Origin of the sequence: Dactylosporangium sp. NPDC000555, from assembly GCF_040300025.1 — a bacterium.
Classification (GTDB): Bacteria; Actinomycetota; Actinomycetes; order Mycobacteriales; family Micromonosporaceae; genus Dactylosporangium.
The window spans coordinates 1-57,671 of record NZ_JBEPDB010000009.1 but is presented as its reverse complement, the minus strand read 5'-3'; the positions used below and the strand labels follow the sequence as shown (position 1 = coordinate 57,671).

The 57,671-nt window shown below is 71.1% G+C and carries 46 protein-coding genes and 2 pseudogenes (1 of these 48 running past the window's edge); 16 read left to right on the top strand and 32 right to left on the bottom strand.

The features are described 5' to 3' along the window. The 14 genes and pseudogenes from ABT297_RS08515 to ABT297_RS08450 form a co-directional block, all read right to left on the bottom strand. Positions 1 to 1,371 carry the 5' portion of an NADH-quinone oxidoreductase subunit M gene (locus ABT297_RS08515; RefSeq protein ID WP_350546257.1) on the bottom strand. It extends 159 nt beyond the left edge of the window, so the window shows 1,371 of its 1,530 coding nt (coding positions 1-1,371); the start codon lies at positions 1,369 to 1,371; its stop codon lies off the left edge, out of view. Continuing rightward, positions 1,368 to 3,281: an NADH-quinone oxidoreductase subunit L gene (nuoL, locus tag ABT297_RS08510; RefSeq protein ID WP_350546255.1), complete on the bottom strand. Its 1,914-nt coding sequence runs from the start codon at positions 3,279 to 3,281 to the stop codon at positions 1,368 to 1,370. The genes ABT297_RS08515 and nuoL overlap by 4 nt, the downstream gene beginning before the upstream one ends. Positions 3,282 to 3,288: 7 nt before the next feature. Continuing rightward, positions 3,289 to 3,588, bottom strand: a complete 300-nt coding sequence (gene nuoK / locus ABT297_RS08505) for an NADH-quinone oxidoreductase subunit NuoK (protein WP_350546253.1) — start codon at positions 3,586 to 3,588, stop codon at positions 3,289 to 3,291. Continuing rightward, positions 3,585 to 4,352: an NADH-quinone oxidoreductase subunit J gene (locus ABT297_RS08500; RefSeq protein ID WP_350546408.1), complete on the bottom strand. Its 768-nt coding sequence runs from the start codon at positions 4,350 to 4,352 to the stop codon at positions 3,585 to 3,587. Before ABT297_RS08500 ends, nuoK begins: the two co-directional genes overlap by 4 nt. Positions 4,353 to 4,354: 2 nt before the next feature. Next, positions 4,355 to 4,903, bottom strand: a complete 549-nt coding sequence (gene nuoI, locus ABT297_RS08495) for an NADH-quinone oxidoreductase subunit NuoI (protein ID WP_502885531.1) — start codon at positions 4,901 to 4,903, stop codon at positions 4,355 to 4,357. A gap of 1 nt (position 4,904) precedes the next feature. Continuing rightward, positions 4,905 to 6,257, bottom strand: coding sequence for an NADH-quinone oxidoreductase subunit NuoH (gene nuoH, locus ABT297_RS08490; RefSeq protein WP_350546251.1), 1,353 nt, complete (start codon positions 6,255 to 6,257; stop codon positions 4,905 to 4,907). Beyond that, complete coding sequence (locus ABT297_RS08485) at positions 6,254 to 8,713, bottom strand: NADH-quinone oxidoreductase subunit G (protein WP_350546249.1); 2,460 nt, start codon at positions 8,711 to 8,713, stop codon at positions 6,254 to 6,256. Before ABT297_RS08485 ends, nuoH begins: the two co-directional genes overlap by 4 nt. Continuing rightward, a complete protein-coding gene (nuoF, locus tag ABT297_RS08480) occupies positions 8,713 to 10,035 on the bottom strand; it encodes an NADH-quinone oxidoreductase subunit NuoF (RefSeq protein WP_350546248.1) in 1,323 nt (440 codons plus the stop codon). The genes ABT297_RS08485 and nuoF overlap by 1 nt, the downstream gene beginning before the upstream one ends. Continuing rightward, a pseudogene (gene nuoE, locus ABT297_RS08475) lies at positions 10,035 to 10,733 on the bottom strand (NADH-quinone oxidoreductase subunit NuoE); the annotation flags it as partial. The pseudogene nuoE and the gene nuoF, both read right to left, overlap by 1 nt. Beyond that, entirely contained in the window at positions 10,730 to 12,046 is a 1,317-nt protein-coding gene (locus ABT297_RS08470; RefSeq protein ID WP_350546246.1) for an NADH-quinone oxidoreductase subunit D, read from the bottom strand. The gene ABT297_RS08470 and the pseudogene nuoE, both read right to left, overlap by 4 nt. A 151-nt stretch (positions 12,047 to 12,197) precedes the next feature. Then, a complete protein-coding gene (locus tag ABT297_RS08465; RefSeq protein WP_502885530.1) occupies positions 12,198 to 12,935 on the bottom strand; it encodes an NADH-quinone oxidoreductase subunit C in 738 nt (245 codons plus the stop codon). Further along, the gene (locus ABT297_RS08460; protein WP_350546243.1) at positions 12,893 to 13,564 is read right to left on the bottom strand and encodes a NuoB/complex I 20 kDa subunit family protein; all 672 of its coding nucleotides are present in this window, start codon (positions 13,562 to 13,564) and stop codon (positions 12,893 to 12,895) included. The genes ABT297_RS08465 and ABT297_RS08460 overlap by 43 nt, the downstream gene beginning before the upstream one ends. A 3-nt stretch (positions 13,565 to 13,567) precedes the next feature. After that, on the bottom strand, positions 13,568 to 13,933 hold the full coding sequence (locus tag ABT297_RS08455; RefSeq protein WP_350546242.1) for an NADH-quinone oxidoreductase subunit A: 366 nt from the start codon (positions 13,931 to 13,933) through the stop codon (positions 13,568 to 13,570). Positions 13,934 to 14,077: 144 nt separating this feature from the next. Continuing rightward, positions 14,078 to 15,343 (bottom strand): geranylgeranyl reductase family protein, encoded by a 1,266-nt coding sequence (locus tag ABT297_RS08450; RefSeq protein ID WP_502885541.1) that lies wholly within the window; start codon positions 15,341 to 15,343, stop codon positions 14,078 to 14,080. Between the two features lie 243 nt (positions 15,344 to 15,586). On the opposite strand from ABT297_RS08450, the gene ABT297_RS08445 reads away from it, so the two are divergent. Then, positions 15,587 to 15,931 carry a hypothetical protein gene (locus ABT297_RS08445; protein ID WP_350546239.1) on the top strand — a complete coding sequence of 115 codons (345 nt, stop codon included), beginning with the start codon at positions 15,587 to 15,589 and terminating at the stop codon, positions 15,929 to 15,931. 52 nt (positions 15,932 to 15,983) lie between these two features. Here the strand turns inward: ABT297_RS08445 and ABT297_RS08440 are convergent, their stop codons facing one another. Further along, complete coding sequence (locus ABT297_RS08440; protein WP_350546237.1) at positions 15,984 to 16,676, bottom strand: demethylmenaquinone methyltransferase; 693 nt, start codon at positions 16,674 to 16,676, stop codon at positions 15,984 to 15,986. 85 nt (positions 16,677 to 16,761) lie between these two features. Continuing rightward, positions 16,762 to 17,997, bottom strand: a complete 1,236-nt coding sequence (gene mqnC / locus ABT297_RS08435) for a cyclic dehypoxanthinyl futalosine synthase (protein WP_350546234.1) — start codon at positions 17,995 to 17,997, stop codon at positions 16,762 to 16,764. Positions 17,998 to 18,046: 49 nt separating this feature from the next. Here mqnC and ABT297_RS08430 point away from each other — a divergent pair, with 49 nt between their 5' ends. Further along, on the top strand, positions 18,047 to 19,003 hold the full coding sequence (locus ABT297_RS08430) for an aldo/keto reductase (RefSeq protein WP_350546405.1): 957 nt from the start codon (positions 18,047 to 18,049) through the stop codon (positions 19,001 to 19,003). Between the two features lie 128 nt (positions 19,004 to 19,131). Here ABT297_RS08430 and paaE read toward each other — a convergent pair whose 3' ends face one another. The 5 genes from paaE to paaA form a co-directional block, all read right to left on the bottom strand. Further along, the gene (paaE, locus tag ABT297_RS08425; protein WP_350546233.1) at positions 19,132 to 20,250 is read right to left on the bottom strand and encodes a 1,2-phenylacetyl-CoA epoxidase subunit PaaE; all 1,119 of its coding nucleotides are present in this window, start codon (positions 20,248 to 20,250) and stop codon (positions 19,132 to 19,134) included. A gap of 136 nt (positions 20,251 to 20,386) precedes the next feature. After that, positions 20,387 to 20,848: a 1,2-phenylacetyl-CoA epoxidase subunit PaaD gene (gene paaD / locus ABT297_RS08420; RefSeq protein ID WP_350546231.1), complete on the bottom strand. Its 462-nt coding sequence runs from the start codon at positions 20,846 to 20,848 to the stop codon at positions 20,387 to 20,389. Beyond that, positions 20,842 to 21,594, bottom strand: coding sequence for a 1,2-phenylacetyl-CoA epoxidase subunit PaaC (gene paaC / locus ABT297_RS08415; protein ID WP_350546229.1), 753 nt, complete (start codon positions 21,592 to 21,594; stop codon positions 20,842 to 20,844). The genes paaD and paaC overlap by 7 nt, the downstream gene beginning before the upstream one ends. Then, positions 21,591 to 21,881 carry a 1,2-phenylacetyl-CoA epoxidase subunit PaaB gene (gene paaB, locus ABT297_RS08410; protein WP_350546228.1) on the bottom strand — a complete coding sequence of 97 codons (291 nt, stop codon included), beginning with the start codon at positions 21,879 to 21,881 and terminating at the stop codon, positions 21,591 to 21,593. The genes paaC and paaB overlap by 4 nt, the downstream gene beginning before the upstream one ends. Further along, a complete protein-coding gene (paaA, locus tag ABT297_RS08405) occupies positions 21,874 to 22,794 on the bottom strand; it encodes a 1,2-phenylacetyl-CoA epoxidase subunit PaaA (RefSeq protein WP_502885540.1) in 921 nt (306 codons plus the stop codon). The genes paaB and paaA overlap by 8 nt, the downstream gene beginning before the upstream one ends. 313 nt (positions 22,795 to 23,107) lie before the next feature. On the opposite strand from paaA, the gene ABT297_RS08400 reads away from it, so the two are divergent. Then, positions 23,108 to 23,995 carry a serine hydrolase gene (locus ABT297_RS08400; RefSeq protein WP_350546224.1) on the top strand — a complete coding sequence of 296 codons (888 nt, stop codon included), beginning with the start codon at positions 23,108 to 23,110 and terminating at the stop codon, positions 23,993 to 23,995. A 50-nt stretch (positions 23,996 to 24,045) separates the two neighbouring features. Here ABT297_RS08400 and ABT297_RS08395 read toward each other — a convergent pair whose 3' ends face one another. Beyond that, on the bottom strand, positions 24,046 to 24,894 hold the full coding sequence (locus tag ABT297_RS08395; protein WP_350546221.1) for a menaquinone biosynthetic enzyme MqnA/MqnD family protein: 849 nt from the start codon (positions 24,892 to 24,894) through the stop codon (positions 24,046 to 24,048). A 73-nt stretch (positions 24,895 to 24,967) separates the two neighbouring features. On the opposite strand from ABT297_RS08395, the gene ABT297_RS08390 reads away from it, so the two are divergent. The 6 genes from ABT297_RS08390 (at position 24,968) to ABT297_RS08365 (ending at position 34,946) form a co-directional block, all read left to right on the top strand. Further along, a complete protein-coding gene (locus ABT297_RS08390; RefSeq protein WP_350546219.1) occupies positions 24,968 to 25,837 on the top strand; it encodes a hypothetical protein in 870 nt (289 codons plus the stop codon). A gap of 67 nt (positions 25,838 to 25,904) precedes the next feature. After that, positions 25,905 to 26,678 carry a VOC family protein gene (locus tag ABT297_RS08385; RefSeq protein ID WP_350546216.1) on the top strand — a complete coding sequence of 258 codons (774 nt, stop codon included), beginning with the start codon at positions 25,905 to 25,907 and terminating at the stop codon, positions 26,676 to 26,678. Between the two features lie 123 nt (positions 26,679 to 26,801). Further along, complete coding sequence (locus ABT297_RS08380) at positions 26,802 to 28,400, top strand: TIGR02677 family protein (RefSeq protein ID WP_350546213.1); 1,599 nt, start codon at positions 26,802 to 26,804, stop codon at positions 28,398 to 28,400. Next, a complete protein-coding gene (locus ABT297_RS08375; protein ID WP_350546210.1) occupies positions 28,397 to 29,737 on the top strand; it encodes a TIGR02678 family protein in 1,341 nt (446 codons plus the stop codon). The genes ABT297_RS08380 and ABT297_RS08375 overlap by 4 nt, the downstream gene beginning before the upstream one ends. A gap of 9 nt (positions 29,738 to 29,746) precedes the next feature. Then, entirely contained in the window at positions 29,747 to 33,778 is a 4,032-nt protein-coding gene (locus tag ABT297_RS08370; protein WP_350546207.1) for a TIGR02680 family protein, read from the top strand. After that, a complete protein-coding gene (locus ABT297_RS08365; RefSeq protein ID WP_350546205.1) occupies positions 33,756 to 34,946 on the top strand; it encodes a TIGR02679 domain-containing protein in 1,191 nt (396 codons plus the stop codon). The genes ABT297_RS08370 and ABT297_RS08365 overlap by 23 nt, the downstream gene beginning before the upstream one ends. Before the next feature lie 18 nt (positions 34,947 to 34,964). On the opposite strand, the gene ABT297_RS08360 is transcribed toward ABT297_RS08365, so the two are convergent. Continuing rightward, on the bottom strand, positions 34,965 to 36,041 hold the full coding sequence (locus ABT297_RS08360; protein ID WP_350546202.1) for a hypothetical protein: 1,077 nt from the start codon (positions 36,039 to 36,041) through the stop codon (positions 34,965 to 34,967). A 402-nt stretch (positions 36,042 to 36,443) separates the two neighbouring features. Between ABT297_RS08360 and ABT297_RS08355 the strand changes: the two genes are divergently transcribed. After that, a complete protein-coding gene (locus ABT297_RS08355; RefSeq protein ID WP_350546199.1) occupies positions 36,444 to 37,922 on the top strand; it encodes a S8 family peptidase in 1,479 nt (492 codons plus the stop codon). Positions 37,923 to 37,990: 68 nt separating this feature from the next. On the opposite strand, the gene ABT297_RS08350 is transcribed toward ABT297_RS08355, so the two are convergent. Continuing rightward, on the bottom strand, positions 37,991 to 39,391 hold the full coding sequence (locus tag ABT297_RS08350; protein WP_350546196.1) for a plasmid pRiA4b ORF-3 family protein: 1,401 nt from the start codon (positions 39,389 to 39,391) through the stop codon (positions 37,991 to 37,993). Between the two features lie 175 nt (positions 39,392 to 39,566). Here ABT297_RS08350 and ABT297_RS08345 point away from each other — a divergent pair, with 175 nt between their 5' ends. From ABT297_RS08345 to ABT297_RS08335, 3 genes are all read left to right on the top strand, one after another. Continuing rightward, positions 39,567 to 39,797 carry a hypothetical protein gene (locus tag ABT297_RS08345; RefSeq protein ID WP_350546194.1) on the top strand — a complete coding sequence of 77 codons (231 nt, stop codon included), beginning with the start codon at positions 39,567 to 39,569 and terminating at the stop codon, positions 39,795 to 39,797. 75 nt (positions 39,798 to 39,872) lie between these two features. Beyond that, on the top strand, positions 39,873 to 40,547 hold the full coding sequence (locus tag ABT297_RS08340; protein WP_350546191.1) for a hypothetical protein: 675 nt from the start codon (positions 39,873 to 39,875) through the stop codon (positions 40,545 to 40,547). Between the two features lie 21 nt (positions 40,548 to 40,568). Then, entirely contained in the window at positions 40,569 to 41,423 is an 855-nt protein-coding gene (locus ABT297_RS08335) for a hypothetical protein (protein WP_350546189.1), read from the top strand. A 622-nt stretch (positions 41,424 to 42,045) separates the two neighbouring features. Here ABT297_RS08335 and lepB read toward each other — a convergent pair. From lepB to ABT297_RS08315, 4 genes are all read right to left on the bottom strand, one after another. Then, entirely contained in the window at positions 42,046 to 42,798 is a 753-nt protein-coding gene (gene lepB, locus ABT297_RS08330) for a signal peptidase I (protein ID WP_350546186.1), read from the bottom strand. Continuing rightward, positions 42,795 to 43,310 (bottom strand): SigE family RNA polymerase sigma factor, encoded by a 516-nt coding sequence (locus tag ABT297_RS08325; RefSeq protein ID WP_350546183.1) that lies wholly within the window; start codon positions 43,308 to 43,310, stop codon positions 42,795 to 42,797. Before ABT297_RS08325 ends, lepB begins: the two co-directional genes overlap by 4 nt. 51 nt (positions 43,311 to 43,361) lie before the next feature. Then, the gene (locus ABT297_RS08320) at positions 43,362 to 45,236 is read right to left on the bottom strand and encodes a hypothetical protein (protein WP_350546181.1); all 1,875 of its coding nucleotides are present in this window, start codon (positions 45,234 to 45,236) and stop codon (positions 43,362 to 43,364) included. Positions 45,237 to 45,365: 129 nt separating this feature from the next. Next, entirely contained in the window at positions 45,366 to 47,366 is a 2,001-nt protein-coding gene (locus tag ABT297_RS08315) for a HelD family protein (protein WP_502885539.1), read from the bottom strand. Between the two features lie 485 nt (positions 47,367 to 47,851). Between ABT297_RS08315 and ABT297_RS08310 the strand changes: the two genes are divergently transcribed. After that, positions 47,852 to 48,448: a DUF5317 family protein gene (locus ABT297_RS08310; RefSeq protein WP_350546177.1), complete on the top strand. Its 597-nt coding sequence runs from the start codon at positions 47,852 to 47,854 to the stop codon at positions 48,446 to 48,448. A 407-nt stretch (positions 48,449 to 48,855) separates the two neighbouring features. On the opposite strand, the pseudogene ABT297_RS08305 reads toward ABT297_RS08310, so the two are convergent. From ABT297_RS08305 to mqnE, 4 genes and pseudogenes are all read right to left on the bottom strand, one after another. After that, a pseudogene (locus ABT297_RS08305) lies at positions 48,856 to 49,389 on the bottom strand (AAA family ATPase); the annotation flags it as partial. 9 nt (positions 49,390 to 49,398) lie between these two features. Then, positions 49,399 to 50,673 (bottom strand): M14 family metallopeptidase, encoded by a 1,275-nt coding sequence (locus ABT297_RS08300; RefSeq protein WP_350546174.1) that lies wholly within the window; start codon positions 50,671 to 50,673, stop codon positions 49,399 to 49,401. A gap of 67 nt (positions 50,674 to 50,740) precedes the next feature. After that, entirely contained in the window at positions 50,741 to 51,010 is a 270-nt protein-coding gene (locus ABT297_RS08295; protein WP_350546173.1) for a DUF4229 domain-containing protein, read from the bottom strand. A gap of 30 nt (positions 51,011 to 51,040) precedes the next feature. Continuing rightward, positions 51,041 to 52,210 carry an aminofutalosine synthase MqnE gene (gene mqnE / locus ABT297_RS08290; RefSeq protein WP_350546170.1) on the bottom strand — a complete coding sequence of 390 codons (1,170 nt, stop codon included), beginning with the start codon at positions 52,208 to 52,210 and terminating at the stop codon, positions 51,041 to 51,043. Between the two features lie 323 nt (positions 52,211 to 52,533). Between mqnE and ABT297_RS08285 the strand changes: the two genes are divergently transcribed. Together ABT297_RS08285 and ABT297_RS08280 are read left to right on the top strand one after the other, a co-directional pair. Beyond that, positions 52,534 to 54,027, top strand: coding sequence for a C40 family peptidase (locus ABT297_RS08285; protein ID WP_350546168.1), 1,494 nt, complete (start codon positions 52,534 to 52,536; stop codon positions 54,025 to 54,027). A 167-nt stretch (positions 54,028 to 54,194) separates the two neighbouring features. After that, positions 54,195 to 57,671, top strand: a 3,477-nt coding sequence (locus tag ABT297_RS08280; protein WP_350546165.1) for a hypothetical protein, incomplete at its 3' end; no start/stop codon positions are given.

Sequence of the window (57,671 nt, the reverse complement as noted above, 5' to 3'; positions counted from 1 at the left end):
CTCGCGCAGGGAGAGGTCGCGGCTCATGGCTTTGATCTCGACCAGCTTCGGGTTCGGGGTGCCCTGGGTGGTGCGCTGGATCATCCAGAGCACGTACCCGGCCGCCAGGATGATGCCGGCGGTGGCGATGATCGCGACCGGCTTGTTCACCGTGAACGTGCCGATCAGCACCAGGAACTCGGAGACGAAGGGCGAGGTGCCGGGCAGCGCCAGCGAGGCGAGACCGGCGATGAAGAAGACGCCGGCGAGCACCGGCATGAGCTTGCCCGCGCCGCCGAAGTCGGTCACCAGCGCGCTGCCCCGGCGGGCCACGAGCATGCCGACGACCAGGAACAGCAGGCCGGTCGCCAGGCCGTGGTTGACCATGTAGAGGACCGCGCCCGTGCCGGCCTGCGTGGTGAAGGCGAAGATGCCGACGCCGATGAAGCCGAAGTGCGCGATCGACGTGTACGACACCAGGCGCTTGAGGTCCTTCTGCCCGATCGCGACCAGGGCGCCGTAGATGATGCCGACGAGCGCGAGCGTGAGCCCGAGCCACGCGAAGTCCTTCGACGCGTTCGGGAAGAGCGGCAGGCAGTACCGCAGGATCCCGAACGTCCCGACCTTGTCCAGCACGCCGACGAGCAGCGCGGCGGCACCGGCCGGCGCGGCGCCACCGGCGTCCGGCAGCCAGGTGTGGAACGGGAAGAACGGCGCCTTGATCGCGAACGCGATGAAGAATCCGAGGAACAGCCACCGCTCGGTGTTGGTCGAGAAGTCGGCGTTGACCAGGGTCTGCCAGTCGAACGTCTCCCCGCCCAGCACCCACAGCCCGACCAGCGCGGCCAGCATGAACAGGCCGCCGAGCAGCGAGTACAGGAAGAACTTCACCGCGGCGTACTGCTTGTGCTGCCCGCCGTAGGAGCCGATGAGGAAGTACATCGGCACGAGCATGACCTCGAAGAACACGTAGAACAGGAACACGTCCTGCGCGGCGAAGACGCCGATCATCGTGCACTCGAGCGCCAGCAGCAGCGCGAAATACGCCGGGACCGACCGCTTGCTGCGCTCCGCGTCGTGCCAGGAGGCCAGGATGACCAGCGGCACGAGCAGTGCGATCAGCGCGATCATGACGAGGGCGATGCCGTCGACGGCGAACGTGAACTTCGCGCCCCACTGCGGGATCCAGGTCCAGGAGTCGCGCAGCTGGAAGCGGTCGCCTTCGGGCTTGAACTGCGCCCACAGGCCGACGCCGAGCGCCAGGACCACGACCGACCAGGCCAGCGCGACACGCTTGGCGAGCTCGGGCTTGTCCTTGGGCAGCAGCGCGACCCCCGCCGCGCCGACGAGCGGCGCGGCCGTGAGGACGGTCAGGTAGGGGAAGTGGCTCATCCGAACCTCACCGCAAGCGTGGCGGCAACCACGAGCACCGCACCTCCGAGGATGGACAGGGCGTAGGTGCGCACGAACCCGGTCTGGGTCCGGCGCAATCGGCCGGACCCGCCGCCGACGCCCGCGGCCAGGCCGTTGACCAGCCCGTCGATGCCGCGGTTGTCGAGGTAGACCAGGGCGCGGGTCAGGTAGCGACCCGGCGCCTCGAACACGATCTCGTTGAACGAGTCGGTGTAGAGGTTCTTGCGCGCGGCGGTCACCAGCGGACCGGCCGGCTCCTCCTGCAGGGCGGTGCCCTTGTTGAACAGCGCGATCGCGAGGCCGGCGCCGGCGAAGGTCAGCACAATCGACAGCGTGGTGATCAGCCAGTGGTCGATGACCGGCTCATGAGCGACGCGCTCGGTGCCATAGACCGGGGTCAGCCAGTCGGGCACCGACGTCGACAGCAGCCAGCCGGCGAACACCGAGCCGACCGCCAGCAGGATCAGCGGGATCGTCATCACGGCCGGCGACTCGTGCGGGTGCTTGATGTCCTCGGTCCAGCGCTTCGGGCCGTGGAACGTCAGCCAGAACAGCCGCGTCATGTAGAACGCGGTCAGGCCCGCGCCGAGCAGTGCCGCCCCACCGAAGAGCCACGCCGTCCAGCCCTCGCGCTCGAAGGCGGCCGCGATGATCGGCTCCTTCGAGAAGAAGCCGGACAGGCCGGGGAAGCCGATGATCGCGAGCCAGCCGAGTCCGAACGTGACCCAGGTGATCTTCATGTACTTCCAGAGCCCGCCGAAACGGCGGATGTCGGTCTGGTCGTGCATGCCGTGCATGACCGAGCCGGCTCCGAGGAACATGCCGGCCTTGAAGAAGCCGTGCGCGAGCAGGTGGATCAGCGCGAGCGCGTAGGCCGCGCCGCCGAGCCCGACGCCCAGGAACATGTAGCCGATCTGGCTGACCGTCGACCAGGCCAGCACCCGCTTGATGTCGTCCTTGGCGCAGCCGATGATGCAGCCGATCAGCAGCGTCAGCGCGCCGACGGCGACGACCACGGTCTGCGCGTCGGGTGACGCGTCGAAGATCGGGTGCGAGCGGGCGACGAGGTAGACGCCCGCGGTCACCATCGTCGCGGCGTGGATCAGGGCCGAGACCGGGGTCGGGCCCTCCATCGCGTCGGGGAGCCAGGCCTGCAGCGGGAACTGGCCGGACTTGCCGGCCGCGCCCAGCAGCAGCAGGAGCCCGATGGCGAGGACAACGCCGCTGCTCAGGGCGCCCACGTTGTTGGCGACGCCCGCGTAGTCGACGCGGCCGATGTAGGCGAACATCAGGAAGATCGCGATCGCGAGGCCCGCGTCACCGACGCGGTTCATCAGGAACGCCTTCTTACCGGCGGTCGCCGCGCTGGGGCGCAGGTTCCAGAAGGAGATCAGCAGGTAGGAGGCGAGTCCGACGCCCTCCCAGCCGAAGTACAGCATCACGTAGTTGTTGCCGAGGACCAGCAACAGCATCGCCGCGATGAACAGGTTGAAGTACCCGAAGAACTTCCGCCTGCCCGGGTCGTTCTCCATGTAGCCCACCGCATAGAGGTGGATCAGGGCGCCGACGCCGGTGATGAGCAGCACGAACATCGCCGACAGCGGGTCGAGGAGCAGGCCCATGTCGACGTGGAAGCTGCCGACGCTGATGAAGTCCCACAGTTTGAGCTCGACACCGCTGCGGTTCTCCAGCCCGCGCAGCGAGAAGAAGTACGTCAGCCCGAGTACGAACGACACGGCGACGCTGAGCACGCCGAGCCAGTGACCCCAGCGGTCGGCCCGCTTGCCGAGCAGCAGCAGCACTGCCGCGCTGACCAGCGGGATCGTCGGGAGCAGCCAGAACGAGCCCAGCCATCCGCTCGCCGCCGAGTAGGCGATTGGTTCCACCACCCGCTCCTTAGTACTTCAGCAGGTTCGCGTCGTCGACGCTGGCCGAGCGCCGAGTCCGGAAGATCGACATGATGATCGCCAGGCCGACGACGACCTCGGCCGCCGCCACGACCATGACGAAGAACGCCATGATCTGCCCGTCGAGCGTGCCGTTGATCCGGCTGAACGTGACCAGCGCGAGGTTGGCCGAGTTCAGCATCAACTCGATGCACATGAACAGCACGATCGCGTTCCTGCGGACGAGTACGCCCACCGCGCCGATCGTGAACAGAATCGCCGCGAGGACGATGTAGTACGTCGGAGTCACTTCTCGGTCCCCTTTGGTGCGACGTCGGCTGACGTCAACTCCCGCGTCGGCAGGATCTTGGAGATGCTGCGTTCGGACGGCGTGCCGTCGGGCAGCCGGGCCGGGGTCGCCACCGAGTCCGAGCCGGCGAAGACGCCGGGGCCGGGCTTCGGCGCCGGGTAGTTGCCCGGGCGGAAGCGCGCCACCATGCGTTCCGGCTGACTGACCTTGTCTTCCTTGCGCTTCTGGATGTGCGCCAGGATCATCGCGCCGACCGCCGCCGTGATCAGCAGCGCCGACGTGACTTCGAAGACCCAGACGTACTTGGTGAACAGCAGCCGGGAGATGCCCACCACGTTGCCGGCCGCGTTGGCCTCGGCCAGGCCCTTCGGGCTGACGCCGCCCATGGCCTGGTAGAGGCCGATGCCCAGCAGCAGCGCCAGGCCGATGCCCAGGATGCTGGCCGCCATCCGCTGCCCGCGCAGCGTCTCGATCAGCGAGTCCGACGAGTCGCGGCCGACGAGCATCAGCACGAACAGGAACAGCATCATGATGGCGCCGGTGTAGACGATGATCTGCACCATGCCGATGAACGGGCCGGCCTGCAGGACGTAGAACACGCCCAGGGACATCATCGTGATGATCAGCGAAAGCGCCGAGTGCACCGCGTTGCGCGCACAGATCATGCCGATCGCGCCGAGCACCGCGAGCGGGGCGAGGATCCAGAAGGTGACGGCCTCGCCGCCCTTCACCTCGCCAGCCGACGCCAACGTCTGCAATGCCAGGGTCATGGACGGACCCCCTTGTAGCGTTCGGCGCCGGCGGAGGTGCCGGGGTTCTCCAACGCGCCGACGTAGTAGTCCTTCTCCGAGTCGCCCAGGCGCATGTCGTGCGGCGGGCGCTCCATACCCGGCAGCAGCGGCGCGAGCAGCTGCTCCTTGGTGAAGATCAGGTCGCGGCGGTTGTCGCGGGCCAGCTCGTACTCGTTGCTCATGGTCAGCGAGCGGGTCGGGCAGGCCTCGATGCACAGCCCGCAGAAGATGCAGCGGGCGTAGTTGATCTGGTACGTCTGGGCGTAACGCTCACCGGGCGAGAACCGCGCGTCCTCGGTGTTGTCCGCGCCCTCGACGAAGATCGCGTCCGCCGGGCACGCCCATGCGCACAGTTCGCACCCGATGCACTTCTCGAGCCCGTCCGGCCAGCGGTTGAGAATGTGCCGGCCGTGGTACCGCGGAGCGGGCGGCTTGCGCTGCTCCGGGTACTCCTCGGTGACCACCTTCTTGAACATGTGCGAGAAGGTGACCCCGAACCCCTTGAGGGTTCCACCAATAGACACGTCAGCTCTCCTTGCCGGTCGGGACGGTTTCCCGCTCGACGATCACGCGCTTGGCCCGCGGGCTGGGCGGCACCTCGAGGTTCAGCGGCGGCAACGGGAAGCCGTTCTCGCCACCGACCCGGCCGCCGGGGTGCGGCTGCGGCAGGTCGGCCAGCGGGCCGCGGCGGGCGCGCTGCAGGCCGACGAGCGCCAGCACCAGCACGACCAGGGCGACGATGCCCACGATCACCCCGGTGCGCGTGCCCGTGCTCAGCTCGTCGTGCGTCTGCACCAGCCGGATGCCGGCCAGTACCAGGATCCAGACCAGGTTGGCCGGGATGAGCACCTTCCAGCCGAAGCGCATGAACTGGTCGTAGCGCAGCCGGGGCAGCGTGCCGCGGAGCCAGACGAACACGAACAGCAGCAGGAGCACCTTGATGGTGAACCACAGGACCGGCCACCAGCCGTGGTTCGCGCCGTCCCAGAGCGAGATCGGCCACGGGGCGCGCCAGCCACCGAGGAACAGCGTGGCGCACAGGCCCGAGACGGTGACCATGTTGACGTACTCGGCGAGGAAGAACAGCGCGAACTTCAGCGACGAGTACTCGGTGTGGAAGCCGCCGACGAGCTCGGACTCGGCCTCGGGCAGGTCGAAGGGTGCCCGGTTGGTCTCACCGACCGCGGCCGTGAAGTAGATCAGGAAGCTCGGGAGGAGCAGCACGGCGAACCAGGCCGGCAGGTGCCAGGTCATGCCGAGCACGTTGGCGGTGCCGTTGCCCGCCTGCGCCGCGACGATCTCCGAGGTCGACATCGTGCCCGCGACCAGGAAGACCGAGACGATGGACAGGCCCATCGCGACCTCGTACGAGATCATCTGGGCGCTCGAGCGCAGGCCGCCGAGCAGCGGATACGTCGAGCCGGAGGCCCAGCCGCCCAGCACGATGCCGTAGATGCCCATCGAGGCGCAGGCCAGCACCAGCAGCACCGCCACCGGGATGTCGGTGAGTTGCAGCGGGGTGTGCGTGCCGAATATCGACACCGACGGCCCGAACGGGATCACCGAGAACGCGGTGAACGCGCAGATCGTGGAGACCACCGGCGCGAAGAAGAAGACCACCTTGTCCGCCAGGCGCGGCATGATGTCTTCCTTGAAGGCCAGCTTCAGGCCGTCGGCGAGCGACTGCAGCAGGCCGAACGGCCCGTTGCGGTTGGGGCCCGGGCGGACCTGCATGCGGGCCACGACCCGGCGCTCGTACCAGATGGCGAAGAGCGTCATGACGACCAGGAAGGCGAAGATCACGACGACCTTCGCGATCACCAGCCACCAGGGGTCCTTGCCGAACTGCTCCAGGTTGCCGTAGGCGAGAGGCGTCATTTTGCGCTACCCCCAGTGCTGATCTCGACCAGCGCGCCCTCGGTGACGCCGAGCGTGCGCCGCAGGGTCGAGCCCGGTGAGTTCGTCGGGATCCACACAACCCCGTCGACCATGTCGGTGACGAGTGCCGGCAGGGTGATCGCGCCCCGGTCGCTGCCGACCGTCACCGCGTCCCCGTCCACCACGCCGAGGTCGGCCGCGTTGCTCTTGGAGATCCGGACCACGGCGGGGCGGGCGGTGCCGGCCAGGTGACCGTCCCCGTCCTGCAGCGAGCCGCCGTCGATCAGGTGATGCCAGGAGGCCAGGATCGCCTGGCCGCTGCCCGGCTTGGGCGTCGCGGCCGGCTCGACGTCCGGCGCGTTGCCGCGAACGACACTCGGGTTGCCGGCGCCGCCGGCAACGGTGCCCGGCAGCGGCAGCTGAGCCAGTGCGGCCAGCTGCACCCGGATCGCCGTCACATCCGCGACGCCGAGCTGGACGCCGAGCTCGCGGCCCAGCGTGTCGAGCACGCGGGCGTCGCTCATCGCCTGGGTCTTCAGCACGGTGCCGAACGGGCGGGTCCGGCCCTCCCAGTTGACGTAGGAGCCGGACTTCTCGACCGCCGGGGCGATCGGCAGGACGACGTCGGCGCGCTTGGCGACGGCGCTCATCCGCAGCTCCAGGCTGACCAGGAAGCCGACCTTGTCCAGCGCCTCCTCGGCGGCGATCGGGTCGGCCAGGTCGGAGGGGTCGACGCCGCCGACGACCAGCGCGCCGAGCCGGCCCTCGCGGGCCGCGGCGACGATGCCGTCGGTGTCGCGGCCCGAGGCGCTGGGCAGCACGCCCGCGTCCAGGTCCCAGGCGATGGCGACCTCGCCGCGCGCGGCCGGGTCGAAGACCTGGCGGCCGCCCGGCAGCAGGGTCGGCAGGACGCCGGCCTCGACCGCGCCGCGATCGCCGGCCCGGCGCGGCACCCAGGCGAGCCGGGCACCGGTGGCCTCGGCTAGCCGCGCCGCGGCGGACAGGCCGCCCGGCACGCTCGCCAGCCGCTCGCCGACGAACAGGATCGCGCCCTCGGCCGACAGCGCCTCGCGCAACTGCTCGGACGCGCCGAGCACCTCCGCCTCGGCACCGGGGACGGTGAGCAGGACGGTCGCGCCGAGCTTCTCGAAGCCGCGGCTCACGAACGGCGCCACCGCGTAGCTGGGCAGACCTCGCTTGAGGTAGGCCTTGCGCGCCCGCAGGAAGATGATCGGGCACTCCTCCTCGGGCTCCAGCCCGACGAAGACGACCGCGGGGGCCTGGTCGATGTCGGCGTAGGTGACGTCGGCCCGCCCGACGACGTGGGAGCCGAGGAACTCGGTCTCCTCCGCCGACAGCGGCCGGGCGCGGAAGTCGATGTCGTTCGTGCCGAGCGCGACCCGGGCGAACTTCGCGTACGCGTAGGCGTCCTCGACGGTCAGCCGGCCGCCGGCCAGCACGCCCACGCCGCCGTTGTCCTTCGCGGCGGCGAGCCCGGCCGCGGCGACCGTCAGCGCCTCCGGCCAGCTGGCCGTGCGCAGCTCACCGGTCTTCTTGTCGCGGACCAGCGGGGTGGTGATGCGGTCGGTGGCGTTGACATACTGGAACGCGAAGCGTCCCTTGTCGCAGTTCCACTCCTCGTTCACCGCCGGGTCGTCGCCGGCGAGGCGGCGCATGACCTTGCCCCGGCGGTGGTCGGCCCGCTGGTCGCAGCCCGCGGAGCAGTGCTCGCAGACGTTCGGCGTGGAGACCAGGTCGAAGGGGCGGGCCCGGAAACGGTACTGCGAGCTCGTCAGCGCCCCGACCGGGCAGATCTGGATCGTGTTGCCGGAGAAGTAGCTGTTGAACGGCGCGTCGTCCTCGGGCGAATCGGGGTCGCCGCGGAACACGCCGATCTGCTCGTTGGACGAGCGCTCCATCAGGTCGATGAACTTGTCGCCGGCGATCTCGTCGGAGAACCGGGTGCAGCGCTGGCACAGCACGCACCGCTCGCGGTCGAGCAGCACCTGGGTGCTGATCGGCAGCGGCTTGGGGTACTCCCGCTTCTGCTCGACGAACCGGGACTCGGCCTGGCCGTTGCTCATCGCCTGGTTCTGCAGCGGGCACTCGCCGCCCTTGTCGCAGACCGGGCAGTCGAGCGGGTGGTTGATCAGGAGGAACTCCATGATTCCCTCCTGGGCCTTCTTGGCCACATCGGAGGTCAGCTGGGTCCTTACAACCATGCCCTCGGCCACCGGCTGCGTGCAGGAGGCGACCGGCTTGCGCTGGCCCTCGATGTCGACCAGGCACTGCCGGCAGGCGCCGGCCGGGGCCAGCAGCGGGTGGTCGCAGAAGCGCGGGATCGAGATGCCCACCTGCTCGGCGGCCCGGATGACGAGCGCACCCTTCGGCGCCTCGACCTCGATGCCGTCGATCGTGAGCTTCACCGTCTCAGTCTTGGGAACCACGTCGGTCATCAGTGGGCTCCTACCAGCTCGCCGGCGAACATCGGCGCCTTGCGGCCCTCGATGTAGTCCAGGTAGTCCTGCTTGAAGTACTTGATCGAGGACGTCACCGGGCTGGTCGCGCCGTCGCCGAGCGCGCAGAACGAGCGACCCAGCAGGTTGTCGCAGGCGTCCAGCAGGGTGTCGAGGTCCTGGTGGGTGCCCTGGCCGGCCAGGATGCGGTGCAGGATGCGGACCATCCAGTAGTTGCCCTCGCGGCACGGGGTGCACTTACCGCAGGACTCGTGGTGGTAGAACGCGATCCAGCGATACGTGGCGTAGACGATGTCGTCCTGGTCGGAGAAGACCTGCACGGCGGTGGTGCCGAGCATCGTGCCGACCCCGGCCATGCCCTCGAAGTCCAGCGGCGTGTCGAGGTGCTCGTCGGTGAGCATCGGCGTCGACGAGCCGCCCGGCGTCCAGAACTTGAGCTTGTGTCCGGGCTGCATGCCACCGGCCAGGTCGATGAGCTGCCGCAGCGTGACGCCGAGACCGCACTCGTACTGACCGGGGCGGTTCACCCGTCCCGAGATCGAGTAGATCTTCGGGCCCGGCGACTTCTCGGTGCCCATGCTGCGGAACCAGGCGGAGCCGCCGAGCACGATGTACGGCACGCTGGTGATCGTCTCGACGTTGTTGACGACCGTCGGCGAGGCGTAGAGGCCGTGCGTGGCCGGGAACGGCGGGCGCAGCCGGGGCTGGCCGCGGTAGCCCTCCAGCGAGTCCAGCAGCGCGGTCTCCTCGCCGCAGATGTACGCGCCGGCGCCGCTGTGCACGACCAGGTCGAGGTCGAAGCCGCTGCCGAGGATGTTCTTGCCCAGATATCCCTTGGCGTAGGCCTGCTGGACCGCGGAGCGCAGCCGGCGGGCCGCGTGCACCGCCTCGCCGCGGATGTAGATCGCGGCGAAGTTGGCCCGGATCGCGTACGACGCGATGATGACGCCCTCGACCAGCGCGTGTGGGTCGGCCATCATCAGCGGCAGGTCCTTGCAGGTGCCCGGCTCGCCCTCGTCGGCGTTGACCACGAGGTAGTGCGGCTTGCCGTCGTTCTGGGGGATGAAGCCCCACTTCATGCCGGTCGGGAAGCCGGCACCGCCGCGTCCACGCAGGCCCGAGTCCTTGACCAGCTGGATCAGGTCGTCCGGGTGGGCCCTGAACGCCTTGCGCAACGCCGTGTAGCCGTCGAGCCGCTCGTACACGTCGATCTTCCACGCGTCGGGCGACAGCCAGCGCTTGGTGAGCACCGGCGTGAGCTTCGACAGCGACTCCTGCGAGGGCTGGTGGTCCAGCGTCATTTCTTCGCCTCGTCCTTCTTGGCGATGGGCGTCTCCGGGTCGAAGCCCGGCACCGAGATCCCGAAGCGCTCCGCGAGCCGGCTACCGGCCAGCGTCGACTCCCCGGCCGGCCCCTCGCCGATGACCTCGTCGCCCCGGTCGTCGGCGAAGCCCGCGAGCTGCACCGCCATCTCCTTGAGCGTGCAGAGCCGGGTGCCCCGGCTCGGCTGCGGGCGGTCGCCGTTCTGCAGCTGCTTGACCAGCGACAGCGCGCTGTCCTCGGTCACACCGTCGAAGAACTCGTAGTTGACCGTCATCACCGGCGCGTAGTCGCAGGCCGCGAGGCACTCGGCGTGCTCAAGAGTGATCTTGCCGTCGGCGGTCGTCTCGTCGTGCCCGACCCCGAGGTAGTCGCTCAGGGCCTGGTATGCCCGGTCGCCGCCGAGCACGCCGCACATCGTGTTGGTGCAGACGCTCACCAGCCAGTCGCCGGTCGGCTTGCGCTTGTACATGGTGTAGAACGTCGCAACCGCACCCACCTGGGCCTTGGTGATCCCCAGGATCTCGGCGCAGAAGGCGATGCCGGCCGGAGAGACGTAGCCCTCCTCCGACTGCACCAGGTGCAGCAGCGGCAGCAGCGCGGAGCGCGAGCGGCCCTCGGGGTAGCGCGCGATGATCTCACGCGCGCGCTCGCGCGTGACCTCACTGAACACCATCAACGATCACACCCACCCATGACGGGGTCGAGCGAGGCGCCGCCCACGATGACGTCGGCGAGCAGACCGCCCTCCGCCATCGCCGGGATCGCCTGCAGATTGACGAAGCTGGGCTCCCGGTAGTGCACCCGGAACGGGCGCGTGCCACCGTCGGACACCGCGTGCACGCCGAGTTCGCCGCGGGGCGCCTCGATCGGCACGTACACCTGGCCGGCCGGCACCCGGAAGCCCTCGGTCACCAGCTTGAAGTGGTGGATCAGGGCCTCCATCGACTGGCCCATGATCTTCGCGACGTGCTCGAGCGAGTTGCCCAGGCCGTCGCCGCCGACCGCCAGCTGCGCCGGCCATGCGATCTTCTTGTCGGCGATCATGATTGGGCCGGGCTCCAGCCGAGCGAGTGCCTGCTCGACGATCCGCAGCGACTGGCGCATCTCGCCGAGCCGGACCTTGTAGCGGCCCCACGCGTCGGCGGTCGTCTCCGTCGGGACCTCGAAGTCGTAGGTCTCGTAGCCGCCGTACGGCTGCTGCTTGCGGAGGTCCCAACCCAGGCCCGCGGAGCGCAGCACCGGGCCGGTGATGCCCAGCGCCAGGCACCCCGTCACGTCGAGCACGGCGACACCCTGGGTGCGCTCGCGCCAGATCGTGTTGCCGGAGAGCAGGTCCTCGTACATGTCGATGCGGTCCGGCATCCAGCCGAGCAGCTCGCGGATCTTGACGATCGCCTCGTCCGGGACGTCCTGCGCGACGCCGCCGGGGCGTACGTACGCCATGTTCATCCGCAGGCCGGAGACGATCTCGAAGATGTCCAGGATGTACTCGCGCTCGCGGAACCCGTAGATCATCATCGACAGGGCGCCGAGCTCCATGCCGGTCGTGGCGAGCCAGACCAGGTGGGAGGAGATCCGGTTGAGCTCCATCATGAGGATGCGGATCGTCTTGGCGCGATCGGTGATCTGGTCCTCGATGCCGAGCAGCTTCTCGACCGCCATGCAGTAGCCGGCCTCGTTGAAGATCGGCGCCAGGTAGTCCATCCGGGTCACGAACGTGGTGCCCTGGGTCCAGTTGCGGAACTCCAGGTTCTTCTCGATGCCCGTGTGGAGGTATCCGATGACGGTCCTCGCCTCGGTGACGGTCTCGCCCTCGAGCTCGAGCACCAGGCGGAGCACGCCGTGCGTGGACGGGTGCTGCGGGCCCATGTTGACGACGATGCGCTCTTCGGAGCCGGCCTCGTTGACGACCGTGTCCCAGTCCCCGCCGGTAACGGTGAAGACCCGGCCCTCGGTGGTCTCACGCGCGGCCGCATAATCCGTGGTCATCGGGATCCCTCGCTTCGCTCGGCGGCCCGATGACCTGACACCTGAGCCATCTGGCGACTCCGCAATCGCTGCGTCACCGGGGATCCCTCGCTTCGCTCGGCGGCCCGATGACCTGACACCTGAGTCATCTGGTGACTCCGCAATCGCTGCGTCACTGGTAACTCCTCCGCTGGTCCGGCGGCGGGATCTCCGCACCCTTGTACTCGACCGGCACGCCGCCGAGCGGGTAGTCCTTCCGCTGCGGGAAGCCTTCCCAGTCGTCCGGCATGAGGATCCGGGTCAGGTTGGGGTGGCCGTCGAAGACGATGCCGAACATGTCGTAGGTCTCCCGCTCCTGCCAGTCGGCGGTGGGGTACACCTGGGTCACGCTCGGCAGGTGCGGGTCCTCGGCGGTGACCGCCGCCTCGAGGCGGATCCGGCGGCGGAAGGTCAGCGACGTCAGGTGGTACACCGCGTGCAGCCGACGGCCGTCGGAGCCGAGGTAGTCCACGCCCGACACCGAGGAGCACAGCTCGAAGCGCAGCGCCGGGTCGTCCCGCAGCGCCTGGCAGACCTCGGCGATGCGCTCCGGCACGATGTGCAGCGTGAGCTCGCCGCGGTCGACCACGATGCGCTCGATCGCGTCGTTGAAGGGGGCGTATGCCTCCTCGAGGGCGTCCACGACCTCGTCGAAGTCGCCGCCGAAGGGCCGAGGCGAGTCGAGCTCGGCCGCGCGCCGGCGGCGCAGGCCGCCGAAGCCCGAGGTGTCGCCGGTGCCCTGCACGCCGAACATGCCGCGCCCGGCCCCACTGGACGGCGGGGTCTGGGCCGTGGCACCGAGCTGCGCGCCGACCGGCTCTGCTTCAGTCACTTGGTTCCTCCGGACAGGTTCGCCCGCTCTTCCATCCACTTCTGGATGCGCAGCTGCTCCTCGCGGCCCGCGGCGACGGCCTTCGTCCACTCGGCGCGCTTGACCTTGTCGAACCGGTAGCTCGACGGCATCGCGCCAGGTGCCACCACGGGCGCGCCCTCGCGCTCCACCCGCGCCTCGATCGCGCGGCGGCGCCGGTCACCCAGCGGCTCGGCCATGACCTTGTCGTGCAGGCGCAGGATCGCGTCGATGAGCATCTCCGGCCGCGGCGGGCAGCCCGGCAGATACATGTCCACGGGAACGATGTGGTCCACGCCCTGGACGATCGCGTAGTTGTTGAACATACCTCCGCTGGAGGCGCAGACGCCCATGGAGAGCACCCACTTGGGCTCCGGCATCTGGTCGTAGATCTGGCGCAGGACCGGGGCCATCTTCTGGCTCACGCGGCCCGCGACGATCATCAGGTCGGCCTGACGGGGGCTCGCCCGGAAGACCTCCATGCCGAAGCGCGCCAGGTCGTAGCGCGCGGCGCCGGTCGCCATCATCTCGATGGCGCAGCAGGCCAGGCCGAAGGTGGCCGGCCAGAAGCTCGCCTTGCGCGACCAGTTGACCAGCTTCTCGACGGTGGTCAACAGGACGCCGGTCGGTACCTTTTCCTCGATGCCCATGGCTCAGTCCCAATCCAGCCCGCCGCGGCGCCAGACATAGGCGAACGCGACGAACACGGTGACGATGAACAGCACCATCTCCACGAACCCGAAAAGGCCGAGCGCGTCGAAGTTCACGGCCCACGGATACAGGAAGATGATCTCGATGTCGAAGACGATGAACAGCATCGCGGTCAGATAGAACTTGATCGGGAAGCGGCCACCGCCGACAGGCTGGGGAGTCGGCTCGATGCCGCACTCGTAGGCGTCGAGCTTTGCCTTGTTGAACCGGCGCGGCCCGACGAAGGGCGCGATCGCCACCGAGAACAGTGCGAATGCGGCGGCTAGGGCGAAGAGCCCAAGAATCGGTACGTACGGCGCGAGCGACATCGTGCTGCTCCGTCCTTTCGGCGAGCCCGCGGGGCGGCCGGCCCCTGGGACCACTCTGTTTGCGGGTTTAACACTATTCGGTAATGCCTGGACGGCTTCGTCCGGGGGCACCCCAAATGCGGCCTTGGCCAGTGCCTTTGGGGGTCAGGCGGCTGGCGCCAGCCGAGTCATCGCGTTGATCACGCGGTCCATGGCGTCCCCACCCCGCGGGTCCGTGAGGTTGGCGAGGAGTTTCAGCACGAACCGCATGAGGGTCGGGTGTGGCATGCCGTGCTTGGTGGCGATCCGCATGATCTGCGGGTTGCCGATGAGCTTCACAAACACATTGCCGAGCCGGTAGTACCCCCCGTAGCGGGCCTTCAGCTCGGACGGATAGTTGGCGAGCACTCGCTCGCGCGCGGTGCCCTGCGGGCGGGCCAGCGCGTGGACGGCGATCTCCGCCGCCAGTTCGCCGGACTCCATGGCGTAGGCGATCCCCTCGCCGTTGAAGGGGTTGACCATGCCACCGGTGTCGCCGACGAGGAGCACGCCCCGGGTGTAGTGCGGCACCCGGTTGAACCCCATCGGCAGCGCCGCGCCCTGGGACTTGCCGTCGGCGTTGGCCGGGTCGGAAAGGCCCCAGTCGGCCGGGGTGTTGTCCAGCCAGTCGGCGAGCAGCGTCCTGTAGTTGGTCTTGCCGTAGGCGACGCTGCTGTTGAGCACGCCCAGGCCGACGTTGACCCGGCCGTCGCCGAGCCCGAAGATCCAGCCATACCCCGGCAGGAGCTTGTCGCCCGACTCCCGGCTGCGCAGCTCCAGCCACGACTCGAGGTAGTCGTCGTCGTGGCGGGTCTGGCTGAAGTAATACTGCCGGACGGCCACACCCATCGGCCGGTCGTCGCGCTTGGCGATGCCCAGCGCCAGCGCGAACCGCCCGGAGACGCCGTCGGCGGCGATGACCAACGGGGCGCGGAACTCCAGCGGCTCCCCGTCCTGGCCGGTGGCGGTCACACCGACAACCCGGCCGGTGCGGTCGAGGATCGGACCGGTCACGTTGGTCCCGGTGCGCAGCACGGCGCCCGCATCGGTCGCGGCCGTGGCGAGCATGTTATCGAAGTCCATGCGGGTGCGGGTCAGCCCGTAGTCCGGGAAGCTCGCGAGGTCGGGCCAGTCCAGCTCGAGGCGCACCCCACCGCCGATGACGCGCAGGCCGCGGTTGCGCAGCCAGCCCTTCTCCTCGGTGGTGTCGATGCCCATCTTGATCAGCTGCTTGACCGAGCGGGGCGTGAGCCCGTCGCCGCACACCTTCTCGCGCGGGAACTCGGTCTTCTCGAGCAGCAGGACCTGCAGCCCGTGACGGGCGAGGTGGAACGCCGCGGTCGAGCCGCCCGGCCCGGCGCCGACGACGATGACATCCGCATCTTTTCCGATGTCGGTCACGGCCGTAACACCTCCTACCCGCTCAGCTGCGCTCGTTTCGCGCTCGTGAAAGTCTTCACAAAGTCATCCGTTGAGCAGTCTAGAACCGTGAACAGCCCCACTTCCGGTAAGGCAACCCTAATTTTTCACCCGAACAGTCATTCCACGAGCCGCATCCCCCGGCGCGAGCGGGATTGTCCACAGGCCCAGCTTGTACGTCGACAGGGCGTCACGGGACGACAATCCTGAGTAATCGTGGATGTCGCAACCCGCCACCTGGCGACCCGCGCTCTGCGCCGGGCCGGCCTGTGGGCCTGGCGCTACGACGAGCCGATTCTCGACCGCTGGGGTGAGATCATGGTCGCAGACGTGGCCTTCGCCACGGCCCGCCTGGCCGTTGACCTGGGTATGTCCCGCTTTCCCGGCCTTTTTCCGGACCTTTCGGGCAGCGCGGGACGCGCGCAGTTGCGCCTGGCCGCCGCGGGTTGGACGCTGGCCACCTTCACGCGGGCCGATCTGGAACAGCGTCCTTCGGAACTGGCCCGCGAGATCCGCGCCCTGCTGGACCGCCTGACCCCGGCGCGCTTCCCGTTCTCGTGACCACCGCCGAGGCCCGGCGGTGGTCACAAGCGCAGAGCGGCCGACGGCGAGGTCAGATGCGGAAGCCGCGGTGCATTGCCACCACGCCGCCGGTCAGGTTGCGCCACGCGACCTTCCGCCAGCCGTTCTCGCCGATCCGCGCGGCCAGCCCGGCCTGGTCCGGCCAGGCCCGGATCGACTCGGCCAGATACACATACGCGTCCGGGTTGCTCGAGACCCGCTTCGCGACCTGCGGCAGGGCGCCCACCAGGTAGCCCTGGTAGACGGCGCGGAACGGGCGCCACGTCGGGGTGCTGAACTCACACACCACGAGCCGGCCGCCGGGCTTGGTCACCCGGGCCATCTCGCTCAGCGCCGCGTCCGTGTCGGCGATGTTGCGCAGCGCGAAGGAGATGGTCACGGCGTCGAAGGTCTCGTCGGCGAACGGCAGGTGCAGCGCGTCGGCGGCGAGCAACGGCACCTCCGGGCGCTTCTCCCGGCCGGCCTGCAGCATGCCGACCGAGATGTCGGCGCCCACCGCGAACGCGCCCGACCGGCCGAGCTCCAGCGTCGACACGCCCGTGCCAGCGCCCAGATCGAGGACCTTCTCGCCGGGCTTGAGGCCGAGCGCGAGGCGCGTCTCGCGGCGCCACATGCGGTCGCGGCCGCCGGAGAGGACGGTGTTGGTGAGATCGTACCGGCGGGCCACGCCGTCGAACATCGCCGCGACCTCCTCCGGCTCCTTGTCCAGCGATGCGCGCGTCATGCCGTCACCTCCGCTTCGCTCCGGCGCCAGCATGCCGGAAGACTGAGCCCATCATGAACGGCCCCTACGCTTCGCTCCGGACCGCTCATGAGTTCGCCGGGGTCAGTGGGAGCGACCGGCCGGTGCCGCCGCCGGGGATGGCGATGGACGAGAAGTGCGACTGCACGCGCTCGTCGGTCGGGTCGTCGGCCTCGGTCCGGTGGACCTTGAGGTGCTGGTACTGCGTGTCCCGCTGCGCCGGGATGCGGTCCGCGCCCCGGATCATCTGGACGAGCTCGGTCAGGCGGGAGCGGTGCCGGGCGCCGGCCGAGGAGATCACGTTCTCCTCGAGCATGATCGAGCCCAGGTCGTCGACGCCCAGGTGCAACGAGACCTGGCCGACGTCCTTGCCCGTGGTCAGCCAGGACGACTGCAGGTGAGCGATGTTGTCGAAGAACAGCCGCGCGACCGCCACCAGGCGCAGGTATTCCAGGCTCGTCGCCTGCGTGCGCCCCTTGAGGTGGTTGTTTTCCGGCTGGTAGGTCCACGGGATGAAGGAGCGGAACCCGCCCATGGTCCCGGCCAGGTCCGCCTCGACGGAGTAGCCGTTGGCGACCGCGAGGTCCTGCACGTCCCGGATCAGCCGCAGGTGCTCGATGCGCTCGGCGTTGGTCTCGCCGGTGCCCATCATCATCGTCGCGGTCGACGAGACGCCCTGCCGGTGCGCGGCCGCCATGACCTCCAGCCAGCGCGCCCCCGACTCCTTCAGCGGCGCGATCGCTTGCCGCGGCCGGTCGGGCAGCATCTCCGCGCCGGCGCCGGCGATCGAGGCCAGGCCGGCCACCTTGATCCGGGCGATCGCGTCCTCGATCGACACCCCGGAGACCTTGGCCATGTGCAGCACCTCGGACGGGCCGATCGAGTGGATGACCAGGTCGGGGAACTCGGTGTGCACCGCCGAGAACAGCGACTCGTAATACTCCACCCCGTGCTCCGGGTGGTGCCCGCCCTGCAGCATCACCTGCGTGGCGCCGAGGTCGACCGCCTCCGCGCAGCGGCGCAGGATCTCCTCGGTGCTGTGCGTCCAGCCCTCGGCGTGCTTCGGCGCCCGGTAGAAGGCGCAGAACTTGCACGCCGTCACGCAGACATTCGTGTAGTTGATGTTGCGGTCGATGATGTAGGTGACGATGCCATCCGGGTAGCGGCGACGGCGCACCGCGTCGGCGGCCTCGCCCAGCTCGTGGAACGGCGCATCCGTGTACAGCAGTAGTGCCTCCTCCGCGCCGATTCGCCCGCCGTCGGCGGCACGCTGCAGGATCTCGCTGATCACCGGAGTCGTCACACCCAGAGCGTACCCAGAGCGGTGCCGGCGTCGAGCGGCCGTGCCTAGGATCACGAGAGTGACTGAAATGCGCTACCGGCGCCTCGGGCGCTCGGGCCTCGCCGTCTCGGTGGTCGGCATCGGCTGCAACAACTTCGGCGGGCGAATCGACGCGGCCCGCAGCGCCGAGGTCGTGGACGCCGCCCTCGACCTCGGCATCAACCTGTTCGACACCGCCGACGTGTACGGCACCACCGCCGGCGCGTCCGAGGAGGCGCTCGGCGCCGCCCTCCGCAAACGCCGCGACGACGCGATCATCGCGACCAAATTCGGCATGGACACGCGCGGCGCCAACGGGCCCGACTGGGGCGCGCGCGGCAGCCGGCGGTACATCCTGCGCGCCGCCGAGGCATCGCTGCGCCGGCTCGGCACCGACTACATCGACCTGTACCAGATCCACCGCCCCGACCCGCAGACCCCGATCGAGGAGACGCTGGCCGCGCTCGACGACCTGGTCCGGGCGGGCAAGGTGCGCTACGTCGGCCACTCGAACTTCGCGGGCTGGCAGACCGCCGACGCGGCCTGGACGGCCGAGACCCATCACCTGACGCCGTTCGTGAGCGCGCAGAACCGTTACTCCCTGCTGGACCGCTCCGTCGAGGCCGACCTGGTGCCCGCGCTGGAGCGCTTCGGCCTGGGCCTGCTCCCCTACTTCCCGCTCGAGCTGGGGCTACTCACCGGCAAGTACCGGCGCGGCGACGCGCCGCCGCCGGACTCCCGGCTGGCCCGCGACGGCTTCGACCGCACGCTCGCCGAAGCGCCGTGGGACCGCATCGAGCGCCTCTCCGCGTTCGCCGAGGAGCGGGGGCTCGACCTGCTGACCGTCGCGATCGGCGGGCTCGCCGCGAAGCCGGCCGTGTCCAGCGTGATCGCCGGCGCCACCTCGGCCGGGCAGGTCGCGGCCAACGCGGCGGCCGCCGCCTGGGTCCCCGGTGCCGAGGACCTGGCGGCGCTGGCCGAGATCTAGGAATCTCGATGAAATAGGTCGGGTCTTGCCGTCGCCCGGCGCTGGCCGGCCGTCGAGGACGGCGACGGCGTCGCGCGACGGCGAGACCACGATCCTGACCCGCCCGCCGCCCATCGGTGTGACCCGCCTCAGGCGTCGAAGTCGACCACGACCCTGTCCGTGATCGGCATCGACTGGCAGGTCAGAACATATCCGGCGGCGAGCTCGTCCGGCTCGAGCGCGAAGTTGCGCGCCATCTGGACCTCGCCCTCGACGACCTTCGCCCGGCAGGTCGAGCAGACGCCGCCCTTGCACGCGTACGGCAGCTCCGGCCGCGCCCGTAGCGCCGCGTCGAGGATCCGCTCGTCGTGCGCCATCGTGAAGGTGGTCTCGCGCCCGTCGAGCAGGATGCTCACCTCGGCGCCATGCCCGGCCGCCTCGGGGGCCGCCGTGCGCGCGGCCGGCGGCGCGTCGTCGACGTGGAACAGCTCGGTGTGTACCGCGGCGTCGTCGACCCCGCGCAGGCTCAGCGCCACCTTCGCGTCGAGCACCATGCCGTGCGGCCCGCACAGGAACCACTCATCGACGGTGCCGGGCGGCACCAGCGCGTCGAGGATGGCGCCGATGCGGGCCTCGCCCAGCCGGCCCGACAGCAGCGGGGACTCCTGCGCCTCGCGCGACAGCACGTGCAGCAGGTGCAGCCGCTGCGGATGGCGGTCTTTGAGGTCGGCGAGCTCCTCGGCGAACATCACGGTGCCGGCGGCCCGGTTGCCGTAGATCAGCGTGACCCGGCTCCCCGGCTCGGTCTCCAGCGCGGTGGCGGCGAGCGACAGCACGGGCGTGATCCCCGAGCCGGCCACGATCGCCGCGTAGTGCCGCGCCCGGTCCGGGTCGAACGCGGTGGTGAAGTGGCCCAGCGGCGGCAGCACGTCGACCTCGTCGCCCGGGGCGAGCTCGGACAGCGCGAAGGTGGAGAACGCGCCGCCGGCGACCCGCTTGATGCCCACCCGCAGCACGCCCTCGTCGCGCAGCAGCGCGGGGGTCGAGCAGATGGAGTACGACCGGCGGATCTCCTCCCCCGATCCGGGGTGGTGGCGGCGCACGGTGAGATGCTGCCCCGCCCGGAACGCGAAGAGCTCCCGCAGCGCTGGCGGCACGTCGAAGGTCACCGCGACGGCCTCGTCGGTCAGCCGCTCGACGTCAAGCACCGCGAGGCGGTGGAACATGGGCCGCCGCTTGACCGGCCGCCGTATCGGAGAAACGGTCATGCCGAAACCTCCGCTCCGCTCCGGCCGCGGCATGACCTGAGCCTGCGTTCCTGATGACCGGCCCCTCCGCCCAGTCTGGCTCGATGAGACTTCGCAAAGATCGACCCAGACCAGGCGCCGCTGCGCTGCGGACCGGTCATATGGCCTTCACTCGCTCGAACGGCTCTCGGCACGCCCGGCACCGCCGGAGCGCCTTGCAGGCCGTGGCGCCGAAGCGGGACAGCTCCTCGGTGTCCGGCGACCCGCACCGGGGGCAGCGCACCGTAAGCGTCAGGGTCACCGCCGCGCCGCGCGCCGGCGGTGCGACGCCCGCCGCGGCCAGCTTCGCGAGGCCCTCGTCGGTGATCCAGTCGGTGGTCCACGCCTCGGCGAGGTCGGTGTCCACCTCGATGTCGTGGTACCCGCCGGCGTCCAGCGCCGCCTCGATGTCGGCGCGGATCGCGTCCATCGCCGGGCAGCCCGAGTACGTCGGCGTGATCCTGACCGTGACTCGGCCGTCACGTTCCGCAACACCCCGCAAGATGCCCAGCTCCTCGATGGTGACCAGCGGCAGCTCCGGGTCGCGCACCGCCGCAACCAGCTCGCGCGCGCTCACCACGTCGCCCCGGGGTGCGCGCGATGCAGCACCTGCATCTCGGCGAGCAGCTTGGACAGTTCCTCCGTGTGTACCCCGCGCCGCCCGCCCGAGGGCGCCCAGCCGTCGGCCGGCCGGGTCAGCGTCGCCTCGTCCAGCACCGCGGTGATCTCGGCCAGCCAGGGCTCGCGCAGCGCGACCAGGTTGCCGTCGACGTCGCCCTCGAAGAGCTCGTGCGTGTAGGGCCACAGCGCGTCGACGGCAGCCTGCATGCGCCGGTGCGACTCGTCGGTGCCGTCGCCGAGGCGCACGGTCCACAGTGCCGCGTGCTCGGCGTGGTACGCCGACTCCTTGCGCGCCTTCGCCGCGATCCCGGCCAGCCGCGCGTCCGGGCCGGCGCTCAGCCGCTGGTAGGCGAGCCGCTGGTAGATGGCGAGGAACAGCAGCTTGCCGATGGTGACCGCGAAGTCGCCGTTGTCGAGCTCGACCAGCAGCGCGTTGCGGAACTCGCCGTCGTCGCGCAGGTACGCCAGGTCGTCCTCGTCCCGCCCGCGCCCCTCCAGCTCGCCCGCGTAGGTGAGGAACAGCCGTGCGGCGCCGAGCTGGTCGAGCGCGATGTTGGCCAGGGCGATGTCCTCTTCCATCTCGGGCGCGCGCGAGCACCACTCGGCGAGGCGCTGCGCCGCGATGAGCGCGTCGTCGCCGAGCGCCAGCACACGCGCGAAGTCCTTACTCATGCCGACAACTCCGCTTCGCTCCGTACCGCTCATATGTGATCCGCACCTTCCGGTACGGCGTAGAAGGTCGGGTGGCGGTACACCTTGTCGGCCGCCGGATCGAAGAACGCGTCCCGCTCGTCGGGGCTGCTCGCGGTGATCGCGGCCGCCGGCACGACCCAGATCGAGACGCCCTCCTGGCGGCGGGTGTAGACGTCGCGGGCGTTGCGCAGCGCCATCTCGGCGTCGGGGGCGTGCAGGGAGCCGACGTGCGCGTGCGACAGCCCGCGGCGGGGCCGGACGAACACCTCCCACAGCGGCTCGGACCGCGATTCAGACACTGGCCACCGCCTTCTTCGCGGCGTGCGCCCGGGCCGCCTCGCGCACCCACGCGCCATCTTCGTGAGCGCGGCGACGGTGCGCCATGCGCTGACGGTTGCACGGCCCCTCGCCCTTGATCACGCGCACGAGCTCCTCGTAGTCGGGCTGGGTGTAGTCGTACGCCCGGCGCTCCTCGTTCCAGCGCAGGTCCGGGTCGGGCAGGCCCAGGCCGAGCACGCCCGCCTGCTGCACGCACATGTCTACGAACCGCTGGCGCAGCTCGTCGTTGGAGAACCGCTTGATCTTCCAGGCCATCGAGCGCTCGGAGTGCGTCGACTCGCTGTCGGGCGGGCCGAACATCGCCAGCGACGGATACCACCAGCGATCGACCGCGCCCTGCGCCATCTCCCGCTGCCGCGGGGTGCCGTTGGCGAGCGTGTGCAGGATCTCGTACCCCTGCCGCTGATGGAACGACTCCTCCTTGCAGATGCGGATCATGGCACGCGCATACGGCCCGTAGGAGCAGCGGCACAGCGGCACCTGGTTGACGATCGCGGCGCCGTCGACGAGCCACCCGATCGCGCCGATGTCCGCCCAGGTCAGCGTCGGATAGTTGAAGATCGAGCTGTACTTCTGGCGGCCGTCGAGCAGCAGCTCGACCAGCTCGTCGCGGGAGACACCGAGCGTCTCGGCCGCGGCGTACAGATACAGCCCGTGGCCGGCCTCGTCCTGCACCTTCGCCAGCAGGATCGCCTTGCGCTTGAGCGAGGGAGCGCGGGAGATCCAGTTGCCCTCGGGCTGCATGCCGATGATCTCGGAGTGCGCGTGCTGCGCGATCTGGCGGATCAGCGTCTTGCGGTACGCCTCCGGCATCCAGTCCCGGGGCTCGATCTTCTGGTCGGCCGAGACGGTCGCATCGAAGTATTCCAGCAGCCCATCGCAGGCCTCGACGCTCGCCTCGGAGGCCGCCTGAAGGTCCCGTTCGGCGCTGTCGACCTGCTCGAGCAAAGGGGCGAAGTCGTTGCCGTACACGCCTCAAGTGTTACAGCATCCGGCACTTCCAGCAAGAAGGTGTCACATGGCATCGAGCCAGCTACCAGGCACTTTTGAGCGCATCCGGACCGCCGGTCCGACGGTTGAACGAGAGACTGATCGGGCAAAAGCACTCACGTCGGGTGACCCCGATCGCTTACGTCGGGCCGCCGGCGGAATGGGCGTCGACCGCCAGGGAGGGGATCACCAACCCATGCGCAAGCGTGTCGGATTGACCGCCTCCGTACTGCTCGTCGCAGCCACCCTGGTCGGCGTGCCCTTCCTCTGGGGCAGTGGCCTGCTCAGCACCTATTCGACCTACTCGGACACGGCCGAACCGGCGTCCGCGATCGCCGAGAGCCCGGTCGCGGACGAGGCCCCGGCCCGCAAGGCCGCCCCGGCCCCGCCCACCGCCTCGACGCTGCCACCGGCGCTGCTGCACCCCGCCCCCGTGACCGTCGACGCGACCGGGTTCTGGTCCTGGACCTTGCTGGACCGTCGCACCGGCGCGACGGTCGGTTCGGCGAACGCGAACACCGCGCAGCGAACCGCCTCGATGATCAAGGCCTGGCTGGCATCGGACTACCTGAGCCGCAACCCCAACCCGAGCCAGTCGAACCTGTCCCAGCTCAGCCTCATGATCCGCAGCAGCGACAACGCCGCCGCCTCCCACTTCTGGGGACTCAACGGCAAGTCCGCGAGCATCTCCCGCCTCGTACAGATCTGCGGCCTGACCGACTCGAAGGCCTACATCGATTGGGCCAGCACCCTGATTTCGGCCCGCGACGCGGCACGCATGGGCGCGTGCATCGGCGACGGCCGCGCGGCCGGCCCGGAGTGGACGGACTGGGTGCTCAACGAGATGCGCAACGTGGCGAAGGACCAGAAGTTCGGCATCGCGCCGGCGCTGCCGGCCGCGGAGCAGGCCTCGACCGCGGTGAAGAACGGCTGGATCGCCCGCAGCGACGACAAGTGGTATGTCAACTGCCTGGCGATCGGCACCGACTGGGTCCTGAGCGTGTTGACCGTATACCCGTCGTCGAAGGGCCAGGGCTACGGCGCGGGCATCTGCGAGAGCGTGGCCCGGCAACTCCAGGCCTGACCGTTTGCCCGGACAAGTCGGTCGCCGCGCGCCACGACCCGCCGAGAAGATCAGCCCTTGAAGAACGCCGGCCCGCCGTCCGGCAGCGGAGGCACCGCGCCGCGCGCCGCGGCCCGCCGGGCGAATTCGCGCACTCCGGCGACCTGGCGTTCGCCCAGGGAGAAGTCCAGCACGCGGAAGTAGGTCGCCAGCGTCTCGGCCGAGAGGGTCTCCCAGCGCGCCGCCGCGGCGGCCACCTCGTCCAGTTCCATGAGGCACAGTTCGCGCGAGCGCAGGAACGCTTCGTGCACGTCCTTGACCAGGCCGGGGTGCGCGGCGGCGAAGTCGCGGCGCACCGCCCACGCGGCGAACACCATCGGCAGGCCGGTCCACTCGCGCCAGGCCAGGCCCAGGTCGGTGACCTGCCAGCCGTGCTGCGGCGCGTCGTGCATCGCGCGCAGCGCCACGTCACCGATGATCACGGCGGCGTCGGCCTCGTCGAGCATGCGGGCCAGGTCGGGCGCGCTGTTGAAGTACTCGGGGCGCACGCCGACGCTGGACTCGAGGTACATCTGCGCCAGCAGTACGCCGGTGCGGGAGGTCGCGCCGAGCGCCACGCGCCGGCCGTCGAGCGACTCCAGCGGCAGCGTCGAAACGGCGTTGACGGACAGCACCGGCCCGTCGCTGCCGACCGCGAGGTCGGGCAGGAGCAGCAGGTCGTCGGCGTTGCGCAGGTATTCGACGAGCGAGATCGGGCCGATGTCGAGGTCCCCGGCGACGAGAGCGGCGTTGAGGCGCTCCGGCGAGTCCTTGAACAGATCGACATCGATCAGCGCGCCCGATCGCATCAGGCCCCAGTAGATGGGCAGGCAGTTCAGAAACTGGATGTGGCCCACGCGGGGCCGCTGCAATCCGGGCACACCGCCATCGTGCCCCAACCGGGGCCGCGCACACGGCCGGGGCGGCCATTTTCACAGCGGCTACCCTCGTGGGATGCGACGCCCCCTTGCTGTGCTCGGGCCTGCGCTCGCGCTGGCCCTGCTACTCGTGGCCGGTTGCGAACCCGCGACGCAGGTCGGCCACACGCCCGCCGCGGCGACCGATTCCGGCTCGCCGGACGTGGTGCGAAGCGCCGACGAAAGCCCGGCGCCGTCGCCGTCGTTCACCGGGCCGCTGTTCACGCCGACGCAGCCGGTGACGATGAACGTGAAGGGATACTGGTCGTGGGCCTACTACGACCACACGACCGACCAGATGTACGGCTCGACGCCGTACACCACGAGCGACACCGCCTCGATGGCGAAGGCCTGGGTGGCCGCCGACTGGCTGCGCCGCCAGGCCGAGCAGAAGAAGCAGCCCAGCAGCACCGCGCTCGCCGAGCTCAGCCGGATGATCCGCGACTCGGAGACGGAGAACACGTTCAAGTACCACGTCCAGAACGGCAACCTGACCTCGATCAAGCGCATGATCACGGTCTGCGGCCTGACCGAGACCACGGGCACCCAGAACTCCTGGAGCCTGACCCAGATGTCCGCCCGCGACGTGGCCCGGCTGGCCAAGTGCGTCGGCGACGGCCGCGCGGCCGGCCCGAAGTGGACCGACTGGCTGCTCAACGAGATGCGCAACGTGCGCGGCCCGGGCCGGTTCGGCCCGATCGAGGTGCTCCCGGCCGACATCCAGAAGACCACGGCGATCAAGAACGGCTGGCTGTCCCGCGACGACGGCCAGTGGCACATCGCGTGCATGGCCGTCGGCGAGGGCTGGAGCCTGGGCATCATGGCGCACTACCCGAGTTCCCTGGGCAAAGACTACGGAGTGAAGACCTGCCGCGAGGTGACGAAGCAGCTCCTGACGAGGCACTGAACGCCAACTGGCAATTTGTGACCCTTCAGACGATCAATTGCGCCGACTTTGCGCTTACCGTGATCGCGTGCGAGTACGAGGCTATGCTCCCGCGACGCCGTGTTGGGCGGTGCTGACCAGCGGCGACACCGCGGCCGCGGCGGCGTTCTACCGCGACCTCTTCGGCTGGACGACCACCGAGGCCGACGATGGCACCACACTCTTCCTGCTGCGCGACCTCGCCGTGGCCGGCCTCGCGCCGTCGCCCTCCGGGCAGTCGGCGTGGTTGACGTACATCTCGACGGAGGACGTCGACGCCACCGCGGGCCTGGTCGTCGAGGCCGGCGGCACGGTCCTGCAGCCCCCGGCCGAGGCTGGCACCCGGGGGCGAGCCGCGCTGTTCACCGACTCGGCCGGCGCGGCGTTCGGCGCCTGGCAGCGCGGCCGCTTCGCCGGCGCCCAGGTCCAGGACGAGCCCGGCACCGTCTGCTGGAGCGAGACGGTGACCCGGGACGTCCCGACCGCCGCCGCGTTCTACGGCAAGGTCTTCGGCTGGACCGAGCGCGATGGCACGTCGGACGCCATCCACGAGTACCACGACTGGGTCTCCGCGAACCGCGTGGTGGGCGGCGTGAGCCTGCTGGGCGACGAGTATCCGCCGGGCACCCCGCCGCACTGGCGCACGATCCTGTTGATCGACGACTGCGCGGGCTTCATGGCCCGCACCCCCGAACTCGGCGGAAGCGTCCTGGCCGGCCCGATCGACGCCGGCATCGGTCACGCGGCGTACCTCGTCGACCCGACCGGCGGCTCCTTCCTGGTCATCGAGATGCTGCCTGAGCTGCGCGCCCTGATGGCCTGAGCGGGACCGGCCCGGCCCGCGGGGGGCACGATCATCCCGGCGGGCCGGCCCCCATCGGGTGCGCCGACTGGTCTCGGCCCGGGCCGTTCGACTAGGTTTGGCCGGTCGATTCGAGGGGGTCCGATGGCGCAGTCGAACCCGCCGTCGTTCGGGCTGGACGAGTTCAGCCTGGACGACCGGATGCGGCTGTTCAGCTACGTCACGGCGGACAACCGGACGGCTTACCTCTGGGTTCTGCGGTCCCTTGACGCCGCCCGCTCCAGCTATCAGGTGGTCCTGCACACCTCCGAGGTGGCGTCCGCCATGGCGGGGCTTTCGGCGACCTACCCCGAGTGCCCGGACCCCGCCGGGCTGGAGCTTCCGCGGCTGCTCGATGCGCTCGTCGAGTGGGGTGTCCTGGATCGTGGGCAGGACGGTGCCCGCGCGGCGACGCTGGCGGAGTATCGCAATCGTCACTCGGTGTATCAATTCACCGAGGCCGGCTACCGCGCGCACCGGGCGGTGGAGTCGGTGCTCGCCGCGGGTGTCGGTGACAGTTCCCTCTCCCGGTTGGTCTTCGCCGACCTGCTCGCCGACCTCAAGGCGCTGGCCTCGGCGAACGCCGAAGGCGACGCGGAAGAGGTCTACCGCAAGCTCAGCCGGCTGGATCGCGCGCTGGCGGACATCGCCGAACGCGCCGCCCGCTTCTACCACATGCTGGGCGACCTCAGCCGCACGCCGGACGTGCGACCCGAGGCGTTCCTCGCGCACAAGGACGCGCTGCTGACACACCTGCGCGACTTCCACGACGAACTCCAGCGATACACGCCACGGTTGCGGGAGGCGGTCCACGAGGTGGAGGCCTCCGGGCTGGACCGTCTGGTCGAGGCGGCCGCCGAGGCGGATGAGCGGCTGTTCGCCACTCCGGCCGAGCGGCTCGACGACTGGCGTCGCCGCTGGGCCGGCCTCCGATCGTGGCTCGCGCCCCCGGGCGACGGGGCGCTCAGCGAGGCCGACCGGCTTGCCGGGGCGACGATGGCGGCGATCGGTGACGTGCTGGCCCTGCTGCGCCGGGTCACCGAGGCCCGCCGAGGTGGGGTCAGCCGCGAGTCGCAGCTGCGTCACCTCGCCGCGTGGTTCACCCGCGTCGGCTCCGTCGACGTCGCGCATGCCCTGTTCGACGTGGTTTTCGGTCTCGGCGCACCCCGCCATGTCGGTGTCGCCCATGCCGACCCGGAGCTCATCCCGACCCGCCTGTCATGGTGGGAGGCGCCACCGGTCGAGCTGTCCCGCACGCTGGTGGAGTTCGGCCGAGCGCCCGGACAGGGCAACGGCCGGCCGGCCCGGCTCGACCGGTCCCGTGGACAGCGCGACCGGCTTCGGGAACGGCAGCTCGCCGAGGAACGCCGCAGCGCGGCGGCCGCGGCGCGGCTCGTCGAGCAGCACTCCGGCGATGGCCCGGCGGCCGACGGGCCGGCGCTGGACGAACCGCAGACCGCGGTGTTACGCCGGCTGCTGGACGTGGCCTTATCGGCCCGGGCGGCCGGACGCGCCGACGCGCCGCTGGCCGCCGCGGCCTACGGGGTGCGGCTCACCCTCACACCCACACCGGGCCGCTTCACCACCGTGTTGACGACAACGGGGCGGCTGCACCTTGACGGATATGCGCTGAGCGTGTCGCCTGCGGAGCACACGGTGGCCAAGCGGGCCGATCCGGCGCCCGAGCTGGCGGTCGTGTCGTGAGGTTCGCGGCAGAGGTGTCCGAGCTGGACCTGGCCGATTACCAGCGGGCGGTACGACTCGTCCTGCGCCACCCGCTGATCACCCCGACCTACCCGGACGAGCGGGCGCTCGTGCGGGTCCGGCGGTTCGCCGCGGAGCTCCGCCGCGACCTCGCGGAGGCGTTCGGCTACCGGCTGGAACTGCACGGGTCGACCGCCCGGCTCGTGCGGACCGCTGACCAGCTCACTCCTGAGCGGCCGGCCACGAGCCGCACCGGCCGCCCGTTCGACCGCCAGCGCTACGCGTATCTCGCGCTCTGCCTGGCGGCGCTGGGCCGGGCCGGCATCCAGACCACGGTCAGCGAACTGGCCGACGCCGTTTCCGCCGACGCGAACCGGATCGGCGGCCTCGGACTCGATCCGGACTCCGCCGCCGATCGGCGCGCATTCGTCGACGCGGTGTCCTGGCTGGAGGAGCGGGGAGTGCTCCGGCTGGCCGACGGGTCGAGCGCGTCGTGGGTCAGCGATCCCACCGCTGGCGAGGCGCTCTACGACATCGCGCGCGACGCGCTGGTCGCGCTGTTCCACCCACCGCGGGTGTTGCAGCACGTCGACACCGTGACCGCGCTGCTGGAACGCCCGGCGACCACCAGCGGCAACGCCGAGCGGCGGGCGGCCGCGCAGGCCGCGCGCCGGGCCGTCGTCGAGTCGCCGATCGTGTATTTCGGCGACGTCGACGCCGCCGTCGCGAACCATCTGCGCGGCACGGCGCTGCCCGGCGACCTGCACCGGCTGACCGGCCTGCGGGTCGAGCGGCGCGCGGAGGGCGTGTTGCTCGTCGACACCCTCGGGTTCTCCGCGGAACGATTCCCCGGGACCGGTTCGGTGGCGCAGGCCGCGGTGCTGCTCGCGGTCGACCTGTCCGAGCGGGTGCTGGACCCGGACGGTCGGCGGGTCAGGCGGATGCCGGCGCCGGACCCCCGCGAGTGGCAGGCCGCGCTCGTGGCGGCCGCGGACGCCGGGCTGCCCGAGGCAACCAGGATGTTCGCGGACGACCAGGACCGCACCGGCGACGTCGACCGAACGGACGACACCGGCAACCCGGACACCGAGCCCGGGCGGCTGCCGTTCGTCACCGACAGCTTTCTGCGCGAGGCCGTCGCGGCGATCCTGGAGCGCTACGGCTCGGCCTTCGGGGCCGCCTGGCACGCCGACCGGGAGCGTCTTCATGTCGAAGCGGTCGAGCTGCTCGCGAGATTCGGCGCGGTGACGCCGGTGCCGGGCGGGGTGCTGGTCAGGCCGCTGATCGGACGGTACCGCGGAACGGTCGCCCGAGTACGCCAACGGACCCTCTTCTAGGAAGACGCAATGACCCGATTCACTCCGACCCGCGCCGGGATCATCAACCTGTGGGACTACCGCGACGAGGAGTTCATCTTCGTCGACGGCTGGCTCGTGCTGCGCGGTCCGAACGGGTCCGGCAAGACCAAGGCCCTCGAGGTGCTGTTCCCGTTCGTGCTCGACGGTCGGATCGAGCCGCGCCGACTCAACCCGTTCGCCGGCGAGGACCGCACGATGAAGTCGAACCTGCTGTACCGCGGACAGGAGACCGCGCACGGGTACGTCTGGATGGAGTTCGGCGACGGGGCCTCGTTCGTGACGATCGGCATCGGCCTTCGCGCGCACCGGCACAACGATCGAGTCACCCGGTGGCACTTCGTCGCCGACGGACGGATCGGCGTCGACCTGTCGCTGCTGGACGTCGAAGACCGGCCGGTGTCCCGCAAGGAGCTCATCGAGCAACTCGGCGCCGACGCGGTCCGGGACTCGACGGAGGAGTACCGCCAGCTGGTCGACGCGAGGCTGTTCGGTCTCGGTTCGGCCCGCTACGAGCAGCTGCTCGACCTGGTGCTGACCTTGCGCAAGCCGCAGCTGGCGAAGGACCTCAACCCGGCGGAGCTGTCCCGCACGCTCCAGCGCGGCCTCCGGCCCGTCGAGGATCATCTGCTCACCGAGGCCGCCCGGTCGTTCGACGACATGGAATCGGTGGCCCGCACGCTGGAGGGCCTGGTCGCGGCGGACGCCGCCACGTCCGCGTTCCTCGGCGTGTACGCCACCTACCTGCGCACCCACGCCCGCGCCGCCGCGGACGCGCTGACCACGCGACGCGCCGACGCCGACCGCCGTACCGAGGAACTGGCCCGGGCCGAGGCGACCTCCGAGGCGGCCGGGGAAGCGGCACGGACCGCGCTGCAGCAACTCCAGACCGCCGAGACGGAGCCCGGCCGGTTGCGCGCACACCTCGACCGATTGAAGAGCTCGGCCGCGTACCGCTCCCACGAACAGCTCGCCGACCTTGAGCGGCACGTCGACGACCTCGCCGGCGCGGCGCGTGACGCCGAGGCGGCCGTGCGCGTCGAGGAGGCCACCGAGCAGCGCCGGCGCGGCGAACGGGAACGGGCGGCCGTCGCGGCTCATGACGGCCGGGCGCTGGTGAGCCGGCTGGCTGACGAGGTCGCCACCGACGCTCACCTCGCCGGCATCGACTGGGGCGAGGGCGCCGCCGACGCCGACGGGCTGCCGGCCCGACTCGCCGCCCGGTCGACCGCCCGCCGCGACGACCTGCGCACCGTACGCGAGCACGTGACCCGGCTCGCCCAGGCCGACCGCGACCACGAGCGCGCCGCCGAGGCCGACCGCGCCGCTCGGGCGGCGTCGGACGACGCCGCGCTCGCCGAGTCGCAGGCCGCCGACGCGGTGGCGACCGCACACACCGCGCTGATCGACGACCTGCACACATGGGCTGCGCAGTGGACCGCGCTACTCGCCCAGCTCGGCGTGCCGGACCTGCCGGGTGCGCTCATCGACGCCGCCGCTCGGGTGCCGCTCAAGGACGTCTACGCCGAGGCCGTGACGGCCACGCTCGCCGGCCGCCGGGACACCCTTGCCGCACTGGCCGTCGAGCGCGCCGCGGTCGAGTCCGAGCATGCCGATGTCACCGCCGAACGCGCGCGGATCGCCGCCGAGCAGGATGATGCCCCGCCGCCGTCGACGACCCGCCCCGCGCGCCGCGACGGCCGTCCCGGCGCGCCGCTGTGGCGCCTGGTCCGCTTCACGGATGACGTGTCCGAGGCCGACGCGGCCGGCATCGAGGCGGCGCTGCACGCCGCGGGTCTCCTCGACGCCTGGTTGTACCCGTCCGCCGACAACACCACCGAAGCGCTCGACGCCGGCGTGGAGGACACCTACCTGAGCGCCGGCCAACCGGTCGATGGCCCCAGCCTGGCCGACGTGCTCGTCGCCGAGACCCAGGAGCACGTGGCCGCGGCCCGGATCGACGCGGTGCTGGCATCGGTCACGCTCGGCGACCTGTCCACCCGATCGGGCGTCGACACGACGGGCCGGTGGGCACAGGCGCACGGCGCCGGCCGCCTGAGCAAGGGCAGGTGCGAGTACATCGGGGCCACCGCACGGGCCACGCGCCGCGCCGCACGGCTCGCCGACTGCGACCGCCGGCTGCGTGCCCTCGAATCCGACCTGACCCGGCTCGACGGGGCACGCGCCGAGCTGCTCGACGTCATCGACCAGGCGGACCGCGCCGGCAAGGCCCTGCCGACCCTCGATCGGCTGCAGGCCGCCCAGCGCGACCACGATCGGACGGCCGCCGCGCTCGCGGTCCGCCGGGAAGCGGCCGTCGACGCGGCCGGGCGCCTCGACGCCGCGGTCGCCGTCCGGGCCTCGGCCGCGGTGGCGCTGCACCGGGCCGTCGCCGAGCGTTCCCTGCCCGTCGCGCAGCTCGAGGCCGTCGCCGAGGCAGTCACCCGGTTCGAGCGGGCCGGGCTGCGCCTCGAGGGCGCGCACCAGGCCGCGGCCACCGCCGCCGACCGGGCAGCCGAGGCCGGCGAGCGACACGAGGAAGCGGTCGATCGGCTCGCGGTCGCGCGGGCCGCGGCCACCACAGCCACCCGCCGGCACGGGGAGAAGGACGAAGAGCTGCGTACCCTGCGCAACGCCATCGGCGCGGAGGCGCAGCAGATCCTGGCCGAGGTCGCCAAGGCCGGCGAGGACATCGCCACCGCCGAGGAGGCCCTGGTCGCGGCCCGCGAGGCGTACACCGAGACGGTCCAGCAGCGCTCCGCCGCGCAGGCCAGGGTCGAGCTCGGCCAGCAGGCCGTCGCCACCGCGCTGCGGGAGGCGCGACAGGACGCGCTGCGGCTGCGGCCGTATGCCCGGCCCGACCTCTTGGGGCTGATCCGCTGCCCGACCCACCACCAGTGGCCGGCCGTCGATACCGCCGGCGACGAGCTCGACCCGGCCGTCGTCGCCCTGCACGAGGCGGTGCTGGCCGCCACCCGGGAGCTGACCCCGACCGAGACCTCCCTGAAGCAGAGCGCGACGCGCCTCACCACGGCGCTCGGCGAGCTGCAGGCACAGCTGCCGGCCGCCGGGCTCGACCATCGACCGGAGTGGGACACCGACGACGGCGTCATCGTCGTGCGCGTCGCCGACGAGCAGGGGCTGACGCCGGTCGCCCGATTCGCGGAACGGATCTCGGCGGACCGCCGTGACCAGGAGCAGCTGCTCACCGACGCCGAGCAGCGGGTCTTCGAAGACGCGCTGCTCGGCCAGCTCGCAGGGCAGATTCACCGGCGCACGATCGAGGCGCGAGACCTGGTCAGCGCGATGGACACGCAGATGCGGGCCCGGCGCATGTCCTCCGGGCTCACGGTCGGGGTCGGCTGGCGGCTCTCCGACGACCTCGACACCGAGCAACGCGAGATCTGCAAGCTGCTGGAACGGGATCCGGCGCGGCTCGGCCCCGCGCAGCTGACCTCGATGCGGCGACACTTCGCCGGCCGAATCAAGGCCGCCCGGTCCACCGCACCGGAGAAGCCCTACCGGGAGTTGCTGGCCGAGGTCCTCGACTATCGCCAATGGCGGGAGTTCGCATTCACCCTGCACCGGCCCGGCGGTACGACGGAACCGCTGACCCGCGCCCGGCACAGCCAGCTTTCCGGCGGCGAGCAGTCCGTGTCGCTGCACCTGCCGCTGTTCGCGGCCGCGAACGCGCTATTCGGCTCGGCCCGGCCCGACGCGCCGCGGCTGCTCGGCCTCGACGAGGCGTTCGCCGGTGTCGACGACAACGGCCGCGGCGAGCTGATGTCGCTCGCGAAGCAGTTCGACCTGGATCTGTTCATGACCGGCTACGACCTGTGGGCCACCCATCCGGCGGTGACCGGTGCCGCGCACTACGACCTGTCTCACTCCGCGGTCGACCACACGGTCTCCGCGGTGCTGCTGGTGTGGGACGGCGCGATGAATGTCGCCGACTTCGACGGCACCCTGGCGCGGGCGCTCGGCTCGCCGGAGACCCGGCATGCACCCGCCATCACCACCTGATCCGCTGACCACGCCGGCCTGGCGGCGTCTCCTCGACGCGGCACGCCGCAGCCTGGAGCGCACCGGCGGCAGCCTCGACGGCAACGTGTCGATCGCCGCACCCACCGACGACGAGCGGCTGGTCGTCATCGGCATCACCGGGGTGTACCGCCCGACCGGCGTGGCCCGGCTCACCGTGCGCCTGGCCGACCTCGACGCACACCTGCGGGCCGCCCACGGCGCCGGGCTCGTCGCGGTCCTCGGCCCGCTGCGCGACCGCCCCGGTGAGCGCAGGCGCGCCGGCGTCGAGCGCGACGCGCTGCTGAGCGTGGCGGCCGGCAGCCGTCACGCCGCGTCACCCTGGTACGAGGAATGGGTCGAAGGGATGCGGCGCGACGGCACCCTCACCCGGATCGCCCGCGGCGGCATCGACCTCCGGGCGGTCGTCACCGTCCTCGACGCCCTGCCCGCCGCCGAGGAGCCGATGCCCGCGTTCGCCGAGCGGCTGCTGGGCGACACCAAGGCGCTCGCTGATGGTCCCCTGCGCGGCCTGACGCTTCGCGCCCTGGCGTCCTGGCACCAGGTGCCCATGCCGGCCGGCGCCGAGGAAGAACGGGCACTTTGGGATCTGGCCGGCGTCGTCCCCGACGACCTCGCCAGCCAGGTTCTGGTGCTCAACGTCCCGGCCAGCGGCGGGCTGCTCGGCTCGTGGCTGACCGAGGCGGCCGCCGCGCGGGTCCCGGTGCGGGTGACACTGCACCAACTGCGGCTCACCCCGATCACGCTGACGTGCACGGAGGTCTTCGTCTGCGAGAATCCGGCGGTACTGCGGGCGGCGGTCGCCGCCACATCACGGCCGCTGATCTGCACCGAAGGCGTGCCGTCCACCGCCGTTCACGCGCTGCTCAGAGCCGCCGGACCGGACACGGCGATCCGATGGCGCAACGACTTCGACTGGACGGGAGTGCGGATCACCGGCGCCGCGCTCGCCCGCTACCCGACGGCCGTGCCGTGGCGCATGGACGCTGCCACGTACGCGGCCCACGCGGCGAGCGGCGTCGCGCTCGCCGGCACCTCGACCGCGACGCCGTGGGAGCCGACGCTCGCCGACATGATGATCCGCTCCGGCCGCGCCGTCATGGAAGAGCGGATCCTCCCGCTGCTGCTGCAGGACTTGTCGTCAAGTTAGCTGCTCCGCTCCCTGGGACTACGCGCGGAATCCGGCGCCGTCGAGTGTCTTGATCAGGGTCGGCCGGCGGCGGTGTCGTTCGCGGAAATCGGCCAGGTAGGCGGCGAACCGATCCTCCTGCCCGGCCGCCCGGCAGGCCGCCCGCAAGGCCGAGAGCAGCGGCAGCGCCCCACGGTACCGATGCCGGTCGCCGCTGTCGCGGACCTGCTCCTCGATGACGTCCTGGTACGGCTCGATCACGTCGGCCGGTTCGGTCGCGCTCCGCCGCTCGAGCAAGCCGAGCCAGCGCTGCCGGCCGAGCCGGTCGGCGTTCGCCCGGCCGATCGTCCAGGCTTCGCCGTGGGCACCGACCGCCGTCAGGACGTCGACCAGTTCGGACACGTAGAGCGGCTGCTCGGCGACGCGCTGCCGTAGCCGCTCGATCGCCGCCGATGTCGGGTCGGCGGCACCGGCCTGTACCGCGGTGCTCTCCCACGCCCGGAAGGTCTCGAGCGTCGGGCGCCGCTCGAACTCCGCCCGCCGTACCGCCAGCGCGGCCTCACTGTCGCCCTGTTCGAGCAGCAACGCCACCAGCGTGTCAAGGAGCTGGTCGGCATGCGGCCAGCCGGACTTTTCCGCCAGCCCGCGCCGCGCCCAGGCGATCGCCTCCACCGTCCGGCCGGCCGCGCACAGCGTGTCGACGATCCGCGCGTACTGCACCGCGCTGGTCAGATGCTCGGCCAGCACCTGGACGTGCCGGTCGATGTCGCCGGACACCTCGGCCAACTGCTCGCGCAGATCCCGGATCGCGAACAGTCCGGTCCATGACTCGGGATCCGCCGTCGCGGCCCGGTCGGCGACCAGCCGCTCGACCTCCGCCAGCCCGGGCGCACCGAGCGCCGGGGCGAAGTCGCGCAGCACGATCCGTGGCCAGCCCGGGCCGTCGCACTCGAGTTTCACGAGCCAGCCGGCGAGCCGCCTCGGGTTCTGGGGTGCGGCGATGCAGGCCTGCGCGTACAGCTCCATGATCTGCTGCAGGTCGTCGCCGACGACACCGGACGAGTCGTCCATGTACATCAGCGCGGTCGTCATCCGGTCGACCGCCTTGCGCAGCACAGGGACCACCGTCGCCGCGGCGCCGGCGTCGATCAGCGCCGCGCACCGGTCGGCCAGATCGCGGGCCGCCTGCGAATATTCACGCCGACCACGGTACGGATCCGTGCGGCGATCGCGACGAAGCCGATCGACCAACCCGGTCAGATCTTGGGTGCCAGTGTCCATGTGGATGTCGCGCTAGACCGTCCGTTTCGCAGATACGTTCCCGGTCCACGGTTGGGCCGAGCGCCAGCTGCGCTCCCAAAGAGCCTGCCTCAAACCGGCGCGGGTGCGCAAGGCTTGTCGCCCGCTCCCGCTGCTGCTCAGCGCTCTGGTGTAACGCACGCCCGCCCTGCCGCGCTCGTTCACGGACGTTGTGTTACAGCGCGACGTCGATCGGACAGTCCAACGGAAAGGTTCACCGTGAGACTATCTCGTCGCAAGGCACTGGCAGCCGCATCCGCCGCTGCCGTCGGTGCCGGGGTCCTGGCCGCCGCAGCGTTACCGACGCAGGCGCTGGCGGCAGGACCGGACAGCACGTACATCGTGCTCGCACCAAACGGTCAGTCAACGGCCCGAGCGGCAGACCGGATCGCCGCCGCCGGTGGCACGGTCGTCGCGAACTACAGCCAGATCGGCGTGCTCGTGGCCCGATCGACCAACCCGGCGTTCGCGACCGCGGTATCGGGTTCGGGCGTGGACGCCGTCGCGTCCACCGCGGGCCTCGGCACCGCGCTCGAGGACAGCGCGACCGTGGAGGTCGCCGACCCCTCCGCGCCGCAGGCCACCGGCGACCCGACCGGCGAGCCGCTCTTCGGCCAGCAGTGGGACATGGCGCAGATCGATGTTCCAAGGGCGCACAAGGTGACCACCGGCAGCCCGAACGTGGTCGTCGGGGTCCTCGACAGCGGTATCTCCAGCACTCACCCCGACCTCGCCACGCAGATCGCGAAGGACAAGAGCGCGTCCTGCGTCGGTGGCGTGGTCAACACCTCCGAGGCCGCCTGGAACCCGACCACATCCGACCACGGCACACACGTCGCCGGCACGATCGCCGCCGCCATCAACGGGATCGGCGTCGCCGGCGTGGCCCCGGGGGTGAAGGTCGCCTCCGTCAAGGTGGTCAACGACGACGGGTTCATCTACCCGGAGGCCGCGGTGTGCGGCTTCGTCTGGGCCGCCGACCACGGCATGCGGATCACCAATAACAGCTACTACATCGATCCGTGGGAGTTCAACTGCCGTAACGACGTGCGGCAGCGACCGGTCTGGATGGCCGTCCAGCGCGCGATCCGGTACTCGCAGAACAAGGGCGTGCTCAACGTCGCCTCCGCGGGAAACTCCAACGTCGACCTGCAGCACAAGTTCATCGACAGTGGCAGCCCGAACGACGGCAGCTTCCCGGTCGAGGATCGCACGATCACCGGCGCCTGCATCGACCTGCCGGCCGAGGCGCCCGGCGTGGTGACCGTGTCGGCGGTCGGTCCGACCCGGTCGAAGAGCTACTACTCGTCATACGGCCAGGGGGTCGTGAACGTCACGGCACCCGGTGGCGACGCCCGCTTCCGGACCCTCGGCGCCTCGTCGACGCCGACCGACGCCGTCCTGTCGACCACCTTCAACACGGCGACGAAGACCAACGGCTGGGGCTACAAGCAGGGCACGTCGATGGCCGGGCCGCACGCGGCCGGCGTCGCCGCACTGGCGCTCTCCGCCCACCCCAACATGCAGCCCGGGGCCCTGGCATCCTTCCTGGAGCGCACCGCCGACGCGCTGCCCTGCCCCAGCGGCGTGTACAACCCCGTTCCGCTCCTGCCGGGCTACGAGGCGACATGCTCGGGCGGGAACCGCAACGGCTTCTACGGTGCCGGTGAAATCAACGCGTACAACGTCGTGAGATAGCAGCGGCAGCACCACAGTGGGGGCGCCGGCCCACGAAGCCGGCGACCCCCACCGGCCGCCTCTGCCGGTCAGGCGAGGCCGGACAGCGCCGCGTTGACCGCGTTGGCGTCGAACCCTTCAGGGGTGAAGTCGGCGATGTCGTCGATACCCACCCAAGCCATGCTGTCGCGGTGCTCCGGATGATCCGGGTCCTTGAGCGCTTCGATCAGGTCGAGATAGCCCCAGATGCCGCCGCAGTCGTCGGGTGGCGCGGCTCGCCGTCCTCCGGTGCACCTCGGATACCGCACCGCCGGATCACGGTCGAGAACCTTCTCGACCAGCAGTTCGTGCTGCCAGTTGTCCCCGAAGTCGTAGACGTAGCGGATCTTGCTCTTGACCGCCGGAGCTACCTGCTCGAGAGTGACCGACTTGTCCGAACGGTAGCCCAGCTCACGATCCGCGACACCGAAGTCCCCGGCCGGCGTCTCGAACACGTGCATGTGACTGTCGTTCCAGCCGAACGCCGCCTGGATGATGTCGTGCAGTCGCGCCAGGCTGACGTCCGCCGGCACTTCGAGGCGCCGCCAGATCGGCGGCGTCGCGCCCTTCAGCCCGACCTTGACCTGGTAGATCGGGGCCAGTCCAGCCGGCTTCGTCCGCTTGGGCCCCAACGCGGGAGCCGCCGCGGAACCGCCGTGCGGCGCCGGAGGCCTGCCGGACTCGGGCAGCGCGGCCACTCGCGCACGGACCAGCGTCGCGAGCACCGCATACCCCGGTCCCTCCGCACCGAACAGCTCCGCCGAGTCGTCGTCGACGCCTTCGGCGTCATGGACGGCCCGGGCATCGAGGGCGTTCTCGATCCACCAGCGCAGCTCCGCCGGCTCCATCGACTCGGTCCTGATGTCCAGGCCGTTCTCCCTGCCTGACGCCCGCATCTCCCGCAGTACCTCAGGAAGGTCCGCCGCGTCCCCGAGCATGATGTCCACGGCGGCGTCGCAGTCGGCGTGGTCGACGGACACCACGAGCATGTGCCCGCGCTCCGCCCGCCGGAACGAGCAGACCAGCATGGAAGCGGTACCCTGCAGGTCGAAAACGCGACGACAATTCTCGACGGCGACCGGTTCGGCGATCTCGTCCGCCCATGCCGGTTTCGCGACACCGGCCCGCGCCAGCCTCTCCGCCGCCGAGCGCGCCGCGGCGCCGACATCGCCCGGCGCGACCGACCCGATGGCCAGCAGCATCGCGAGCGTTCCCGCGGTTGACCGGCTCTCGAAGTGCGAGACCAGATCCGCCACGGCTCCCTCGGCGCCGTTCGCGGAACAGATCGCCAGCAGCGTCGCCGCACCGATTTCGGCGTCCATCGGGTCATCGACGGCCGCCAGCCCCGACGTGGCGTCGGCCAGCGCCCCGAAGGCCTGATCCGGATCGAAGTCGGGGTCCGAACAGGCCGGACAGTCACACGAGACCGGCTCGCCGACGACGCGCAGCACCGCCGATCCTCGCCCGGCGTTCCGTCTCTGCCGGCCCTTGCGGCCACGACTGACAGGGCTCATCCGCCCAGTCTGTATCAAAGCTCACATCGAGCTGTACCCGGGGCCCCGGCCGCCTAGCACACTTCCCGCACAGCCTCCCCGAAGACGAACCAGCGAGGCGCACGCCTACGAGGTGCGCACCCGCTGGCAGGAGCTGCAGCTGCGCTTCGTGGACGACCCGCAGACCGCGGCCGGGGAGGCCGAGCGGCTCGTCGACGACGCCCTCGCCGGGGTGACCGCCTCGCTGAACGCGCGCAAGGGCCAGCTCAGCAACCGGCGGGTCTCGGGCCGCGACGACACCGAGCAGCTGCGGGCGGCCGCGCACGGGTACCGCGACTTCCTCAACCACCTGGTCGGCACGTGACTGAGGCCCGATCATCGACCGGGTCCGTTTGAGGAGTGGCGTCTCGCGGAATACCTCCATTGAAGGAGGACCGCCATGACAGCCACCCAAGTACTGATCACGATCATTGTTCTGGTCGTGATCGCCGCGCTCGGCTACGGCATCTGGTTCGTCACTCGGCGGCAGGCCCTGCAACACCGGTTCGGCCCCGAGTACGACCGGGCCGTGGCCGAGGGGGACAGCCGCCTCGCCGCCGAGCGCGAACTGCGCGATCGCGAACGGCGCCACGCCGAGCTCCGGATCCACGACCTCGACCCCGAGGCGCGGGCCGCGTACACCAGCAGCTGGCAGGAGATCCAGGCCCGCTTCCTGGACGACCCGGTGGGCGCCGTTCGCGACGCCGACACGCTGGTGACCCGGGTGATCGCCGAGCGGGGCTACCCCACAGGCGACTACGAGGAGCACCTCGCCCACCTGTCGGTCGAGCACGCCCGCACGCTCGGCCACTACCGCGACGCCCACGAGCTCTCCCAGCTCTCGGACCGCGGCGAGGCCACCACGGAGCAGCTGCGCCAGGCCGTGGTGCACTACCGCGCGCTCTTCGCCGACCTGCTCGGCACCGACCCCGCCCCGGCCGCGCACGGCACCGCGGCGCCGCACGACGTCGCCCGCGACGACACAGCGGCGACCTCGCCCGCGCAGCGCGCCCGCAACGTGCAAGCGCGGCGCGCCCAGGCCGGCGCGCCCCACGACACCAGCAGCCGGGCGTAGGGCCGGAGAAGGGACACCGCGATGACGCAGCAGGAGCAGTACCACGACACCGGCCTCCTCCCCGGCCCGCGCACCGACGCCCACGACGAGGACTACGACCGGGACCAGTACGATCCGGACCAGGACGCGGCCGTCGGCACCGCGCACGCCCCCCACGCGGACCCGGACGACGGCGGGGCGGCCGGGCGCTACCCCGCCGGCACGTACACCTCCGGCCCGGCCGACGCCGCCGACCGCGAGGACGCCACCCTGGTCGACCGCGACGAGGCGCCGGCGGGGCGGGAACGGGCCGAGACCGCGGACCGCCTCGACGACGCCCGGACCGACCGGCCGTTCGACACCGACGCCCGCGCCGAGGCCACGGACGACGTCTCCGCGGATGCGGGGCGTGGGAATGAGGTGCGCGATGCCGACGCCCGGGCGTCCGAGGAGGACGACGAGTGGGCCGAGTCCGATATCGCCGACGCGGAGGCGGCCGAGGACGAGCACCGGCACGCCGGGCGCGACGACACCGTCGCGGACGGGACAGACCCGGCAGTCCGGGACGCGCCGGTGGCCGAGGAGCAGGCCCGCAGCGAGTCGCTGCCGGGCGCGGTGGACGTGGCCGCGGTCGGGGTGCTGTGGGCCGACGGGGCGGTGGACGGGCTCAAGGAGCGCTGGAGCGCACTGCAGCTGCGCTTCATCGACGACCCCCGCGCGGTCGCCGGCGAGGCCGACCGGCTCATCGGCGAGGCCGTCGACACGCTGACCGGCTCGCTGCAGGCCCAGCGCCGGCAGCTCGCCGACTGGCAGAGCGGCCCGGGCGACGACACCGAGCGCCTCCGCGCGGCCGTGCGCGGCTACCGGGACTTCCTGGACCGCCTGCTCGGCGTGTGAGCGCACATCGATAAAGGGCCCGCCCCCGGCGGGCCCTTTCGCGCGTGGCTCCCACCGGGCTGAGCTGATCCAGTACTTCACGTTGACCGGTGATGCCGGCGGCGAGGACCACGGCTGACGTCCCGGTGACCACTGGTGGCCGCTCGCGCGACGACGAGATCCGGGATCTGGTCGCCAGCACCGCAGTGCTCGGCCGGGGTGTCCGGCCGCCAGCCGTGGCGCGAGTTCCTGCTGCGGGTGACCGGCGGCCGGTGGCCGCTATGGGCACGAGCACACTGCAGCTATCGGCGGTGCAGCCCTCGGCATCCAGCTCCGCGCCAACCACGGCCACGAAACCTACGTCGCGGTCCGCATCATCGGATCGGTACCACCCGCCATAGCCATCGCCGTCCTGGACCTGGTCCCTGGCTGCGACCTCGACGGATGGTTCCCCGAATACTCTCTGCCCGAACGGCCGCTCGACCCGGCCGAACAGGCATGGTCGAATCTCATGGATCCGGTGGCGGCCGCAAAGCTTCTCGACGATGCATCCTGATGTCGCGCGCCCATCGTTCGTCAGCGACGTAGCTTCTCCGAGTTATGCGTCGTCACTGTCTGTGATGCCGCTGGATGGGGCAGCTTCCTACCGCGGCGACCCAACGAATGCCGGTGGGACCTGTCTGGCGGGATCGACGTTGTCCCTATCGCTCGGGCCGGGGTGAGCCGGGGCACCCGGAACGGCTCGGACCTGACCGTCGCGGTTCTCGATCCGCACCGCCACGCCACCAACGTCGGTGAGCCGGACCGGTCCGATGAACCGGGAGTCGTATGCGACGGCGCGGTTGTCGCCGAGGAGGAAGATCATGTGATCCGGCACCGTGGAGGTGGGGAACGGGTCGGTGACCGTTGCTCCGAGGTACGGCTCGGGCACGGTCGTTCCGTTGACGACGATTCCCTCGCATCGCCCGGCCGGGCCCATCGGGCACCCGATCGTGTCACCGGAGAGAGCGACGACCCGAAACATGGCGTCGTAGGTCAGACCGTCACGGGCGAGGTGCACGATGACGACGTCTCCGCGGGCGGGCGACAACGTTTTGTTGAGGATGACCCGTTCCCCCACGTTGATCGTGGAATCCATGACGGCGCTCGGTTCGGTGACGGTGAAGTAATCACTGCGGCCGAGCAGGGTGGCCGCCGCCACCATGGTCAACACCGCAACACCACCTCCGACGGCGGCCGCGACCTTGCCCAGGCGCCGTACACGCCGCTGGCGGTGAGCGCGGTTGAGTACCGTGCGCGCGAGGTCGGCCCGGGCGTGCACCGTCGGCGTGGCAGCCGACGCCAGCCTGCGCAGTTCCTCAGCCGGATCGTACGACGAGGGCAGCATCGTGTTCATCGCGTCGTCCTCTCTACGGAGGCAAGGGAAGATTCCAGGGCGGTGCGGACCTTGAGCAGTCCGCGTGCGAGGTTGCTCTTGACCGTTCCCTGCGAGCACCTCATGACGGCCGCCGTCTCGGCTTCACTGAGTCCGTCGATGACGCGCAGCACGACCGTCACCCGTTGCCGCGGGGGTAGGGCACCGAGGATTTGGTCGAGGTGCGCCCGGGCCGCGACCGCCTCAGCATGATCGCGCGCGGCAGCCGACAGGTCCGGGTCAGCCGGCGTGGGGACAGGGACGAGATGGCTGCGCCGGCCGCGGTCCTTCGCGAGATTCACGAGCGTCGCCCGGACGTATGCCTCCGGCGATTCCAGTCGCCTCGACCAGTGTTTGGTCAGCCGAAGCAGGGCGGTCTGCAGTACATCCTCGGCCTCGACGGCGTCCGGCACGAGCAAACGCGCGAATCTCAGCAACCGGTCCCCATGGACCCGCACGAACTCCGTGAAGTCCTGCTCCTCAGACGGGTTCACACCTACCACAACGAGATCCGCTCCGGAGTCGTTGCACGCGTTGCTCGGCCCTCAACGGGTCGTCATCCACGCGCGCAGATTGCCGATGAGCAGAACGCACGATGCGAGGATCAGCATGGCTGCCGCTGCGGCCCGCCAGTTACGGACGACGACCTCGACGACGCCCAGGACGGCGAACACGGCGGCGCCGGCCGCGGCCATGGTTGCCGTGAACCGGGCCAGCCGGCCGCGGGCGGCCGCCTCGATCGCGAGCATGAGCACGATCAGAGCGGCGAACGACCAGAGCACGCCGATGGGCGGGCTTATCACGACGAGCGCGACTCCGGCCAGCATGACCGAGACCGATGCGGCCGACCATATCGCCAGGAATCGCTGGCGTGGGACGTCGGCGCTGAGCGGAAGCGCACGGCGGCGTAGATGGGCGTGGGGAGCCTCGATGGGCGGCTGGGTTCTCGCGCGGACGATCGCATCGAGTTCCTCGCGGAGCGAGGTCTGCTCGGTGTGCAGCCGCGCGATGGTCTCCTTACCGTCCCGGCCGTGGCCAGGCTTGTCCCGGCGTTGGGTCTTGTCCGCACCGCCGTGGCTCGTGTAGGCCGCCCTGGCCCGATCGCTGGCGCGCAACTCCCGCGACGTCTGCCGGTGGACGTCGATCTCTTCGGCGATCTCGGCAAGGCGTTGTTCCAGCCGGCCCGCGCGGCTCTCCCGCAACAGGGCACCGTGCTCGACGGTCGGGTACTCCCCGTCGAGGCCGGCCCACGCCACCGGGTTCGCCCAGCTCGGCCGGACCGCCCCATCGCGCTCGTACCGGGGCCCGGCCGGTGCCCGCTCGCCGCCGAAATGGTCCCGTGTGTCCAGGCCCCACAGCCCCCGGTAGCCGCGAACCCAGGGAGTGCGGTCGTCGATCAACACCGGATGCCAGGCCCGGCCCTCGCCCGCTCCGATGCCCGGGCCGTCGCCACGGTGGTAGTCGATGAATGGGATACCGGCGGGCGTCTCCGGCATGTCCCTGGCCCAGGGCAGCAGGGTCCGTGCTGCCCGCCGTACCGCGGCCACGAGCCGATTCGGCCACGTCAGGGCGACCGTCGTCACGTACTCACCGGGTAGGTAGGCACCGGCGTGCGATCCGGCCCCCGCGTACATCACTGGATGCGTGCCGACGAACTCGATGTCCGGGTCGTCCCAGCGTCTACGCAGGTCGTCGCCGACCTCGTCGTGGGACGAGAACGCCACCCAGGCCGGGCGCAATGAGCCGCCGAGTGTCTCACCGAGAAAGATCGTCACCTGTTCCCAGTCGGCCTCGTGGTCGTTGACCCCGCTAAACGTCGAGCGCCAGTCGTTCATCGGGTAGAAGTACCAGTACTGCAGGGCGACGTATCCGCCGTCGCGGACCACTCTCGCGTAGTACGGATGATCGTCCGCCAGCATGTGCGTGACGTACAGGCGATGCGCCGCCGCCCGGGTGCCGCCGGGTACCGTCCCACGCAAGAGAAGGGACAGACGGAGCCCGGCGTCGACGAGCCGCGCGAACAGTCCTACGGCGGCGAAGCGGCTACTCGGCCGGAACGACCGTTGCGCTCCCTCACTGCGCCATCGCCGGTACTCGGCACCATGCATCGGGCGGTCGACGAGGCGCAGGTACAAGCCGTCTCCGGCGAACCGCTCCCCCTCCTCGGCCAGACGCTCCAGCGTCAGCTCACCGGGCTGGGCCAGGCATTCGTCACGCCGTTCACCCGGGCGCCGATGCCACAGGGCGGCCTGGCCGACATAGACGTCGACGGCGGTCGGCAGGAACAGTTCGCCGGCTGTGTACCGGATCACCGGCTCGTACGCGCGCAGGAGGGCGAGGTCACCCTCGCGGGTGTCGTCCGCAGCGGGTCCAGCCCCCGGGCCACCGCCGGTGGCAGGCGCCGCATCAGCCACGCTCATGCCGCCCCGCGACGCCGACCATGCCGATCCCTTCCTCACGGTGATCTCAGTTCACCGTGCTACCCACGGCCGGCGGGTTCATCCGTCCGGCAGTCCACCCCGCGCGGGCGAGAAGCGAATCGGATCCAGTCAGTCGACGAGCGCGGTCGGCAGCGGTTCGCGGTGCAGGACGCTGAGCCGGGAAACGGCGCGGGTGAGCACCACGTACAGCCGGTGCAGGCCGCGCGGCTCGGCTGCGACGATGGCGGCCGGCTCGATCACGATGACGTGGTCGTACTCCAGGCCCTTGGCGAGGGTCGCCGGCACGACGGTGACCTGGCCGCCGCCGGGGCTGTCGAGGTCGGCGGGCCGCATGCCTGCCGCTTCGAGCGCGGTGCGTACCTGATCGATCTGGTGGTCGGCGGCGATCACGCCGATGGAACCGGGGTACGTCATCGCGGCTTTGGCCTCGGCGACCGTGGCGGTGGTGAGGTCGTCGACGGCTTGGACGGTCAGTTCGCCGTCGCGGCGCAGCGAGACTGCCGGCGGGACGTTGACGGCGAGCGCGGGCAGCAGCCGGTTGGCGAGGGCGACGACCGCGTCCGGCACGCGGAAGCCGACGCTGAGCGGTACGATCCCGGCCTCGGGCTTGCCCAGGTGGCGCAGCGACTCGGCCCAGTCGGTCGCGGCCCACGGTGCCGTGCCCTGGGCGAGGTCGCCGAGGAGGGTGATCGAGCCGTGGGCGCTGCGGCGGGCGATCGCGCGGCACTGCATCGGCGAGAGATCCTGCGCCTCGTCAAGGACGATGTGACCGACGGTGGGCTCGCGTTCGAGCAGGCCCGCCACCTCGTCGATGAGCACGAGGTCGGCGGCGGACCACTTGGTGGCACGTACGGTGCGGGGCGGCTTCGCCCAGACGATCGCGGCCTGTTCGTCGGCCGTCAGGATGCCGTCGGCGGCCCCGGCGAGCGCCTCGGGATCGCGGAGAAGATCGAAGACGAGCCCCTCGGGCGTGACCGCCGGCCATGCCGCGTCCAGTGCCTCGGCCACGGGCCGGGACCTGCCCATCTTGCGTGCCCAGCTCTCGGGCGGTGACTCGCCGGACTTGGCCTCGGCCTGGCGCTGCAGCAGCGACACGATGCGCGCCCGGGCCCGCTCCCGGCCCAGCGCGTAGGGCGGGTCCTCGCGCCGGACGTCGTCGATGACCCGGCGCAGCGCCTCGACGCTGACCCGCCAGCGGTACGCGCCGTCCGAGACCTGCAGCGGCTCCTCCGGCCGGGACAACCGTGACCACAGCGCCCGGTGCAGCACCTGCGCGATGCGCGGATCGTGCTTGACCACCTGCGCGTCGACCGGGTCGGTGGCGCGGACCGGCACGCGGGCGATCAGGTCCTCGATCGTGGACTGCTGGACTTCGAGCTCGCCCAGGGCGGGCAGGACAGCGGCGATGTAGCCGAGGAACGCCCGGTTCGGACCGACGATCAGCACCCCGGCCCGGCGGAGGCGCTCGCGATGCAGGTACAGCAGGTACGCCGCACGGTGGAGACCAACCGCGGTCTTCCCCGTGCCGGGCGCGCCCTGGACGCAGATCGACGTGTCGAGATCGGCCCGGACCAGCTCGTCCTGCTCGGGCTGGATGGTGGCGACGATGTCGCGCATCGGCCCGACGCGGGGCCGCTCGATCTCGTCGAGCAGGATGCGGCTGGTCCCGATGTCCTGCCCGGCGGTGAGGTGTTCGTCCTCGAAGCTGGTGAGGTCGCCTTTGACGAACCCGAAGCGCCGGCGCACGTCGACGCCTTGCGGGTCGCGGACGCTGGCCTGGTAGAACTTGCGTGACAGGGGTGCCCGCCAGTCGAGGACCATCGGCTCGCCGGCGGCGTCGGTCACGTGCCGGCGCCCGACGTGGTACTGGTGGTCGTCGAGGTCGAGCCGCCCGAAGAACAGCGGCGTGTCGGGGTTGTCGGCGAGATCGGCGATGCGCCGGGCCAGGTGCCGGCCGAGCGTCTCCGCGGCGTACGCATCCCCGGCGACCTTGTCTCCGGTGGAGAAGAGCTCCTCGGCATGCTCGCGCATGCGTTTGAGCGCCTGTCGTGACGCGGCGAGGTGTTCGCGTTCGTGTTGAAGGTCGGTTTCGAGTGCGGGCACGGTGATCCTCTTGGAGGTCTCGGTCGGCTCGCTCGCGTATCCAGGGCGGTGAGCCCGGCGCGTGGGACGTCCGCTGCGGTGCTTACCTCACCGCGGCCGTCAAGCGGCTAACCAGCCTACGCGCACGCGGCGCCCACCTCCACCGATTTTCGAACGGCGCCGGACGGAGCTGATTGTGCACTTGCTCGATGTCGACGTTCCGGCCGCTGTGGCGGTTCACGTGGCAGGCGCAGGAATGTACCAAATGCCGTGGAGGGCATCAGGACGTCCTGCCCTGTGCGCCAATTGACGTGTGCCAGGAGTAATCCTGACGCAGATGCCTGACAGAAGGGATCGGCATGCACAAGTCTTGGCGACGTGCGGCGGTTGCAACCGCCCTGTCGCTCACGGGGGTAGTCGGCGGACTGGCGGCAGCGGCTCCCGCCGACGCCCAGACTGGATCGTTGTCGTTCAGCGGCGACGCCGGCGGCTAGGGCGCTGTGTCGATTCGCATGCTGGTGCTGATCGTGATCCCGCCGCTCGCCGGTGTGATCGTCGGCTATCTGCTGGGCGGGCGCCTGTCCGGGTTGCGCACGATCCGGCTGGTCGCGATCTGGCTGCTGTGGCTGGCCGCGTTCGTGCAAGCGGCGCAGTACTACCTGCCCGGCGCGCGGGACTTCGTCGAAATCCGGGTCGGCGTGCCCCCGCTGGTCGTCGTATTCGCCCCGGTGCTGATCTGGCTCGGGGTCAACCTCCGAAACTGGCCCGCGGCGATCCGCGTCGCCGGGGCGGTCATCGCGCTCGGTGCCGTCCTCAACGGCATCGCCATCGCGGTCAACGGCCGGATGCCGTACTCGCCCGCCATGGCCGAGTCGGTCGGCCTGCGCCCGGGTCTGACCACGCCGAAGAACGCGCCCGTCGACGCCGACACCCGGTTGTCGTTCCTGGGCGACACCATCCCGATCGCGCCGCTGCGGAAGGTCATCAGCCCTGGTGACGTCCTGATCAGCGGCGGCTCCTGCGCGGTGGTCGTGCTCGCGATGCGCCGCCACCGGCGGGAATTGCCAGTAGCGCAGCTGACACAGACCCGGACAGGGGGTGAATCATGACGTTGTCGATCAACTGGCGGCGTGCCGTCTTCGTGGTGTTGACGCTCGCCTCGCTCGCGACCCTGCTCTACACGATCGGTGCGCCATACGAGCACGGAGGCTGAGCCGCCGCACATGGGAGACCATGCCGCGAGGCATGGTCTCCCGTCATGAGTGGACGTCGGAAGCCGTCCGGATCCGAGTTGCGGGTGGGCTCCACCGAATTTACCCGGCTGCTCGGCCGGGGGGAGGTGAGTCGCCGATGAGCGTGGCCGTGCTTGAGCATGTCGGTCCGTGGAGCGAGGACGAATACCTCGCATGCGGTGGCGAAGGATGGCGAGACACTGACCGCCGATGGTCCGTTCACGATCGAAATCGACACTCGCGCCCTGCTACGCCGCCGATAGCTTGACGTTCTTGACAGCCTCGGCAGTGTGCCGAATTCCGGGGTTCGGGTTCCCCGTGCCGGGCGCGCCCTGGACGCAGATCGACGTGTCGAGATCGGCCCGGACCAGCTCGTCCTGCTCGGGCTGGATGGTGGCGACGATGTCGCGCATCGGCCCGACGCGGGGCCGCTCGATCTCCTCGGTGAGGATGCGGCTGGCGGTCCCCAACTCCTCGCCGCGGTCCAGGCGCTCGTCCTCGAAACTGGTGAGCGCGCCCTTGACGAACCCGAACCGCCGACGCACCCGCACGCTCTGCGGGTCCTGCGCGCTGGCCTGATAGAACCGGCGCGAGAGCGGGGCGCGCCAGTCCAGCACCATCGGCTCCCCGGCCGCATCGGTGACGTGCCGCCGCCCGACGTGGTACCGGTGCTCGTCAATGTCGAGCCGCCCGAAAAACAACGGCGTGTCAGGGTTGTCGGCCAGATCGGCGATCCGCCGCGCGAGCGCCCGTCCGAGCGTCTCGGCCGCGAACGGATCCCCGGCCACCTGGTCGCCGGTGGCGAACAGGTCCTCGGCCTGGACGTTCTAGCGCGGGCAGTACTGCTGCTGTTTGCCGATCACGCGGTACGCGCAGTCGGCGTACTCGGCCAGCAGCAGGCTCGCCTCCCGGTTGCGCGCCGTCTGCTCGGCGATCACGCTCGCCGGCGGGTAGAAGCCGCCCTTGTCCGGCGAGCCGGGGTACATCTCGAACGTGAACGCCCAGACACCCTGCGTGGCCCAGAGCCAGTCGATGATCGAGCCGTCGGTGATGTACAGGCTGCTGGATTGCTCCGGGGTGTAGCCGTTGCTCTTGGCGAGTATCCCGCCGAGGGTCGCGAACGTGCGCTGCTGGTCCTGGCCGAGCCCCGGCGCGGACGGGCGCTCCGTGTACCCGTACGGCCAGAGCACCAGCTCGGAGTACGTGTGGAAATCGATGGCCGCCCGGATCTGCTGCACGCCGCCGACGCGCCGGCTCAGCACGAAGTCGCGCAGCCGCTGCGTCTCGGGCGCCGAGAAGGCCCTGGGCCCGTGGTAGGTCTCCGACGACGCGACCGGCGAGGAGCCCTGGCAGCAGCCGAACTTGTAGCCCCAGTTGCGGTTGAGGTCGACGCCGCGGTAGCCGTCGCCGGCGGGCTGCCGGTTCTTGCGCCAGTTGTGGTATTGGCCGCCGACGATGTCGTACTCGCCGCCGTCGGGGTTCATGTCCGGCACGATCCAGATCTCGCGGCTGTTGACCAGCCGGGTGATGCGGGGATCCTTGCCGTACTGCTCGGTGAAGAGCCTGACGAGGTACAGCGCCATCTCGACGGTGAGGTGCTCCCGCGCGTGCTGGTGCGCACCGTAGAGGACCTCGGGCTCGTCCTCGTCCTCCGTCACGTTGTCCGAGATCTTGATCAGCGGCATGTCCCGGCCCTCGTACGACTTGCCGAGGCTGAGCTTCCGCATGATCGTCGGGTGCGCCTTGGCCGCCCTGTCGAGCTCGGCCATCATCTCGGCGTAGTCGTGGTATCCGGCGTCGGCGGCCGGGAACCCCTCAGTCTGCGCGCGGATGACACGGTAGCCCAGGCGCTGGATGCGCCGGGCCTCCTCGGGCGTGGCGGTGACGTTCGCCCGCCCGTTCACGACGCTGTCGATGGCCGCGCCGGTACCGCCGATGCGGTTCCGGTCGGCATAGTCGTTCACGCCAGCAACGACGTACGATGCCGAATTTTGGCTATATTCCGGATTTGTCGGACTCGCATCGGCGGGATTGACCGCGACGAGCGTCACCAACCCCGCCGCGACGAGCGCGACCGACCTCGCCACGGCGAGCGCCAGCACCGGAACGACCCTGCGAACCATCGAGCCCCCTTGGAGTGACCAAGCACCATCCAAGGTTTAAAGGGCTTTAGTCCGCTTTGGTGGCGCTTTCGCCCCCATCATCATCCCCGTTGAGGGCGGCACGCAGCCGTTCCCGCTTATCCGCACGCCGCTGGGCCATCCCCACGGCCTGCACGGACGCCTCCTTGCGCAGCCCCTTCAGCAGGAAGAGGGCCAGCACCGCGGAGACCAGCACGGCGATCATCAACTTGAGCGTCGCGCCGACGTCGATCGGCACGGCGAGGACGGCGAGCGCGACGATAGCGAACAAACCGAGGCGGGCCAGCGAGTACTTCACAAACGGTGACATGGTCTACCCAGCGTAGCGTCAGGCCCAGACCTGCTGCGGCTCGGCGCGGCGATCGGCCAGCGGCGTCGGCTTGTCGTACTCCCGAACGATCTCGTATCGCGTGTTGCGCTCGACCGGCTGGAAGCCCGCGTCCCAGATCAGGTTGAGCAGGTCCTCGCGGTGCATGGTGTTGGGCGTGCCGTAGCTGTCGGCGTCGTGCGTAATCTTGTACTCGACGACGGAGCCGTCGAGATCGTCGACGCCGAAGTTCAGCGACAGCTGCGCGACCGACAGGCCGTGCATGACCCAGAAGCACTTGACGTGCGGCACGTTGTCGAAGAGCAGGCGCGAGACGGCGAACGTCTTGAGGCTCTCCGCCGGCGAGGCCATCTTGGTGCGCGCCTGCAGCCGGTTGCGGATCTTGCCGTCCGCGGAGTCGACGAAGTCGTGCTGGTAGCGCAGCGGGATGAAGACGGTGAAGCCGCCCGTCTCGTCCTGCAACTCGCGCAGGCGCAGCACGTGGTCGACGCGGTGGCGGGGCTCCTCGATGTGGCCGTACAGCATCGTCGAGGGCGTGCGCAGGCCCTTGCTGTGCGCGAGGCGGTGGATGCGCGACCAGTCCTCCCAGTGGGTCGCGTGGTCGACGATGTGCTGGCGGACCTCCCAGTCGAAGATCTCCGCGCCGCCGCCGGTCAGCGACTCGAGGCCGGCGTCGATGAGCTCGTCGAGGATCTCGTCGGCGGGCAGGCCGGAGATCTTCTCGAACCACTGGATCTCGGTCGCGGTGAACGCCTTGAGGTTCACGCCCGGCAGCGCGCCCTTCAGCTCGCGCAGGACCTTCGGGTAGTACTTCCACGGCAGCGTCGGGTGCAGGCCGTTGACGATGTGCAGCTCGGTGAGCTGCTCGTCCTCCATCTCCTTTGCCTTCGCGACGGCCTCGTGGATGCGCATGGTGTATGCGTCCTTCTCGCCCGGCTTGCGCTGGAACGAGCAGTACGCGCAGCTGGCCGAGCAGACGTTCGTCAGGTTCAGGTGCCGGTTGACGTTGAACATCACCCGGTCGCCGTTCTTGTCGGTGCGCACCCGGTGGGCCAGCCGGCCGAGCCAGACAAGATCGTCACTCTCATAGAGAGCGATGCCGTCTTCCCTGCTCAGCCGCTCACCGGCGGCGACCTTGGCCTCGAGTTCGCGCTTCACACCTGCATCCACGCCGCCAGCGTACGTCGACCCTCTCGTTACCCTCGCATTCACCTGCCTCTGACGAAGCTGACATTGATCACCACTCGACGGTGTGGTCTCCGTACGGTAAGAAAATTAGTGGCTAGGAACACGGTCGGGCGGCAGACCGACTGATCGATCGGCAACGGTCGACCATTGGCATGGCTAACCGACTTGGGACGGTGGCGATGAGCGGGCTGACACTGAGGGCGGCGTATCCGGGCGACTATCCGGCGCCACCACCACTGGAGACGCCTGTTGTCCGGGCAACGACGACCGAGCCGCGGCCTCGCCGGCGGTTCCGCCGTGGCTCCGTGGTGGCGACCGCCGTCGTGTGCACGATGCTGTGCTCCCTCGTCACCCGCCCGGCCTACGCCGACCCGGGCGGCAACGTCCCGGACACCGGCTCCCGCCCGGTCGCCTCGGGCCAGCTCGTCCTGCCGGATCAGGGCGCCACGGCCACCCCACCGGCGACCACCACCACGACGACGCAGCGCGGCCCGAAGGCCGCCGAGCTGGCCCAGCTCGAGATCACCGTCGCCCAGCTCGGCGAGAAGCGCAACAGAGCCTCGCTCGACCTGGAAACGGCGCAAAACTCGCTGACCGACGCCCAGGCCAAGCTCTCCGCCGCGAGCCAGAAGGTCGAGGAACTCAAGGCGAAGGCTGACTCGGCCGCCGCCGAGGCCTACAAGCGCGCCGCCGGCCTGGGTCCCCTGGACGGATACGCGAACGACCTGCACCAGTTCGGGCTCCTCGCGCCCGGCCTCGGCGGACAGCCCGGCGGGCAGCAGGCGGCCCGCGACCTGCTGCGCGCGAAGGAGGCGGAGTCCGCCGCGCGCCAGGAGGTCCAGGACGCCCAGCTGCTGGTGCAGACCGCGCAGACGACCTATACGCCGATCGACACCGAGTTCCAGACGCAGAACAATCACTACCTTCAGGTACGCGCCGAGAACGACACCCTGGTGCTGCGGCTTGAGGCCGAGCAGGACGCCGCCGAGCAGGCGCTGAGCCCCGGCCTGGTCGACAACCCCGTCATCGACGGCATGGTCGCCCACCCCAAGGCGGTCCAGGCGCTCAGCTACGCGCTCAGCAAGGTCAACATCGCCTGGTACGTCTGGGGCGACGAGGGCCCGGACACGTTCGACTGCTCCGGCCTGGCGTACTGGGCCTACGGGAAGGTCGGTGTGCGCGTCCCGCGCGTGGCCAACGACATGTACCACGGCACACGCGCGATCCGCCCGACGAAGAACAGCCCCGGCGACCAGCTGCTGCCCGGCGACCTCGTGTTCTTCGCCACCGACATGAGCGACTGGCGCAGCATCTACCACATGGGCATCTACGTCGGCGGCGGCAAGATGGTCAACGCCCCGACGAGCGGCCAGAAGGTCAAGATCGCGGAGGTGCGCTGGTCGAAGCTCTTCGGCGCCACCCGCATCTTCGACGCGGTGCCCGCACCCGGCGGCGCCCAGCCGTCCAACACCACGACGACCACCGCCCCGGCCGGCGGCGGTTCCACCTCGGCGTCGCCGACCAGCACGACGTCGCCCTCGCCGACCGTCAGCGCCTCGCCGACCGTCAGCACCTCGCCGTCCAGCAGCCCGACGCCGAGCACCCAGCCATCGGAGTCGAGCTCGCCGTCGCCGTCCACCAGCCCGTCGACCCAGCCGTCCCCCGACCCGACAACGCCGTCCAAGGAGCCGAGCAGCCCGGCGCCGGCCGCCTCGTCGCCGTCGTCGGCCGCCGTGAAGTCCTCGGAGGCCGGCGCCAGCACCACGGCCCAGGTGACGACCAGCGCCTCCGGCGGCTGACGCCCTCGTGGAGCAGGTTGAATCCCGGCGGTAGATCCAAAACCCGACGGACTCCCACCCGGCGCTGCGTGACTCGATGTGGCACCGTGGACCCGTTGACCGACGGAAGGGGAGCCGTCGGCCGCGCGATGATGCCCGTCTAGGGCACCGGTTCACGGAGGGCAGCGATGGACGAGCGCGAGACGCGAGACGGCGCACGCGGCGCGGCGGTTCCGACCGGCCCCGCATTCGGCGGCTCGGCCCCGGCGGGCGGCATGCCACCAGCCAGCCAGCCACCACCGGAGGACGGCGCCGACCTGCCACCGCTGCCGCCCCCGCCACCGGTCGGCACGGAGCTGCCCCCCGAGCCGGCGGATGAGAATCTCCCCGACCGGGCGTACGAGCCGCCGCCCACCCCGGTGGACGGTGCGCTGTGGCCGGGCGCCAGCCCGTTCGGCGGCGCCGTGGACGAGGAGGAAGACCCCGAGGTCGCGGCCCTGATGGCCGCCTTCTCCGGCGGCGGTACGGCGGGAGTCGCCCCACCCGCGGTCGTGCCGGCAGCCGCTCCCTCCGCCGGTGTCGCCCCGGACGCGCTACCGTTGAGCGAACCGCCACCCGGCGCCTTCACCATGCCGACCTCCGAGCCCTTCGCCGGCGCGCAGCCTGGATCACCGATCCCTGCTCCGCCGGTGCCTGGTGCGCCCGTTTCCGGCCCGCCCGTCTCCGCTCCGCCGGTTGCTGGTGAGCGCGTTGTCGCGGACGAGCCGGAGGCGATCGCCGCGCTGGGCGCTGAGCCCGACGAGGACGTGATCGCCGCGGCCGTCGGCGGTGCCCCGGCCTATCAGCTGCCGAGCCTCGATCCGGCTCCCGGCGTGTATGGCCCGCCACCCACCGACCCGACCCCGCTCCCCGCCGTTCCTCCGGCCCCTCGCGCCGAGGGCGAGGACTCGGGCGGCTTGGCCGCACCGTTCGGCCCGGCCCCGCTAACCGGCTTCGCCCCCGCCGCCGCGCGGGACGAATCGGGCTATTCCGAAATTTCCGGCCCTACGGGGGGCCGTCCGGCCGCCGCGGTCGATGCTGCCGAGGAGACCCCGGTCGCCTCGGCACCGGTGACGGGCCGTGCGACGGTCGCCTCGGTGGGCGCACCCGAAGGCGAGGTCGCGGAGCGACGGCACGAGGCCGGCACGTACCGCGCTGGAGCCTTCTCCATCCCCGGCACCGAGCCGCCGGCCGCCGGTCTTGAACCGCCTGCCGCCAGTTTTGGACGGCCGGACACCGCTGCCGCGCCGGTCGACGGTGACGAGGCACCGCCGCTGTCGAGCCGGCTGCGGACCCCGCGCGTGCCGACGGAGTCGTCCTGGGACGCGTTCGCGAAGCCCTGGACCACGCCCGCTGCCGCCGCCGAATCGCCCGCCGCGCCCGAGGCCCAGTCGCCACCGGAGCCGCCCGTGGTGCCGGCCCCCGCCGCGTACCCGCCCGCCGAGCCCTCCGCGTACGAGCCGCCGCCGGTCAGGCACCCGTTCGCGGCTCAGGGCCGCCCGACCTCGCACGCCGCCCCGGAGCCGGCCGCCTCCCAGCCGCCGGTTGTCCCCGCCTTCCCGGGCAGCTACCCGCCGCCGACCCCCGAGCCGTCGGTCGCCGCGACCCCGCCTGCCGGCCTCCCGGCATCAGACCCGCTCGCGAGCGACCCCACACCCGTCTTCGCGACGGGCGGCGACGCCCCCGGCATCGGGGCGGGCGCCGTGGTCGGGGCAGTCCGGGCCAGCGCCTCCGTGCCCGGCCTGCACACCGTCAGCGCCGAGGAGGCCGCCCAGGCCGCCCGGGGCGCGACGACGATCCCGAAGGTGTACCGCGGCGGCGCCGCGAGCGCCGAGCCCCCGGCCGCCGACCAGCCCCCGGCCGACCCCGAGCCGGCCGAGCCCATCCCGGGCCCGGCGCCCTCGCCGTTCCCGAGCCCCGAGCCGGTACCGCAGCCGGAGCCCACCCCGTTCCCACCGGCGCCGGCCCCGGAGCCGATCCCGAATCCGTTCCCGCCGGCCCCCGGGCCCCAACCGATGCCCGAGCCGGAACCGGCGCCGCAGCCCGGCCCGACGCCGGATCCGTTCCCACGCCCGGAGCCCCGGCCCCAGCCCCCGCCGTTCCCGTCGCCGTCGCCGTTCTCACCCGGCCCGTTCCAGTCCCCGGATGCCCCGCCGACCCCGTCGTACGGCGTCCCGGACGCGCAGCCGGCACCGTCGTACGGCGCCGTACAACCGCCGCCGCTCCCGGGCCCACCACCACTGCCCGGCCCACCACCACTGCCCGGCCCACCGCCGATCCCCGGCACGCCGCCGTTCGGCACGCCGGTCACACCCGCCTACGGCGCCCCGGAGGCGCAACCGGCACCGTCATTCGGCGCCGTACAACCACCGCCACTGCCCGGTCCGCCGCCGATCCCCGCCACGGCTGCGCCGGCCACCGACGCACCGGCCGCACCCGCCTACGGCATCCCGGACGCGCAACCGGCACCGCCGTTCGGCGCCGTACAACCGCCACCACTGCCCGGCCCACCGCCGATCCCCGCCACGCCCACGCCGACCGCCGACGCGCCGGGCGCACCCGCCTACGGCGTCCCGGACGCACAGCCCGCGGCGTCGTTCGGGGGTGTGCAGCCGCCCCCGATTCCGAGCGCCCCCGCGTATGGGATTCCGTCCGCGCAGCCGTTCGGTGGGGCGGACCAGACGCCGCCGGTGTCGAGCTCGCCCTTCCTGGTGGCGGAGGAGCCGCCGCAGCTCCCGAGCGCCGGCGCGCCTGACCAGCCGGCCGAGGAGGCAGAGACCCCGGAGGCGCCGGCGTCGCCCGCGTACACGACGCCGTCCGCGGAGCACCCTTGGGGCCACAATGACTCCGGGCCGGCGGCCGAACAGGCGCCGCAGTGGCCGAGCGGGCCCGCGCAGCAGGGCTGGAACCCGCCGCCCGGCCGGCCGGGATGGGCCGCGCCGCCGCAGGGTCAGCAGGGCTGGGCCCCGCCCAACCCTGGACAACCGGGCCAGCACGGACAACAGGGCCAGCCGTGGCAGCCTGGCCAGGCGGCACACCCCGGCCAGCCCGGTGCTCTGGGCCAGCCGGGTCAACCTGGCCAGCCGTGGCAGCCCGGTCAGCCGGCCTATCCCGGGCAGCCTGGACACGCGAGCCACCCGGGACAGCCGGGTCAGCCAGGACAGCCGGGCCAGCAGGGCCAACCGGCCTGGGGTCAGCAGCCGCCCGCCCACGGTTGGAACCCGCCGCCGCAGGGCTGGCAGCAGCCACACACTTCGCCCGGGCAGCCGGGCTGGAACCCACCGCAGGGGCAGCCGGGCCATCCCGGGCCACAGCCTGGCTGGGGTCAGCCACCGGCGTCGAGCCCGCCCGCGCAACAGGCCTGGGGACAGCCGCCGGCATCAAGCCCACCCGCGCAGCAAGCATGGGGACAGCCGCCGGCATCAAGCCCACCCGCGCAGCAAGCATGGGGACAGCCACCGGCGTCGAGCCCACCCGCGCAGCAAGCATGGGGACAGCCACCGGCGTCGAGCCCACCCGCGCAGCAAGCGTGGGGTCAGCCAGTCGGGCACCGACGTCGACAGCAGCCAGCCGGCGAACACCGAGCCGACCGCCAGCAGGATCAGCGGGATCGTCATCACGGCCGG

Bases quoted from the DNA above. Each gene is read 5' to 3' on its own strand.
- ABT297_RS08370 (WP_350546207.1), top strand. From the start codon at position 29,747: ATGACCCGATTCACTCCGACCCGCGCCGGGATCATCAACCTGTGGGAC.
- ABT297_RS08400 (WP_350546224.1), top strand. From the start codon at position 23,108: ATGCGCAAGCGTGTCGGATTGACCGCCTCCGTACTGCTCGTCGCAGCC.
- ABT297_RS08470 (WP_350546246.1), bottom strand. From the start codon at position 12,046: ATGACCACGGATTATGCGGCCGCGCGTGAGACCACCGAGGGCCGGGTC.
- ABT297_RS08380 (WP_350546213.1), top strand. From the start codon at position 26,802: ATGGCGCAGTCGAACCCGCCGTCGTTCGGGCTGGACGAGTTCAGCCTG.
- lepB (WP_350546186.1), bottom strand. From the start codon at position 42,798: ATGAACACGATGCTGCCCTCGTCGTACGATCCGGCTGAGGAACTGCGC.
- ABT297_RS08460 (WP_350546243.1), bottom strand. From the start codon at position 13,564: ATGGGCATCGAGGAAAAGGTACCGACCGGCGTCCTGTTGACCACCGTC.
- ABT297_RS08440 (WP_350546237.1), bottom strand. From the start codon at position 16,676: ATGACGCGCGCATCGCTGGACAAGGAGCCGGAGGAGGTCGCGGCGATG.
- ABT297_RS08320 (WP_350546181.1), bottom strand. From the start codon at position 45,236: ATGAGCGTGGCTGATGCGGCGCCTGCCACCGGCGGTGGCCCGGGGGCT.
- ABT297_RS08335 (WP_350546189.1), top strand. From the start codon at position 40,569: ATGACGCAGCAGGAGCAGTACCACGACACCGGCCTCCTCCCCGGCCCG.
- ABT297_RS08455 (WP_350546242.1), bottom strand. From the start codon at position 13,933: ATGTCGCTCGCGCCGTACGTACCGATTCTTGGGCTCTTCGCCCTAGCC.
- ABT297_RS08390 (WP_350546219.1), top strand. From the start codon at position 24,968: ATGCGACGCCCCCTTGCTGTGCTCGGGCCTGCGCTCGCGCTGGCCCTG.
- ABT297_RS08365 (WP_350546205.1), top strand. From the start codon at position 33,756: ATGCACCCGCCATCACCACCTGATCCGCTGACCACGCCGGCCTGGCGG.
- paaC (WP_350546229.1), bottom strand. From the start codon at position 21,594: ATGAGCGGTACGGAGCGAAGCGGAGTTGTCGGCATGAGTAAGGACTTC.
- nuoH (WP_350546251.1), bottom strand. From the start codon at position 6,257: ATGACGCCTCTCGCCTACGGCAACCTGGAGCAGTTCGGCAAGGACCCC.
- ABT297_RS08485 (WP_350546249.1), bottom strand. From the start codon at position 8,713: ATGACCGACGTGGTTCCCAAGACTGAGACGGTGAAGCTCACGATCGAC.
- paaE (WP_350546233.1), bottom strand. From the start codon at position 20,250: ATGACCGTTTCTCCGATACGGCGGCCGGTCAAGCGGCGGCCCATGTTC.
- ABT297_RS08340 (WP_350546191.1), top strand. From the start codon at position 39,873: ATGACAGCCACCCAAGTACTGATCACGATCATTGTTCTGGTCGTGATC.
- nuoF (WP_350546248.1), bottom strand. From the start codon at position 10,035: ATGACGCTGGACCACCAGCCCTCGCAGGAGTCGCTGTCGAAGCTCACG.
- ABT297_RS08310 (WP_350546177.1), top strand. From the start codon at position 47,852: ATGCTGGTGCTGATCGTGATCCCGCCGCTCGCCGGTGTGATCGTCGGC.